This window comes from Pseudodesulfovibrio indicus, from assembly GCF_001563225.1.
GTDB lineage: Bacteria > Desulfobacterota > Desulfovibrionia > Desulfovibrionales > Desulfovibrionaceae > Pseudodesulfovibrio > Pseudodesulfovibrio indicus.
This window is the reverse complement of record NZ_CP014206.1, coordinates 3,082,425-3,138,443: the sequence shown is the minus strand read 5'-3', so window position 1 is coordinate 3,138,443 and position 56,019 is coordinate 3,082,425. Positions and strand designations below refer to the sequence as shown.

General features: G+C 64.3%; 54 protein-coding genes and 1 tRNA gene (2 of these 55 running past the window's edge). 33 read left to right on the top strand and 22 right to left on the bottom strand.

Going from position 1 to position 56,019, the window contains the following annotated elements; translation table 11 throughout:
• The 3 genes from AWY79_RS14225 to AWY79_RS14215 form a co-directional block, all read left to right on the top strand.
• Positions 1 to 654 carry the 3' portion of a ribonuclease J gene (locus tag AWY79_RS14225; RefSeq protein ID WP_066805343.1) on the top strand. It extends 1,002 nt beyond the left edge of the window, so 654 of the gene's 1,656 nt are visible here — the last part of the coding sequence; its start codon lies off the left edge, out of view; it ends in the stop codon at positions 652 to 654.
• Positions 655 to 733: 79 nt separating this feature from the next.
• Positions 734 to 1,204, top strand: a complete 471-nt coding sequence (locus tag AWY79_RS14220) for an outer membrane protein assembly factor BamD (protein WP_066807258.1) — start codon at positions 734 to 736, stop codon at positions 1,202 to 1,204.
• Positions 1,205 to 1,268: 64 nt separating this feature from the next.
• Complete coding sequence (locus tag AWY79_RS14215) at positions 1,269 to 1,736, top strand: hypothetical protein (protein WP_066805340.1); 468 nt, start codon at positions 1,269 to 1,271, stop codon at positions 1,734 to 1,736.
• A 615-nt stretch (positions 1,737 to 2,351) separates the two neighbouring features.
• Here the strand turns inward: AWY79_RS14215 and AWY79_RS14210 are convergent.
• Together AWY79_RS14210 and AWY79_RS14205 are read right to left on the bottom strand one after the other, a co-directional pair.
• Positions 2,352 to 3,668, bottom strand: coding sequence for an L-cysteine desulfidase family protein (locus AWY79_RS14210; protein ID WP_066805336.1), 1,317 nt, complete (start codon positions 3,666 to 3,668; stop codon positions 2,352 to 2,354).
• Between the two features lie 3 nt (positions 3,669 to 3,671).
• Positions 3,672 to 4,193: a hypothetical protein gene (locus AWY79_RS14205; RefSeq protein WP_066805333.1), complete on the bottom strand. Its 522-nt coding sequence runs from the start codon at positions 4,191 to 4,193 to the stop codon at positions 3,672 to 3,674.
• 200 nt (positions 4,194 to 4,393) lie between these two features.
• Here AWY79_RS14205 and AWY79_RS14200 point away from each other — a divergent pair, with 200 nt between their 5' ends.
• The 3 genes from AWY79_RS14200 to AWY79_RS14190 all read left to right on the top strand — a co-directional run bounded on the left by AWY79_RS14200 (position 4,394) and on the right by AWY79_RS14190 (position 7,621).
• Positions 4,394 to 6,157: a chloride channel protein gene (locus AWY79_RS14200; protein WP_066805330.1), complete on the top strand. Its 1,764-nt coding sequence runs from the start codon at positions 4,394 to 4,396 to the stop codon at positions 6,155 to 6,157.
• Between the two features lie 90 nt (positions 6,158 to 6,247).
• Positions 6,248 to 6,769, top strand: coding sequence for a hypothetical protein (locus AWY79_RS14195; protein ID WP_066805327.1), 522 nt, complete (start codon positions 6,248 to 6,250; stop codon positions 6,767 to 6,769).
• A 366-nt stretch (positions 6,770 to 7,135) separates the two neighbouring features.
• On the top strand, positions 7,136 to 7,621 hold the full coding sequence (locus AWY79_RS14190; RefSeq protein ID WP_066805325.1) for a hypothetical protein: 486 nt from the start codon (positions 7,136 to 7,138) through the stop codon (positions 7,619 to 7,621).
• 59 nt (positions 7,622 to 7,680) lie between these two features.
• On the opposite strand, the gene AWY79_RS14185 is transcribed toward AWY79_RS14190, so the two are convergent.
• From AWY79_RS14185 to gcvH, 6 genes are all read right to left on the bottom strand, one after another.
• A complete protein-coding gene (locus tag AWY79_RS14185; protein WP_066805323.1) occupies positions 7,681 to 8,067 on the bottom strand; it encodes a rhodanese-like domain-containing protein in 387 nt (128 codons plus the stop codon).
• Between the two features lie 160 nt (positions 8,068 to 8,227).
• Positions 8,228 to 8,671 (bottom strand): NanQ anomerase/TabA/YiaL family protein, encoded by a 444-nt coding sequence (locus AWY79_RS14180; RefSeq protein WP_066805321.1) that lies wholly within the window; start codon positions 8,669 to 8,671, stop codon positions 8,228 to 8,230.
• A complete protein-coding gene (locus AWY79_RS14175) occupies positions 8,668 to 10,032 on the bottom strand; it encodes a dihydrolipoyl dehydrogenase family protein (protein ID WP_066805319.1) in 1,365 nt (454 codons plus the stop codon). The genes AWY79_RS14180 and AWY79_RS14175 overlap by 4 nt, the downstream gene beginning before the upstream one ends.
• Entirely contained in the window at positions 10,022 to 11,464 is a 1,443-nt protein-coding gene (gene gcvPB, locus AWY79_RS14170) for an aminomethyl-transferring glycine dehydrogenase subunit GcvPB (protein ID WP_066805318.1), read from the bottom strand. The genes AWY79_RS14175 and gcvPB overlap by 11 nt, the downstream gene beginning before the upstream one ends.
• The gene (gene gcvPA / locus AWY79_RS14165) at positions 11,461 to 12,795 is read right to left on the bottom strand and encodes an aminomethyl-transferring glycine dehydrogenase subunit GcvPA (RefSeq protein ID WP_066805315.1); all 1,335 of its coding nucleotides are present in this window, start codon (positions 12,793 to 12,795) and stop codon (positions 11,461 to 11,463) included. Before gcvPA ends, gcvPB begins: the two co-directional genes overlap by 4 nt.
• 72 nt (positions 12,796 to 12,867) lie before the next feature.
• Positions 12,868 to 13,248 (bottom strand): glycine cleavage system protein GcvH, encoded by a 381-nt coding sequence (gcvH, locus tag AWY79_RS14160; RefSeq protein ID WP_066805312.1) that lies wholly within the window; start codon positions 13,246 to 13,248, stop codon positions 12,868 to 12,870.
• A 313-nt stretch (positions 13,249 to 13,561) separates the two neighbouring features.
• Between gcvH and AWY79_RS14155 the strand changes: the two genes are divergently transcribed.
• The 9 genes from AWY79_RS14155 (at position 13,562) to amrB (ending at position 23,997) form a co-directional block, all read left to right on the top strand.
• The gene (locus tag AWY79_RS14155; RefSeq protein ID WP_066805308.1) at positions 13,562 to 14,251 is read left to right on the top strand and encodes a class I SAM-dependent methyltransferase; all 690 of its coding nucleotides are present in this window, start codon (positions 13,562 to 13,564) and stop codon (positions 14,249 to 14,251) included.
• A gap of 15 nt (positions 14,252 to 14,266) precedes the next feature.
• Positions 14,267 to 14,686, top strand: a complete 420-nt coding sequence (gene nikR / locus AWY79_RS14150) for a nickel-responsive transcriptional regulator NikR (RefSeq protein WP_066805305.1) — start codon at positions 14,267 to 14,269, stop codon at positions 14,684 to 14,686.
• 167 nt (positions 14,687 to 14,853) lie between these two features.
• Positions 14,854 to 15,627, top strand: a complete 774-nt coding sequence (folE2, locus tag AWY79_RS14145; RefSeq protein ID WP_066805297.1) for a GTP cyclohydrolase FolE2 — start codon at positions 14,854 to 14,856, stop codon at positions 15,625 to 15,627.
• Positions 15,628 to 15,653: 26 nt separating this feature from the next.
• Complete coding sequence (locus AWY79_RS14140; protein WP_066805295.1) at positions 15,654 to 16,025, top strand: hypothetical protein; 372 nt, start codon at positions 15,654 to 15,656, stop codon at positions 16,023 to 16,025.
• 76 nt (positions 16,026 to 16,101) lie between these two features.
• Entirely contained in the window at positions 16,102 to 16,428 is a 327-nt protein-coding gene (locus AWY79_RS14135) for a flagellar basal body rod protein FlgC (protein ID WP_066805293.1), read from the top strand.
• A gap of 348 nt (positions 16,429 to 16,776) precedes the next feature.
• Complete coding sequence (locus tag AWY79_RS14130) at positions 16,777 to 18,171, top strand: NAD(P)/FAD-dependent oxidoreductase (RefSeq protein WP_066805291.1); 1,395 nt, start codon at positions 16,777 to 16,779, stop codon at positions 18,169 to 18,171.
• 462 nt (positions 18,172 to 18,633) lie between these two features.
• Positions 18,634 to 19,650, top strand: coding sequence for a sigma-54 interaction domain-containing protein (locus AWY79_RS14125; RefSeq protein WP_066805288.1), 1,017 nt, complete (start codon positions 18,634 to 18,636; stop codon positions 19,648 to 19,650).
• A gap of 190 nt (positions 19,651 to 19,840) precedes the next feature.
• Positions 19,841 to 23,053: a tetratricopeptide repeat protein gene (locus AWY79_RS19555; protein WP_261340413.1), complete on the top strand. Its 3,213-nt coding sequence runs from the start codon at positions 19,841 to 19,843 to the stop codon at positions 23,051 to 23,053.
• 134 nt (positions 23,054 to 23,187) lie between these two features.
• Positions 23,188 to 23,997: an AmmeMemoRadiSam system protein B gene (gene amrB, locus AWY79_RS14115; RefSeq protein WP_066805282.1), complete on the top strand. Its 810-nt coding sequence runs from the start codon at positions 23,188 to 23,190 to the stop codon at positions 23,995 to 23,997.
• Positions 23,998 to 24,189: 192 nt separating this feature from the next.
• Here the strand turns inward: amrB and uxx1 are convergent, their stop codons facing one another.
• From uxx1 to AWY79_RS14055, 12 genes are all read right to left on the bottom strand, one after another.
• Entirely contained in the window at positions 24,190 to 24,393 is a 204-nt protein-coding gene (uxx1, locus tag AWY79_RS14110; protein WP_066805280.1) for a UXX-star selenoprotein family 1, read from the bottom strand.
• Positions 24,394 to 24,593: 200 nt separating this feature from the next.
• Positions 24,594 to 26,831 (bottom strand): polyribonucleotide nucleotidyltransferase, encoded by a 2,238-nt coding sequence (pnp, locus tag AWY79_RS14105; protein WP_066805278.1) that lies wholly within the window; start codon positions 26,829 to 26,831, stop codon positions 24,594 to 24,596.
• Between the two features lie 251 nt (positions 26,832 to 27,082).
• Positions 27,083 to 27,352, bottom strand: coding sequence for a 30S ribosomal protein S15 (gene rpsO / locus AWY79_RS14100; RefSeq protein ID WP_066805267.1), 270 nt, complete (start codon positions 27,350 to 27,352; stop codon positions 27,083 to 27,085).
• A gap of 62 nt (positions 27,353 to 27,414) precedes the next feature.
• Positions 27,415 to 28,356 carry a tRNA pseudouridine(55) synthase TruB gene (gene truB / locus AWY79_RS14095; RefSeq protein ID WP_066805264.1) on the bottom strand — a complete coding sequence of 314 codons (942 nt, stop codon included), beginning with the start codon at positions 28,354 to 28,356 and terminating at the stop codon, positions 27,415 to 27,417.
• A complete protein-coding gene (locus AWY79_RS14090) occupies positions 28,357 to 29,325 on the bottom strand; it encodes a DHH family phosphoesterase (protein WP_066805261.1) in 969 nt (322 codons plus the stop codon).
• Positions 29,300 to 29,641, bottom strand: coding sequence for a 30S ribosome-binding factor RbfA (gene rbfA / locus AWY79_RS14085; protein ID WP_066805258.1), 342 nt, complete (start codon positions 29,639 to 29,641; stop codon positions 29,300 to 29,302). The genes AWY79_RS14090 and rbfA overlap by 26 nt, the downstream gene beginning before the upstream one ends.
• A gap of 176 nt (positions 29,642 to 29,817) precedes the next feature.
• Positions 29,818 to 30,111 (bottom strand): DUF503 domain-containing protein, encoded by a 294-nt coding sequence (locus AWY79_RS14080; protein WP_066807256.1) that lies wholly within the window; start codon positions 30,109 to 30,111, stop codon positions 29,818 to 29,820.
• Positions 30,112 to 30,182: 71 nt separating this feature from the next.
• Positions 30,183 to 33,047, bottom strand: coding sequence for a translation initiation factor IF-2 (gene infB / locus AWY79_RS14075; protein WP_066805254.1), 2,865 nt, complete (start codon positions 33,045 to 33,047; stop codon positions 30,183 to 30,185).
• 4 nt (positions 33,048 to 33,051) lie between these two features.
• Positions 33,052 to 33,288 (bottom strand): YlxR family protein, encoded by a 237-nt coding sequence (locus AWY79_RS14070; protein ID WP_066805251.1) that lies wholly within the window; start codon positions 33,286 to 33,288, stop codon positions 33,052 to 33,054.
• Positions 33,289 to 33,307: 19 nt separating this feature from the next.
• Positions 33,308 to 34,609, bottom strand: coding sequence for a transcription termination factor NusA (gene nusA, locus AWY79_RS14065; protein ID WP_099093213.1), 1,302 nt, complete (start codon positions 34,607 to 34,609; stop codon positions 33,308 to 33,310).
• A gap of 52 nt (positions 34,610 to 34,661) precedes the next feature.
• Entirely contained in the window at positions 34,662 to 35,120 is a 459-nt protein-coding gene (locus AWY79_RS14060) for a ribosome maturation factor RimP (RefSeq protein ID WP_066805247.1), read from the bottom strand.
• A 112-nt stretch (positions 35,121 to 35,232) separates the two neighbouring features.
• Positions 35,233 to 35,308, bottom strand: a tRNA-Gly gene (locus AWY79_RS14055).
• Positions 35,309 to 35,446: 138 nt separating this feature from the next.
• On the opposite strand from AWY79_RS14055, the gene flgF reads away from it, so the two are divergent.
• From flgF to fliW, 11 genes are all read left to right on the top strand, one after another.
• Entirely contained in the window at positions 35,447 to 36,223 is a 777-nt protein-coding gene (flgF, locus tag AWY79_RS14050; protein WP_066805246.1) for a flagellar basal-body rod protein FlgF, read from the top strand.
• Between the two features lie 17 nt (positions 36,224 to 36,240).
• Positions 36,241 to 37,023 carry a flagellar basal-body rod protein FlgG gene (gene flgG / locus AWY79_RS14045; RefSeq protein WP_066805244.1) on the top strand — a complete coding sequence of 261 codons (783 nt, stop codon included), beginning with the start codon at positions 36,241 to 36,243 and terminating at the stop codon, positions 37,021 to 37,023.
• Between the two features lie 40 nt (positions 37,024 to 37,063).
• Positions 37,064 to 38,071, top strand: coding sequence for a flagellar basal body P-ring formation chaperone FlgA (gene flgA / locus AWY79_RS14040; protein WP_066805236.1), 1,008 nt, complete (start codon positions 37,064 to 37,066; stop codon positions 38,069 to 38,071).
• A gap of 15 nt (positions 38,072 to 38,086) precedes the next feature.
• Positions 38,087 to 38,782, top strand: a complete 696-nt coding sequence (locus AWY79_RS14035; protein WP_066805233.1) for a flagellar basal body L-ring protein FlgH — start codon at positions 38,087 to 38,089, stop codon at positions 38,780 to 38,782.
• A gap of 125 nt (positions 38,783 to 38,907) precedes the next feature.
• The gene (locus AWY79_RS14030; RefSeq protein ID WP_066807254.1) at positions 38,908 to 39,987 is read left to right on the top strand and encodes a flagellar basal body P-ring protein FlgI; all 1,080 of its coding nucleotides are present in this window, start codon (positions 38,908 to 38,910) and stop codon (positions 39,985 to 39,987) included.
• A gap of 1 nt (position 39,988) precedes the next feature.
• Positions 39,989 to 40,723: a rod-binding protein gene (locus AWY79_RS14025; protein WP_066805230.1), complete on the top strand. Its 735-nt coding sequence runs from the start codon at positions 39,989 to 39,991 to the stop codon at positions 40,721 to 40,723.
• A gap of 76 nt (positions 40,724 to 40,799) precedes the next feature.
• Positions 40,800 to 41,279, top strand: a complete 480-nt coding sequence (locus tag AWY79_RS14020) for a flagellar protein FlgN (protein ID WP_066805228.1) — start codon at positions 40,800 to 40,802, stop codon at positions 41,277 to 41,279.
• Entirely contained in the window at positions 41,279 to 43,414 is a 2,136-nt protein-coding gene (flgK, locus tag AWY79_RS14015; protein WP_066805226.1) for a flagellar hook-associated protein FlgK, read from the top strand. Before AWY79_RS14020 ends, flgK begins: the two co-directional genes overlap by 1 nt.
• 15 nt (positions 43,415 to 43,429) lie before the next feature.
• Positions 43,430 to 45,097, top strand: a complete 1,668-nt coding sequence (flgL, locus tag AWY79_RS14010; protein ID WP_066805223.1) for a flagellar hook-associated protein FlgL — start codon at positions 43,430 to 43,432, stop codon at positions 45,095 to 45,097.
• A gap of 101 nt (positions 45,098 to 45,198) precedes the next feature.
• The gene (gene csrA / locus AWY79_RS14005; protein ID WP_066805219.1) at positions 45,199 to 45,441 is read left to right on the top strand and encodes a carbon storage regulator CsrA; all 243 of its coding nucleotides are present in this window, start codon (positions 45,199 to 45,201) and stop codon (positions 45,439 to 45,441) included.
• Complete coding sequence (gene fliW / locus AWY79_RS14000; RefSeq protein ID WP_066805216.1) at positions 45,441 to 45,860, top strand: flagellar assembly protein FliW; 420 nt, start codon at positions 45,441 to 45,443, stop codon at positions 45,858 to 45,860. Before csrA ends, fliW begins: the two co-directional genes overlap by 1 nt.
• A 23-nt stretch (positions 45,861 to 45,883) precedes the next feature.
• Here the strand turns inward: fliW and flgM are convergent, their stop codons facing one another.
• Both flgM and AWY79_RS13990 read right to left on the bottom strand, forming a co-directional pair.
• On the bottom strand, positions 45,884 to 46,192 hold the full coding sequence (gene flgM / locus AWY79_RS13995) for a flagellar biosynthesis anti-sigma factor FlgM (protein WP_066805213.1): 309 nt from the start codon (positions 46,190 to 46,192) through the stop codon (positions 45,884 to 45,886).
• Positions 46,193 to 46,218: 26 nt separating this feature from the next.
• Positions 46,219 to 46,629, bottom strand: a complete 411-nt coding sequence (locus AWY79_RS13990) for a DVU0524 family FlgM-associated protein (protein ID WP_066805211.1) — start codon at positions 46,627 to 46,629, stop codon at positions 46,219 to 46,221.
• Positions 46,630 to 46,792: 163 nt separating this feature from the next.
• Between AWY79_RS13990 and AWY79_RS13985 the strand changes: the two genes are divergently transcribed.
• From AWY79_RS13985 to AWY79_RS13955, 7 genes are all read left to right on the top strand, one after another.
• Positions 46,793 to 47,644 carry an NAD(+)/NADH kinase gene (locus tag AWY79_RS13985; protein ID WP_066805209.1) on the top strand — a complete coding sequence of 284 codons (852 nt, stop codon included), beginning with the start codon at positions 46,793 to 46,795 and terminating at the stop codon, positions 47,642 to 47,644.
• A gap of 2 nt (positions 47,645 to 47,646) precedes the next feature.
• Positions 47,647 to 49,410 carry an ARMT1-like domain-containing protein gene (locus AWY79_RS13980; protein ID WP_066805207.1) on the top strand — a complete coding sequence of 588 codons (1,764 nt, stop codon included), beginning with the start codon at positions 47,647 to 47,649 and terminating at the stop codon, positions 49,408 to 49,410.
• Positions 49,411 to 49,433: 23 nt separating this feature from the next.
• The gene (locus tag AWY79_RS13975) at positions 49,434 to 50,828 is read left to right on the top strand and encodes an MltA domain-containing protein (protein WP_066805205.1); all 1,395 of its coding nucleotides are present in this window, start codon (positions 49,434 to 49,436) and stop codon (positions 50,826 to 50,828) included.
• Entirely contained in the window at positions 50,821 to 51,465 is a 645-nt protein-coding gene (locus AWY79_RS13970) for a DUF4254 domain-containing protein (RefSeq protein WP_066805203.1), read from the top strand. Before AWY79_RS13975 ends, AWY79_RS13970 begins: the two co-directional genes overlap by 8 nt.
• 10 nt (positions 51,466 to 51,475) lie before the next feature.
• Positions 51,476 to 52,909 (top strand): Asp-tRNA(Asn)/Glu-tRNA(Gln) amidotransferase subunit GatB, encoded by a 1,434-nt coding sequence (gene gatB / locus AWY79_RS13965; RefSeq protein WP_066805201.1) that lies wholly within the window; start codon positions 51,476 to 51,478, stop codon positions 52,907 to 52,909.
• Between the two features lie 253 nt (positions 52,910 to 53,162).
• Entirely contained in the window at positions 53,163 to 54,200 is a 1,038-nt protein-coding gene (gene mtnA / locus AWY79_RS13960; protein WP_066805199.1) for an S-methyl-5-thioribose-1-phosphate isomerase, read from the top strand.
• 161 nt (positions 54,201 to 54,361) lie between these two features.
• Positions 54,362 to 56,019: the 5' portion of a methyl-accepting chemotaxis protein gene (locus AWY79_RS13955; RefSeq protein ID WP_066805198.1), read on the top strand. Its footprint extends 661 nt past the window's final position; the window shows 1,658 of its 2,319 coding nt (coding positions 1-1,658); the start codon lies at positions 54,362 to 54,364; the stop codon falls past the right edge of the window.

Sequence of the window (56,019 nt, the reverse complement as noted above, 5' to 3'; positions counted from 1 at the left end):
AACGTCAAGGCCATCAACCGGGTCATCAACAACCTGTACCGTCTCGGGGCCGAGGTCCTGTACGAGAAGATGCACGGCATCCACGCCTCGGGCCACGCCCACGCGGGCGAGCTGACCCTGATGCTCCAGACCGTGCGGCCCGAATATTTCATCCCGGTTCACGGCGAATACCGCCACCTGGTCAAGCACCGGCGGCTGGCCGTGGACTGCGGCGTGGAGGAGGACAAGGCCCTGCTGGTGGAGAACGGCCAGCCCGTCGCCTTCCATCCCGACGGTTCCATCCAGTTCCTGTCGCGCATCGCCGCGGACAAGATCCTGGTGGACGGCAAGGGCGTGGGCGACGTGGGCCAAAGCGTGCTCAAGGAGCGCCAGCTCCTGGCGGGCGAGGGCATGGTCATCGTGGTCCTGGTGGTGGACGAGGCGTCCGGCGAAATCTCCATGGGGCCGGACATCATGAGCAAGGGGTTCGTGTTCGAGCAGCAGTACATGCACCTCCTGGACGACGCCAAATGCATCGTTCTCGACGTGCACGAGAACATCGCGCCCGGCGACACCGCCAAGCTCAAGGAGCGCATCCGGTCGGCCCTGCGCCGCTTCTTCCGCAAGGTGCTGGGGCGCGACCCGGTGGTGGTCCCGCTGGTCATTTCCATATAGCGTCTGGACTTCGCGGCGATGATGGGCTAGATATTCCAATGAACTGAGAGAGATGCTTTTTCCCGAGAGGATAGACGAGATGAAACGCATACTGTTTGTGGCTATGATGATGGCAGCGGCTTTCTTGCTTACCGCGTGCGGCGCGCAGAAGACCGAACTCGACATCGGGCAGCAGATGGTCCGCGACGGGGACTGCGCGGGCGCGGCGCCCCATCTCGACGCGGTCATCGCCAACCCCGGCTCCGCCCTGAACCTGGCCCATGCCTATTACTCCAAGGGCAAGTGCGCCGAGCTGGCCGAGGATTACCCCGAGGCCTACAGGAACTACTACGCGGCCAAGGTCGTGGGCTGCTATGCGGTCTCCCATGACGAGATGATCAGCTTCAACACCTACGCGCGCAGCGAATACTGCCAGGTGACCATCCCCAAAAAGCTCCAGGAGCTTGAGCCGAAGATCGGCGACAAGGCCAAGGTCGAGCACATAGAGGGCGAGGTCAACAACCTGCTGACCGCCGAATACCTCAAGCGGTTCGACAAGAAGCCGCAATAGATTTGACCGACGCCCCGCCCACCAGCGGGGCGTTTTCGTTCGCACCCCGAACCGGGAGGGTCCCATGGCGCTGGCGGACTACACGGCTGGAGTGGATCACCTGCAAAAAGCCCTGGGCCGGGCGTTTTCCTCCGAGCCCTGGCTCCTGAACCTGCCGGGCCGCTCCGTGGCCTGCAAGATCGACCAGCACTACTTCCTGGCCGTCATGCCGGGGTTCCTCGACTCCCTGGCCCGCGTGGGCGGCATGTTCCCGGACCAGGTCCGCGAAACCCTGGTCCGCACCGGCAACCTGATCACTAAGGCACCCGACCGCGATCCGGTCCTGCCCCTCACCGTCAGTTGGGGAGGCCGCGCCGTCACCGTCAGCGGAGCCTTCGTCGACGCCGACTTCATCGACCGCGCCGTCAAGACCTACGGCGGGCTCGGCACCATCCTCAACGTCTCCGACCTCAAGATCAGCTCCGCCGACCGGCCCCGTATCGAAGCATTCTTCCAGGACAAGACCCCGCCCCAAGGGCTGGCGTATTATTGATGCCTCCGGCGGCCAGAGGGAAAACTTTTGAAAAAGTTTTCCCTCTGGACTCCCTTTCAAAACTTTTTGTCGCCGCTTCGCGGGGTGGGGTAACGGAGCCTTCTCAGGAGTGCTTTTGAGGCGCAGCCTCAAACAGCGGCTCTCCTGCACCCAACTCAAGCCCAATGTTCTTCTTCTGGAGCGCTTTTGAGGCGCAGCCTCAAACAGCGGCTTTCCTGCTCCCACCTTCGGTCCGAAGGCCCTCTTTTCTTCCTTCTCCCTTCGTCCCGTCAAGCCGCACGCAGTGAGCCCTGTTCCGGACGCCTAGAAGCCGACCGCGAAGGGGCGGCGGCTCCGCTCCCGTGGCCCGGGGGTATTCCATAAAAGGGACGTTTCCGTGGAGGCACGGACGATACTATTCATCAGATGGAGCCGGACCGAGAGGATCGGATTCTTGGTGGCCAAACTCGGGCGGGGATGCCCCCCCCAAGGGCGCTTCTTTGGTTCTTTCTTTCGCCCTGGAAAGAAAGAACCCCGCCGGGAGGGCTCCAAAAAAACATGGAGGAGCGCCAGCGACGGCTCTCCTCCAATCAAAACAAACAATCAGCGGGCTTCACTCCCGCCCAACAAAGAAAACTAAACGTCCGAGAACCGCTTCTCCAGCATGATCTGCAAAATCGTCTGATCCGTCTGGATCATCCCATCCACCGCCAACGTCCCCACATTCCGCATGGTGTCCTCGGACGACAACCCGATAATCCCGTCGGTGTGGTGCACGTTGACCCCCTGCAGGGAGAAGAGCGCCGCCTGCACCGCCGTCCCCGCCGCCGTGGCGAGCTTCAGCGCGCAGCCGGTCTTGGCACCGTCGCAGATGATCCCGGCCAGGTCCTCAAGGAGGTTCTTGATGGCCCCGGCAATGTGCTTGGCGTCGCCGCCGAGCAGGTAGGTGATGCCCGCGGTGGCACCCGCGCCCGCGGCCACGGAACAGCCGCAGATGGCGGACAGCCGTCCGGTGTGCGCCTTCACGTAGGCGGTCACGATGTGGGACAGGGCCACGGCTTCGAGCACGTCCCTGGTCTCCACGCCCTCCACGTAGTCCTTCACCGCCCAGATGGGCAGGATGGCGGTCAGCCCGTGGTTGCCGGACCCGGCGGAGCTCATGGCGGGCAGGGACGCGCCGGACATGCGCGCGTCGGCGGCTGCCGAGGCCAGGATGCGGGCGGCCAGCATCATGTCCTTCTTGATCAGTCCCTGGCGGCAGAGCCGTTCCAGGGTCTTGCCCACGCCCAGCCCCAGGCCGTACTTGAGGCCCTGTTCGGCCAGGCGCATGTTCACGTTGACCCCTTCCTGGAGGAAGGCGAAATCATCGTCGTCCAGCTCGCCGGTCATGGCCATGAGTTCGTTCAGGCTCAGGGTCTTGAGCCACGCCTCCATGGCCGCCACCGGGGAGGGCGCGCCCGCCTCCCGGACGCGGACGAGCGGGCTTTCCACGGGCTTGCCGTTCAGGGTCAGGGACACGATGTTGTCGTGCAGCCCCTCGATGACGGACTCGGCCACGTCATCGCCCCGGACCGCCTTGGAGCGGATGAGCAGCCCGTGGTGGTCGCGGATCAGGGACACGGTCACCTTGTTGTCGGCCAGGGCCTTCCGGGCCGTCTTGACGTGCTCGTCGGTGACGGTCTGGAGCACCTCCAGGCGCAGGGACGGGTTGCCGCCCACCGCGCCGAGCGCAGCGGCGGTGTCCAGGCCGGACAGCCCGCCCGCGCCGGGGATGGAGACGGCCAGGCCGTTCTTGTAGACGTTGGGATCAACGGCCACTTCCAGGGAGTCGAATTCGCCGCCGGGCAGCAGGGACACGGCAGCGGCCGCGCCCAGGGCGATGGCCACCGGCTCGGTGCAGCCGAGCGCCGGGGCGACTTGGATGGAGAGAACGTCCTTGACCGTGAAGCTCATGGCTTACCCCCTTGCGGTGGACTTGGGACAGGTGGCGCTGAGGTGGCAGACCTCGCACCCGCCGGTATACGGATACGGGGTGAGGACCGCGTACTTGCGGTTGACCGACCCCTCTTCGTTCCAGGTCAGGCCCAGCTCCTCGAAGGCGGCCAGGATGCCCTCGCCGGGCCGGGGCAGGGGAGCGCATTTGCCGGTCTGCAGCTCGGGCACGAACCCTTGGGCGGTACTCATGACCATGGTGATGGCCAGGGCGTGGAAGTACAGGCCGTGGGTCGGCGAGTCCTGCCAGATGCCCTCGATGGTGTCGTCCACTTCCTGGTCCAGGAAGATGAGCACGAACTTGCCTTCGCCCTCGGTGTTGCGCAGTTCGTAGGCCTTGAGGTTCTTGGCGGCCCACTTGTCCCAGTATTCCTCGAAGTCCTCCATGACGCCGCCTTCGATGCGCGTCTCTCCGGCGATCTCCATGTAGTACATGATGTCGAAGTCGGGGGTCGGGGTCAGGGGAGTGATCTCGTATTTTGCCATCTATTTTCTCCGTATATGGGGGATGTGTTCGTTCGGGAGGCTTTGATTACCCTTTTTCCTCATTCCGCTCAAGTTTTCCGCTTATGTTTCCCCGCAAGTCATTGCGCTTGGGTTGAAGTGAAGGTATCGTTGAATTGATTGGAAATATGTACTGAAAACAGACACGGGCGCGCGGCGGCGTCCGTAAAGTCGGAGATTTCATGCCTGCAGACAGAGGTGAACCGCTTTTTCTCAAGCTCAGGCGGCCCAATGTCCGGTTCCTGTTCCTGGCGGTGCTCATAGGCGGCCTGGCCGGGTACGGGGCGGTCCTGTTCAAGCTGATCCTCAAATACATGCAGTGGGTGTTCTACCGGAACACCGGCGACTGGCTGACCTTTGCCGAGTCCGTGCCGCTGTGGATGAAGATCGCCATGCCCACGGTCGGCGGCCTGGTGGTCGGCCTGGTGGTCAGCTTCTTCGCTTCCGAGGCCAAGGGGCACGGCGTGCCCGAGGTCATGCAGGCCATCGCGCTCAGGGGCGGGCGCATCCGTAAAAGGGTGGCGGCGGCCAAGATCTTCGCCTCCGCCGTGACCATCGGCTCGGGCGGCTCCGTGGGCCGCGAGGGGCCCATGGTCCAGATCGGCGCGTCCATCGGTTCTTCCGTCGGCCAGTTCTTCCACGTGCCGAGCGCGCACATGAAGACCATGGTCGGGTGCGGCGCGGCGGCGGGCATTGCGGCCACCTTCAACGCGCCCATCGCCGGGGTGCTCTTCGCCCTGGAGATCATCATCGGCGACTTCGGGGTCATGCAGTTTTCGCCCGTGGTCCTGTCCTCGGTCATGGCCACGGCCATTTCCCGCTATTATTTCGGTGACTTTCCCCATTTCGACATTCCGTCCTATTCCATCGTCTCCCTGTGGGAGTACCTCTGCTACCCGGTGCTGGGCGTGGTCACCGGCTTCGTGGCCCTGGCCTTCACCAACAGCCTGTACTGGCTGGAGGACCGGTCCGACGCACTGCCCATCCCGGAGTGGCCCAAGCCCGCCATCGGCGGCGCGGCCCTGGGCGCGATCTTCGCGATCTTTCCCCAGGTCTTCGGCGTGGGCTACGGGGCCATGAACCAGGCCCTGATCAACCAGGTCCCGTTCCAGCTCATGCTGGTCCTCGTCCTGGTCAAGATAGCGGCCTCGTCGGTGACCCTCGGCTCGGGCGGTTCGGGCGGCATCTTCGCGCCCAGCCTGTTCATGGGGTGCATGACCGGCGGCGCGTTCGGCTACGTGGTCCATTGGCTCTTTCCGCTGCACACGGCCCTGCCGGGGGCCTACGCCCTGGTGGCCATGGGCGGCGTGGTGGCGGGCACGACCTATGCGCCCATCACCGCCATCCTGATCATCTTCGAGATGACCTCGGACTATTCCATCATCCTGCCGCTCATGCTGACCTGCATCACGGCCACGGTCATGAATTCCACCATCCAGCGCGCCTCCATCTACACCACCAAGCTGCTCAGGCGCGGCATCGACATCGAGGCCGGGCGGGAGCGCCACCTGCTCTCGCACATGCTGGTCAAGGAGGTCATGACCCGCGACTTCGTGACCATCCCGCAGTCCATGTCCCTTTCGAGCCTCATCTGGACCTTCAAGACCCAGAACGCGCCGTACCTGCACGTCATGGACGAGGAGGGCAGGCTGACCGGGATCATCTCCTTCCGCGACCTGCGCGCCGTGCTCAACGAGGACGGACTGGAGGACCTGCTCATCGCCCAGGACCTGGCCACGCCCAACCCGGTGACCGTGACCACGGACGACACCCTTCAGGATGCGCTGGACAAGATCACGCACCGGGGCGTATCCCAGCTCCCGGTCCTGTCCACCGAGAAGCAGCCGAAGCTGGTGGGTACCCTGACCGAGCTGGCCATCGACGCGGCCTACAATTCTGCCACGGTCCGGGCGGAGCTCGACGAGGACGGCAACCTGGGCCGGTAGCGGCCGGGATGCGCCCGCCACAGACCGTTGAGCGGCAGGCTCCTTTGTGCTAGCCTTGGTCCACGCAACCATTTCGAGGAAACCGCCCGCATGAACGACATCCGCATATCCGTGACCCTGTCCCTGGACGAGAAGTATCCCGAGGACGCCTACCTGGACTTCAACCTGTCCGTGGACGGCCAGTACCTCCACGAGGTCGGCGTGTACATCGACCCGGTGGACCTGATCGGGTCCGCGACCATGTCCGGCGAGTTCTTCATCTACACCTGCGACTGCGGCAACCCGGCCTGCCAGGGCATCGACGACGGGGTCATGGTCTCCCACACCCCGGACACGGTGGTCTGGCGGCTCAGGAATCCCATCTCCTGGCCCCCGGACGAGCCCATGCCCGAATGGGAGCACGACGCCGAGTTCATCTTCCCCAAGGACCTCTATCTCCAGCAGGTCTCCATCGCCCTGGACCACGCCAAGCGGATCGCCAAGGGATACCGCACCAAGGGTAAGCTGTGGGTCGGGCCGGACCTGTCCATGGAGGGTCTCATGGCCCTGGAAATGCCCCAGCAGGAGGGCGGTTTCATGGCCCTGGAGCCCGAGGGTCGCGCCCTGCACTGAGCTGCGTCCCCAGGACCGGGACATCGTATTTGCGTATTCGGTGAAATTGGTCTACGGTGATTTCACTTGCTCCGGCTGCTTTTCCGGCGGGTTCCCCGCCAGGAGGAGCAGATATGTCTGTTTACCATCCCAACCAGAGTCGCCCAAGCCGCGCCCGCCTGTTGCGTGCGCCGCCTCTTGCCGTGCGGTGAAAACCGCTTGGGGAGCGACGTTGTCCAGGGCTCGGGCTTTGACGCCCGCGGGAGGAGTGCCTGCTTTCGGGGCGGACCGCGCGTCCGCCGGAACTGTTACCGAAAACTGGGTGCGCCAATGTATGTACCGATCAAGATTTATCCAACGCGGCGGAGTTTGCGGGGTTGCTTCTTCATGGCGATCCTCTGCCTGGGCCTGGCCTTGGCCGGGTTCTATTTCATCAACAACGCCAACCTCAAGGTGGCCGTGTACTGCCTGAGCATGGCGGGGTTCGGCGTGACCATGATCAACGCCATCGCGGTCATGACGCGCCAGCCCCTGTTCAAGATCCTCGACGACCGGTTCTCGGTGTACACGCCGTTCGGCTACGCCATGATCCGATTCGGGGAGGTTCTCTCGTTCCGCAGGGTCCGTGGAGTGTTCCCCGGTCTGCGCATCGAGGTCAACAACGCGGCCCGACCCAGGTTCCCATCGGGGCTGGGCAGGCTGCTGCACACGGTGGTGGGGTTCAACTTCACCAACTCGGTGACCCTCTCCGGGCATCTCCTGGGGGCGGACATCGAGTCCGTGATGCTGATGCTGGAGAAGCGGCGGCTGGCGGCGGTGCGGCTGGAGTCCATCGGCGACTACAACCCCACGGCCCTGACCACCGCCGGATAGCGAAGAAAAGGCCGGGAATCCCGCACGAAGGGGTTCCCGGCCTTTGTCTTGGCCGGGGATCAGCAGGCGCAGCCGACGGGGGCCGGGCCGGTTCCCTTTTCCGTGGGATAGCCGTCCCGCTTCCACCAGTCCAGGCCGCCGATCAGCTCCTTCACGGTGAAGCCGAGGCGGGCCATGTTCAACGCCCCCTTGGTGGAGGCGTTGCAGCCGATGCCGTCGCAGTAGGTGACGTAGAGGGTGTCGCGGTCGAATCCCGCCGTACTCTCCCGGGTCATGGTCCGGTGGGGCAGGCTCACGGCCCCGGGGATGTGCTCGGCCTCGAAAGCCGTTGTTCCCCGCGCGTCGATGACCACGACCTTTTCGCCGTTCCCGCGCGCCTCGCTCAAATCCCAGGAATCGATCTCCCAGCGGAGCTTGTTTTCGTAGTGCGTCGTCTGTTCGCTCATGCGCCCTCCGTTGTTGGCGTTGTCTCGGTTGGCTCCACCATAATGCGGCCGGGCCCGGAGGCACAGCGGAAATGGGCGAGGGGGGATGACGGAAATACTGATGGCGCAAAAAAAGGGCGTCCCGCGAGGGACGCCCGTGTTGATTCTTCGCGGCTCGCGCCTAGATCCGTATCTTGACCACGATCTTGTGCATCTCGTTGTCCCCGATCATGGGCATGTGCGCGTCCTCCGGGAAATAGGCGGCGATCATGCCCGGCCCGACTTCGCTCCAGTGGGTGGGCGCGTCGGCGTAGAAGGCCACGTCGCTTCGCGGGTCCGGGGCCTCCATGGTCGGGCCGAGGTCGCGCCTCGGTTTCCAGCCGATGCGGTCTACGCCGCTGACGAGGTAGGCGAGATCGATGTAGTGGTCGTGCGTCTCGATGAGCGCGTCCTCGACCTTGCGGCCAGGCCCCTTGGCGATCATGGCGTAGAGGCCGTCTTCAAGGTCGTGGCGGCCCTCCGGGAGTTCGGCCAGGTCCGCCCTGCGCAGGAAGGCGAAGGCCGCGGGAAAGCGGGGGTTCAACCCGGCGTACAGGTCCGCGTTGTCGAGGATGTCGATGATCATTGCACTTTTTTCCTTTCCGCAGTGAGCGCCATGAGCAGGGCCTCGTCCAGGGAGGGGTGGGGGAAGATGGTCTTGTGCACGTCCTCCTCGGTCCAGCCCTGCTGGACGATGAGGGTCGCGGGGGTGACCAGCCTGGACACGTCGTGTCCAACGCCGGTGACGCCCACCACCCTGCCGCCGGACCAGACCACCTTGACGAACCCCTGGGTGGCCGCGTGGGCCTGGGCCATGGGGTTGGCCGCGAGCTGGGCCACGGAGACCTCCGTGGTGTCGTAGTCCTGCAGGAACGCCTCGTTCTCCATGGTGCCCACGCGCATGGCCTCGGGAGCGCCGTAGAGCACGCTCGGCACCGGACCGGCGGCGTAGGGCGCCTCGGTCCTGCCAGCCGCGTGCAGGGCCACGTAGTGGGCCTGGTGCGAAGCGGCGTGGGCCAGCTGGATGTGGCCGTTGGCGTCGCCGATGGCGTAGATGTCCGGCGCGGCCATCAGATAGTCGTCCACCTGGATCTGGTTGAAGAGCATCTCGATGCCCGCTTCCTCCAGGCCGATGCCCTGGGTGACCGGACCGCGTCCCACGGCGACCAGCGCTTTGTCCGCGGTCAGCTTGTCGCCGGACTGGAAGGTCAGCTCGGCCTTGCCGTCGCGGGTCAGCACGCCCGCCACGCGTTCCTCCAGCCGCACGTCCCATTTCCAGCGCTTGAAGACCGCGCCCAGCGCCTTGGAGACCTCCGGGTCCTCCAGCGGGGCCACGCGGTCCATGGCGTCCACCACGGCGACCTTGGCGCCGAACCGGTGGGCCACCTGGGCCATCTCCAGGCCGATGAAGCCCGCGCCGACCACGATCAGGGACTCGGGCATGGACTCCATGGACAGGAACATGTCGGAATCGAGCACGCAGTCGTTGTCGGGCTCAAGGCCCGGGAAGAAGATCGGCTTGGACCCGGTGGCGATGACCAGCTTCTTGTATTCCAGGGAGACCTCGCCCTCGGCGGTTTCAACCGTTACCAGGTGGTCGCCGCCGAGTTTGCCGAATCCTTCGACCAGCTCCACGCCGAGCTTCTTGAGCTGCATGGCCATGGCCTTGCGCGTCCCGGCCAGGTGCTTCTGCACCCTGGACTGGAGGGCCGCGAAGTCCACGGTCACCTCGCCGGAGGCGACCTTCATGCGCGACTGGTTGTGCAGCTCCTCGAGGACCGAGGTCGCGCCCAGCCAGAGCTTGGTCGGGATGCACCCCCGGTTCAGGCAGGTGCCGCCCAGGAAGTCCTTCTCCACCAGGGCCACGGACAGGCCGAGGCGGGCCGCCTCCACGGCGGCGTCAAAGCCGCCGGGACCGGCCCCGATGACCACCAGATCATAAGTCATCGGTCAGCTCCATGGCGCGGGCGGCCTTGGTCTCGTCCAGCCGGGTTACGGGCAGGGTGACCGGGGCCGAGGTCAGGACTTCGGGGTTGGTGTCCACCAGCCCGGCCAGCTCGATGAGGTCGTCGCAGAATTGGTCCAGGGTCTCCTTGTTCTCGGTCTCGGTGGGCTCGATCATGATCGCCTCGGGGACGATGAGCGGGAAGTAGACCGTGGGCGCGTGGTATCCCTTGTCGAGCAGCCCTTTGGCGAAGTCCAGGGCGTGCACGCCCTTTTTGGCCTGGGGAGCGGCCGAGGCCACGAACTCGTGCATGCAGATGCGATCATAGGGGACTTCGAAGTGGCCGGAGAGGCGGGCGCGCATGTAGTTGGCGGCCAGGACCGCGTTCTCGGTGGCGCGGGTCAGGCCCGGTCCGCCGAGGCGCAGGATGTAGGCGTAGGCCTTCAGGTACACGCCGAAGTTGCCGTAGAACGGGGCCACGTAGCCGATGGATTTCGGCTGGTCGTAGTCCAGGAAGTAGCGGCCGTCCTCGCGCTTGGCCACGCGGGAGATGGGCAGGAACGGGACGAGCTTCTCGGACACGCCCACCGGGCCGGAGCCGGGACCGCCGCCGCCGTGCGGGGTGGCGAAGGTCTTGTGCAGGTTGAGGTGCACGATGTCGAAGCCCACGTCGCCCACGCGCATCTTGCCCATGATGGCGTTCAGGTTCGCGCCGTCGTAGTAGAGCAGGGCGTCGACCTTGCGCAGCATCCTGACGATTTCCGGCAGGTTCTTCTCGAACAGCCCCAGGGTGTTGGGGCAGGTCATCATCATGCCCGCGACCTCGTCGTCCAGCACTTCGGCCAGGGCCGCCGGGTCCACGATGCCGTCCTTGGACTCCACCGAGACCACGTCGTAGCCCGCGATGGCGGCGGACGCCGGGTTGGTGCCGTGGGCGGAGTCGGGGACGATGACCTTGGTCTTCTTGTTGCCCCGGTCCTTGTGGTAGGCGGCCATGAGCATGACGCCGGTCAGCTCGCCGTGCGCCCCGGCCATGGGGTGCAGGGTGAAGGCGGCCATGCCGGTGATCTCGGAGAGCAGGTTCTCGGTGTCGTACATCACCTGGAGCGCGCCCTGGCACAGCCCGCCCGCGCCGCGCAGCTGGGGCAGGACCGGGTGCAGCCGGGTGAAGCCGGGCATGGCGGCGACCACTTCGGTGAACTTGGGGTTGTACTTCATGGTGCACGACCCAAGGGGATAGAAGTTGCCGTCCACGCCGTAGTTGCGCTGGGAGAGCCTGGTGAAGTGGCGGACCACGTCCAGCTCGGAGGCGGACGGCAGGCCGATGTCGCCGTCGCGCAGCAGTTCCTTGGGAATGTAGGCCTCTTCGGCCATGCCTTCGCAGGGCCAGCAGCCCTCGCGCCCGGCTACGGATTTCTCATAGATGGTCTTCATTTCAGCGCACCTCGCAGCATCTCGGCGAATATGCCGATCTGTTCTTCGCTGGTCTTTTCCGTGCAGGCCACCAGCAGGCCGTTTTCCAGTCCGTCGAAGTAGCGGCCCAGGGGGAAGCCGGGGACGAAGCCGCGCTCGGTCAGCTTGGCGATGACCTCGAAGGCGTTGACCGGCAGGGTCACGGCGAACTCGTTGCCGAATGCGCCCTTGGTCAGCATCTTCACGCCAGGGATGGCGGTCAGCTTCTCCGCGCAGATGTGGGCCCGCTCCACGGAAACGCGGGCGGCCCGCTTCATGCCCAGCTCGCCCAGGGCGCACATGTGGACCAGGGCGCGCAGGGCGCACAGGGACTGGTTGGAGCAGATGTTGGACGTGGCCTTCTGGCGGCGGATGTGCTGCTCGCGGGCCTGGAGGGTGAGCACGTAGCCGGTGCGGCCCTGGCTGTCGTTGGTCCGGCCCACGATGCGGCCGGGCATCTGCCGGACCATCCCCTTGGTGCAGGTCATGATCCCCAGGTACGGGCCGCCGAAGGAGAGCGGCAGGCCGAGGGACTGGCCTTCGGCCACGGCCACGTCCGCGCCCATGGCGCCGGGGGTCTTGAGCAGGGTCTGGAGCACCGGGTAGGCGGAGATCACGGACACGGCCTTGGCCGCCTTGGCCGCGGCGAACAGCTCGGTGAAGTCGTTGATGGATCCGAAGAAGTTCGGGTTCTGGACCAGCACCGCGGCGGTGGAGTCGTCGATGGCCTGCTTGAGGCCGTCGATGTCGGTCATGCCGTCCCTATGCGGCACGGTGACGAACTCCAGGTCCAGGTTGGAGGTGTAGGAGCCGAGCATCACCCGGTAGATGGGGTTCAGCGCCTCGGAGACCACGATCTTGCGCCGCTTGGTCTTGCGCACGGCCATCATCAGGGCCTCGTACAGGGCGGTGCCGCCGTCGTAGACCGAGGCGTTGGCGCACTCCATGCCGAGCAGTCGGGTCACGGCGGTCTGGTATTCGAAGATGGCCTGGAGGGTGCCCTGGGACGCTTCGGGCTGGTAGGGGGTGTAGGCGGTGTAGAACTCGCCGCGCATGGTCAGCGCGTCCACGGCGGCCGGGATGTAGTGGTCATAGAACCCCGCGCCCAGGAAGCTCACGCTGTTGGTGGCGTTCTTGGCGGCCATGGCCTCCAGCCGGGAGAGGACTTCCATCTCGCTGAGGCCTTCGGGGAGATCGAAACTTTTGGGGCGCATGTCCGCGCTGATCTCGGCGAAGAGATCCTCCACGGAGTCCACGCCGATGGTGGCGAGCATCTCGCGCACTTCGTCTTCGGTGTGCGGTACGAACGGCATAATGGAACCTGCTGGTTTGTTGAGGGAAATAAAAAGGGCCGAGACATGCGCCCCGGCCCCGGAAACTCGAATCTAGTGGGCTTCGGATTCGACGACCGCGGCGTAGCCTTCGGCGTCCAGCAACCCTTCGGGGTCGCCCTTGATCCGGAACTTGAGCAGCCAGCCGTCGCCGTAAGGCTCTTCGTTCACCTTCTCGGGGGCGTCCGCGAGCTCTTCGTTGACCTCGATCACCTCGCCGGAAACCGGGGAGTAGATCTCGCTGGCGGCCTTCACGGATTCGACGGAACCCATCTCGGCGCCGGCCTCGAAGGTGTCGCCGACTTCGGGCAGCTCCACGAAGGTCAGGTCGCCCAGCTGCTCCTGGGCGAAGTGGGTGATGCCGACGGTGGCGACGTCTCCTTCGACCAGGACCCATTCGTGGGTTTTCGCATACAAAAGATCATCGGGAATCATATCGTGCTCCTTGCTTGGAAAATCGACTTTGCAGTGCATGTGATCGCCCCTCTTTACCATGGGAATCATGCCTTGAAAACAGTAAAAATAATGACACTTTCAAGGTTTTCAGCCCGAAATTCCGATGGACTTGCGTTTTCGCCAAAAAGCTGACGAACGCCGTTCGGATGGACCTGAAATCACTTCCGAATCCTGACGCGCAAAGGCGAGGTCGTATTCGATATAGTCATACTTGATTTGAATGTGTGATGTAAAAAGTATTACGAAGTCTATTGACCATAACACGGCGGAGGGGGTAATCTGCCTGTTGCCTATGAACGAGAACGACGTCCGTCCACCATTGCGCGACCTGGCCGCGCCCGACCCCGGCTCCCGTGTGGAGGTGGAGGTCGAAGGGCGCGTCTGGCACCTGGATCGGGCCGCCGACATGGAGGCCCTGTGGGACGCCATGGACGGCGCGCTGGACGAAGACGAGCGGCTGCCGTACTGGGCCGAGGTCTGGCCCGCCAGCGTGCTCCTCGGGCGGCACATCCAGCGCAACGGTGACCTGCTTGCGGGGCGCAACTGCCTGGACGTGGGGTGCGGCCTGGGGCTGACCGGCATGATCGGGAGTTCGGTGGGCGCGCGGGTCGCGGCCTTCGACTACGAGTGGCCCGCTCTCCGGTTCGCCCGGCACAACGCCCGGCTGAACGGGGTTCCCCAACCGCTGTGGATGCTCATGGACTGGCGCAGTCCGGCGGTGCGGCAGGGGGCCTTCGACTTCATCTGGGCCGGAGACGTGCTCTATGAAAAACGATTTTTCGATCCTCTCATCCGGCTGTTCCGCCACGCGCTCGCCCCAAACGGGCGCATCTGGATCGGCGAGCCGGTGCGCACCGTGTCCCGGCCCGTCTGGGAGCAGCTGCGCGGCGAGGGGTTTTCGGCCGAGAAACTGACCGTGGAAAAGGTCGCCCTGTGCGGCCAGAACGCCACGGTAAACCTGTGGGAAGCGACCATTCCCTGACCCAGGAGGAAGACTATGGGCAAGACCATCCGATTCGGCGTGTCGCTGGATTCCGACCTGCTTGAGAAGTTCGACCAGCACTGCGAGGAGCGCAGCTACCAGACCCGCTCCGAGGCCATCCGCGACCTGATCCGCAACACCCTGGTGCAGCGCGAATGGGAGCAGGCCGAGGGCGACCTGGCCGGGACCCTGACCCTGGTCTACGACCACCACAAGTCCGGGCTGTCCCAGCGGCTGACCGAGATTCAGCACGACGCGCACCACGTGATCCAGTCCTCGCTGCACGTCCACCTGGACCACTACAATTGCCTGGAGGTCATCATCCTCAAGGGCGAGGCCGAAACCATCAAGGATTTGGGCCAGAAGCTCATCTCCACCAAGGGTGTCAAGCACGGCAACCTCGCCCTGACCACCACGGGCAAGGATTTGATTTAAGATGTCTCCGGCGGCCGGGGGAAGGGGAGGAAAAATCCTTTGAAAAGGGTTCTTTCCTCCCCTTCCCCCGGCCCCCCATCCCCTCCTTTTCCCAAACTTTTTGGGTCGCTTCGCGAAAGAGGTGGGGGAGTCTCATGTGGGGGGAGGCGAAGAGAAGGGTAAAGATTATGGAAGACGTACAGAAGAGTCAGGCGTCCATTGCGATGCCCATCGATCGCGTTGGGGTGAAGGGCCTCCGGTTGCCCATTGTGGTCCGGGACCGGGAGTCCGGGACGCAGCATACTGTGGCCGAGGTGTCGCTTTCCGTGGACCTGCCCGCCCAGTTCAAGGGCACGCACATGAGCCGGTTCATCGAGGCCCTGGAGCATTGGGAGCACGCGCTGGACTACAACTCGTTCCGCACCCTGCTTGACGACGTGGCCGAGCGGCTCCAGGCGCGCAACGCCCATGTCCGGTTCGAGTTCCCCTATTTTCTGCGCCGCAGGTCCCCGGTCTCCGGGGCCAACGGCATGATGGACTACGCCTGCCGGGTGGACGGCTACCTCAAGGACGGCAGACTAACCTTCACCCTGGGCGCGGACGTGCCGGTGATGACCGTCTGCCCCTGCTCCAAGGCGATCTCGGACGAGGGCGCGCATTCCCAGCGGGCCGAGGTCCGCATCCGTACCCGGTTCGACGGCTTCGTCTGGCTGGAGGACCTCATCGAGATCGCCGAGCGCGCCGGTTCCTGCCAGGTCTATTCCCTGCTCAAGCGCGAGGACGAGAAATACGTCACCGAGACGGCCTTCGCCAACCCGACCTTTGTCGAGGACGTGGTCCGCGAGACCGCCAAGGGACTCAGTGAACATCCCAAGATCAAATGGTTCAAGGTGGAGGTCGAGTCCTTCGAGTCCATCCACAACCATTCGGCGTTCGCGGTCATCGAGAGTCAGCCGGCCTGACCGGCATCATTATCAAGGAGCGAGTCATGAAACGTTTGGTTCCCCTGTTCCTGTTGCTGTCCCTGTTCACCTGCGCCGCCGTGGCCATGGCAGCGGAAACCGTCCCCTGCTACGTGCACATGGTGGTCATTCCCGACACCCTGCCCGACGGCTCCACCTCGGTGGACGTGATCGACGAGTTCGAGTCGGAGGTCATGAAACTGTCCGGCGGCTTCACCCAGCTCGGCCCGTCCCAGGGCAGCGACATCGTGAAGGGCGATGAGGTGTACCAGGACAACATGACCTACCTGATCGGCGCGGACAAGGACATCACCGCCGAGCTGCACGCCCTGACGGTCAAGTACTTCGGCGAGCCCGGGGCATTCATCATGGCCTGGCCCGGGACCATGACCCAGTAGCGGTTTGCGCCTGGGCGCGAAAGCGCGTATATTCAGAGTCGGCTGCTTCCCCAATCCCGAAAGGGAGTGATTCGTCATGTCCGACACCAACGTCTCGGCCCTGTCCGCCCTGTCCACCGTGCAGGAGGTCTCGGCCAACAACATCGCCAACGTGAACACCGACGGCTTCAAGGCGTCGTCGGTGGTGCTGGAGTCCGGCCCCGGCGACCAGGGGGTGGAGGTGGCCGCCATTCGCGAATCCTCCACGCCCGGCTCCATGATCGACGGGGTGGAGACCTCCAACACCGACATCGGCCGGGAGATGGTCGGCATGATCGCCACCGGGCGGGCCTTCGAAGCCAACACCACCTTCATCCGCGCTTCCGAAGAGATGACCGGCCACCTGCTGAACATGATCGTCTGATGGCCCATAAACGGGCGATTGCCGCGTTGCAGCCTTGCGCCTTGCACTCACCCGCTTCTGAACCGTCAGGCCCTGTGGCTGTCGCCTTGACAGGGCGACCTTCCGTGATCTACGGTCTATCATGGCCCGTCCGCGCGCGTTCCCTTTTTCGGGATGCACCGGCACGGGCCATACTTGCGTAACAACACCAAACCCCTGAGCTGGGGATTCGTTTCCGCTCTTCACCCAACCTCGCGCAGCGACAGAAAGAGTTTTGGGGGAGAGGGGATGGGGGTTCGGGGGAAGGGGAGAGGGACCTTTTGCAAAAGGTCCCTCTCCCCTTCCCCCGACCGCCGGAGGCATTCCACAATGACCAAGACCGTGAAGACCGATTACGACGTCATCATCGTGGGCGGCGGCCCGGCCGGGCTGTTCGCCGCGTACTACCTGGGCGAGCACACCGACCTGGACGTGCTGCTCATAGACAAGGGCCGCCGCTCGCTGAAGCGCAACTGTCCCATTTCTGGCGAGCAGGAGTGCATCAAGTGCCGTCCCTGCAACATCCTGTGCGGCGTGGGCGGGGCCGGGCTGTTCTCGGACGGCAAGCTGAACTTCATCCACAAGCTCGGCAAGACCGACCTGACCCAGTTTGTGGGCCCGTCCGAGGCCATCAAGCTCATCGACGAGACCGAAGCCATCTTCAACCGCTTCAACATGGACGGCAAGGTCTTCCCCACGGACATGGAGCAGGCAAAGCACATCCGCAAGGCCGCGCGCAAGCACGGCATCGACCTGCTGGTCATCAAGCAGAAGCACCTGGGCAGCGACAACCTGCCCGGCCACATCGCGGGCATGGCCGACTACATCCACGACAAGGGCGTGGCCATGCACACCTCCGAGAACGTCACCGACGTGGTGGTGGAAAAGGGCAAGGTCAAGGGCGTGGTCACCAACCGCCACGAATACACCGCCAGGTACGTCATCCTGGCGCCGGGCCGGGTGGGGGCCGAGTGGGTTTCCCAGGAGGTCCGCAAGCACGGCATCGGCGTGTCCCAGCGGGGCATCGAGGTCGGCGTGCGCGTCGAGGTCCACAATGAGATCATGCAGGACCTCTGCTCGGTCATCTATGACCCGACCTTCTTCGTGCGCACCAACAAGTACGACGACCAGACCCGCACCTTCTGCACCAACTACGGCGGCTACGTGGCCCTGGAGAACTACCAGGACTTCGTCTGCGTCAACGGCCACGCGCTGATGAACAAGAAGTCCGAGAACACCAACTTCGCCTTTCTGTCCAAGGTGGTCCTGACCGACCCGGTGGAGGACAACCAGGCCTACGGCGAGTCCATCGGACGGCTGGCCACCCTCATCGGCGGCGGCAAGCCCATCCTGCAGCGGTTCGGCGACCTGCGCCGGGGCCGCCGGTCCACCTGGGACCGCATCGGCAACGGCTACATCGAGCCGACCTTCAAGAACGTGGTCCCCGGGGACATCGCCATGGCCCTGCCCGAGCGCATCCTGACCAACCTCATGGACGGTCTGGAGCAGCTCAACAACGTGGTCCCCGGCGTGTCCAACGACGAGACCCTGCTCTACGCCCCGGAGATCAAGTTCTTCGCCACCCAGGTGGATACCCGCAAACACCTGGAGACCAGCGTGGACGGACTGTTCGTGGCCGGTGACGGCCCCGGCGTGGCCGGCAATATCGTCGGCGCTGCCGCCACCGCGCTCATCCCCGCCAAGGAGATCCGCCGACGCGGCTAGCGGATGGCGTACATGCCCAAACGAAAGGGGGTCCCGATTCGGGACCCCCTTTCGTTTGGGCTGCCTCCGGCGTTCAGCGGGAAAATTTTTGCCAACGTTGTCCCCTGGACTCCCTTCCAAGGTTGTTTGAAGCGCGCTTCGCTCGGGACCGTGCGAGGGCGGGATGTGCGCGTGTTCGGTCTTGGGAAAGGGGCGGGAAACGGTACGTCCCCTCTTGACCCTCGAACATCGCGCAGCGGCCCGAAGAGTTTTGGAAGGGAGCGGGGGATGGGGAGTTGGCGGAAGGGGAGGCACCCGCCCTCCTGTCCGCCAGGCCGTGATTTTTCCTAGAATTTGTTTATGCGGAACAGTTATATCCATTGACATGCTGTCAGGAAATTGACAGAGAAGATGTAGATTAAAGATATGGTTGCGGGACCCTGTGTCCGGCGGGCCGCATATCCTTGCGACTTTGGAGGGGAAATGGCGCTCAATCTGGACGGCATCATCGGGAACAGTCCCGCTCTGGCCGAAGTGTTCAAGGTACTGGCGAAGGTCGCGCCCACGGACAGCACGGTGCTGGTCACCGGCGAGTCCGGCACCGGCAAGGAGTTGCTGGTCCGGGCGCTGCACCGGAACAGCGCGCGCCGCGACCAGCCTTTCGTGCCCATCAACTGCGGCGCCATCCCCCGCGAGCTGCTCGAATCCGAGCTGTTCGGCCACGAGAAGGGCGCTTTCACCCATGCCATCCGCACCCGGCCCGGCCGGTTCGAGCTGGCCGACGGCGGGACCATTTTCCTCGACGAGATCGGGGAGATGGACCTCTCGCTGCAGGTCAAGATCCTGCGCGCCCTCCAGGAAAAGGAGATCGAGCGCGTGGGCGGGACCTGCATCAAGAAGGTGGACGTCCGCGTGGTGGCCGCCACCAACCGCGATCTGGAAGGCGAGGTGGCGGCGGGCCGGTTCCGCGAGGACCTGTACTACCGGCTGAACGTCATCCCCCTGAAGCTGCCCGCCCTGCGCAAGCGCGGCCAGGACATCCTGCTCCTGGCCGAATATTTCCTCGGCCGCCACTGCGGGAGCAAGGCGCGCAAGGGGTTGACCCTGTCCGAAGAGGCCAAGCGCATGCTCCTGACCTACTCCTGGCCCGGCAACGTCCGCGAGCTGGAGAACTTCATGGAGCGGCTGACCATCCTGTGCGAGGACAATGAAATCCAGGCCGCCGAGCTGCCGGAGAAGATTTTCGAGGACATCGGCGAGCGCCCCCTGAAGCCCATCGAGAAGGTGGAGCCGCTCCGCCCGGCGGGGTTCGCCTGGCCGTCGCTCAAGGACATGCGGGACAAGAACCTGAAGCTCAAGGATTTCATGGAGGCCATCGAGGGGCGCCTTCTGGCCGAGGCGTTGGAGGAGGCGGAAGGGGTCAAGAACAAGGCCGCCGAACTGGTCGGAATAAAGCGGACCACCCTCATCGAGAAGTTGAAAAAAAGGGATTTGCTGTAACCTGCGGAGTAGTGCAAGAGTTGCCCGATTGCAGGGTAGCACGACAATTGCATAACTGCTTGCCGTGACTGTGAAAAGTGTCAAAAGCATAGCTTGGCCCCTGGCGGCCGCCCTTGTCATGGGACTGGTCCTGGCCAATCCCGCTCAAGCCCTGCGGGTGAATATTTCGTCCCAGGGTGATTCTGATCGTATGGTTTTCGCTTTTGATTCCGATGCCTTGCCGCAGTCTTCGGTGGCCCGCGTGGGCAAGAACGAGCTGCGGGTCCTGCTGCCCATGGGCATCTGGGACCGGGAGGCCAAGCCTTCGTCCAAGGAGCTTCCGGGCAAGCTCGTCCAGTCCATCACCGCCACGGACAACGGGGTGGAAATCCTTACCCGCACCGACGCCTTCGGCTATATCCGCGTCCCCAGCCCCGGCAAGCCCGAATTCGTGCTTCAGTTGTTCCGCGATCCCATCGGCGCGCGGTGGGAGTCCGCTTCCACGCCCGCGCCCGCCGAACCCGCGCCCGCGCCCAGGCCCGAACCCCGGCCCGCCGCCAAGCCCCCGGCTCCGCAACGGGCGCCGGCCCCGCAGCCCGCGCCCGAACAGGCGACTCCCGAATCACAGCCTGCGGCCACGGCAGCGGATGTGGCCCAGACCCTGGACGCCGTACGTCCCGATCAGCCCCGCGCCGCCGTGCCCGAGGGCGACCTGCCCCCGGAGGGGGCGGGCGAGCGCAAACCGTTTTTCGCCGTGCCGTATTCGGTGCGCAACGAGGTCCAGGCCCCGGACGCCCCCCAGGCTGAACCGGCTCCGGGCCCCCAGGCCCCGGATGCCCCCCAGGCCCCGGACGCGCAGTCTCCGGACGCGCAGGCCCCCGATATGCTGGCGTCGGCCCCCGAAGCGCCCTCCGGTGCCGAGACCGGGGACTATCCGCCCGCGAGCGAGCTGCGCTTCAAGGCCGTGAACAAGACCGCCGAGGATGTGAAATTTGCGGAACTGGCGGGCGACGCCGGAACCGGCCCCATGCCGGTGGCCCAGGTCCCGGAACCGGCTGCGGAACCCATGGTGGTCCAGCCTGTGGAACCGGCACCCCAGCCCGTGACCCCGCCCCCGGCCGAGGCGTCGGGCCAGGGGCAGGCGGGCGGTGCTGTGGCCCCGCCTCCGGCAGAGGTTTCGGGCCAGGGACAGGCGGGTGGCGCGGTCGCGCCTCCTCCGGCTCCGGTGACGCCTGAACCTGCGCCCCAGCCCGTTGCCGAGACACCGGCCCCGGTCCAGGAGCCCGCTCCCGAACCCGTGGCCGAGCCCGCTCCCGAGCCCGAGGCCGAGCCCGCTCCAGCAACGGCTCAGCCCGATCAGACACCCCCGGAACAGGCGGCAGCCGAACAGGCCGCGCCCGGAACCGAGGGCGAAGCGCCCAAGCCGCCGTCCGCCGAGGAGGCGGCGCTGGCCCACGAGCAGGAAATCCGCGACAAGCTGGCCGAAGGGCGGTCCCTGATGTTCAACGGCGCGCTGGGCGAGGCGCTGCCCATCTTCGAGGACGTCCTCAAGCAGCCCAATGTGCCGGACGACGTGCGCGAGGAGACCCTGTACGCCGTGGCCGACATCAAGCGGCAGTTGAACGCGGGGGACCTGTCCGGCAAGTTCGACGAGGTGGCCCAGGCCTATATCGAGGCCATGAACAGCAACCTGCGCTCCAACCGCGTGCCGCGCGCGTTGCTCAACCTCGGACTGCTCAACCTGCAGGTCGGCAACTTCCCCGAAGCCCGCGCCTATTTCAAGATTCTCCAGGACAAGTACCCGGACGACGACAACATCCCGTCCATCAGCTACTACTGGGGCGAATATTGGTACCGCAAGGGCGACTACAAGAAGGCCGCCGACCAGTTCCAGTACCTCATCCAGACCTATCCCGAGCACCAGCTGGCCAAGCAGGCCGCCTACTATCTGGCCGACTCCCTGGACCGCACCGGCTTCCTGGAGCAGGCGTACCAGATCGTGGACTACATCGACAAACGCTGGCCCGACTACTACATGGAGAACAACGAGTTCCTGCGGCTGGCGGGCGGCGTTGAGATGAAGCTGGAGAAATGGGATCAGGCCAAGGATCACTATTTCACCTTCTACAACCTGAACCCCGAAGCCGACGGTGCGGACGTGGTCCTGGCCCGGCTGGGCGACATCTACCTGCGCCTGAATGAAAAGGACGCGGCCAAGCAGGTCTACGAGAAGGCCGTCAAGGAGTACCCGGACCTGGAGGGCGGGCTCATCTCCAAGATGCGGCTGGCCGAGGAGGGCATCCACGACGACCCGGTCATGTCGGAGATGGTGGACGTCTTCGACCGTCCCTACACCCTGAATCCGCGCAACATCTACACCGAGATCGTCACCAAGTATCCGGACAGCGAACTCGCGCCCATCGCCCAGCTCAAGCTGGCCATGTGGTACGCCTTCCACAAGCAGTACCCGGAGGCGCTGGCCGCCGCCCAGGACCTGATCGAAAAATATCCGGACAGCCCGCTGGTGGACAAGACCCGAACCCTCGGCGACTCCGTGTTCGTGCGCGCCGTTCCCGGCATGATCGACGAGGAACGCTACGGCCGCGTGGTCCGTTACTGGGAGACCTACGATTTCATCGGCAAGGATGGGACCAAGGTCGACGACGCGACCAAGCTCGCCATCGCCACCAGCTACTGGAAGATCGGCCAGCCGGACAAGGCCCTGGCCATGATCGAGCCGTATCTGGGCAAGGACCAGATACCCGGCGTCTCCGACCAGGCCCTGGGCATGGCCGTGAACATCTATCTCGACCAGCTGGAGTGGAAGAAGATTTCCGATCTCGTGGCCATGGCCTCCAAGAACTGGACGCTCAAGCCCGAACAGAAGCGGCAACTCGACTACGCCCGCGCCATGTCGCTCCAGAATCTCGGTGAATCGACGCGGGCAACGGCCATGTGGGCGGAGCTGGCAAAGGACACCTCCGTGGACCCGGCCTTCCGGGCATACGCCATGTACTACATGGCCAAGGACGCCATGCAGCGCCAGGACCTGCGCCGCGTCTTCGTCTATGCCCAGGAGGCCCTGGCCCTGCTGCTCCAGACCGACGGCGACCCGGAGAAGATCAAGGACTCCGTGCTCATGTCCATCTACGCCACCGAGCGGTCCGGGCGCTACGAAGAGGCCCTTAAGTGGGCCAAGGAGTACGACAAGTACATCTCCGTGGACAATCCCGAGTGGGCCTCCACCCGGTTCAAGCTCGCCCGCATCTACCGCAAGGCCGGGGCCATGGATGAATGGAAGCAGCTGCTCCAGGACATCATCGACAAGAAGCCGGAGTCTCTCCAGGCTCAGCTCGCCAAGGCCGCCCTGGAGACCCAGGCCCTCGAAGAGCAGGCCAAGCAATACTCCCCAACCCCGAACTAGGCGTGCCCCCGGCCCCCCGGACCCCCACCCCCTTTCACCCTCATAAACTTTTTATGCGCTTCGCGGTTTTGGGCGGGGCAAGTTCTGTGTTATTGAGAAAGCGACTGATTCAAATCATTTTCGCGAGGTGAAACATGGACAGGCAGCCGATCGTGGCGGGGCGGTTTTACGAGGGAAGGCCGGAGCAGCTCAACGCTTTGGTGGACGGGTTGCTCGGCCTGGCCGAGACCAGGCGGGACAAGCGGACCCTGCTGGCCATGGTGCCGCACGCGGGATACGTCTATTCCGGCGCGGTCTGCGGCAAGACGCTCGGAATGGCCGATCTCGCGCCCACGGTGCTGCTGCTCGGCCCCAACCACACCGGACGCGGCGAGCGGTTTGCCCTGTGGCCCGACGGCGTTTGGAACATCCCCGGCGGCTCCCTGGACGTCGACCAGCCCCTGGCCCAGGCCCTGCTCGCGGCGGACCCGGCCATCAGGCCCGACACCGCCGCGCATATGGGCGAGCACTCCCTTGAAGTCATCCTGCCGTTCCTGCACCGGATCAACCCGGCCACGACCATCGTTCCGGTGAGCGTCTCCTCGCCGTCCCTCGACACGCTGCGCCAGGTGGGCCAGGCCATGGGACGGGTTATCGCGGCCCACGACGCGCCCGTGTCCATCGTGGTCTCTTCGGACATGAGCCACTACATCTCCCACGAGGATGCCAAGAAGATGGATTCCCTGGCCCTGGACCCGGTGGTCACCCTGAACCCCGGTGCGCTCTATGAGACCGTGAGGGGACGCAACATCTCCATGTGCGGCGTGCTGCCCATGACCGTCGGCCTGTTCGCGGCCCAGGAGCTGGGCGCGACCCGTGGCGAACTCGTGGCCTACGCCACCTCCGGCCAGGTCTCCGGGGACTACGACCAGGTCGTGGGCTACGCGGGCGTCCTGGTGGACTAGTAAGATGCCTCCGGCGGCCGGGGGAAGGGAGGGAAAAACCCTTTGAAAAGGGTTCTTTCCCTCCCTTCCCCCGGACCCCCATCCCTCCCTTTTCCCAAACTTTTTGTGTCGCTGCGCGAAAAGACAAAGGCCATCGTCGGGCGATGGCCTTTTTATTGTGCGTGTCCGGCAGCCTGCCGGGGGTCAGACGTGTCAGGAGCCCCGGTTGTGGCCGACGGTTACCTCCCCGTCGCGGACGACGACCGGGATGCGGCGCACCCCGTCCGACAGGCGCAGCATCTCGTTCAGGTCCGCCGGAGAGAGCAGCACGTCCACGAACCGCGCCCCGGGATTGGCCTCCAGCGCCCGCCGCGTATGCGGACACCCCTGTTTTCCATAGATAATGATCTCGCTCATTCTCGTTCTCCTGACTTCTCAATCCTACCACCCCTCTCCCGGCACACGCAACCCGCGAAGCGGCGATATAAAGCTTTGGAGGGGGAGCCCAGAGGGGGGACCTTTCTCGAAAGGTTCCCCCTCTGGCCGCCGGAGGCAATAAAAAACCGCCCTGTCCGGCTGTGGCCGGGCAGGGCGGTTTGAATTGCTATTGGCTGGGCCTAGCGGCGTCCGCCACGGCCTCCGCGGTCGTTGCGGCGTCCGCCACGGTCGCCACGGTCGCCGCGATCGCCACGATCACCGCTGCGCGGGGCGGGGCGCTTGAAGTCGTCCAGGTTCACTTCCTGGCCGGCCTGCTCCATGAGCCATGCCTTGCGGGACAGGCGGATACGTCCGCCGGGCTCCAGGGCGATGCACTTGACCCACACTTCCTGGCCGAGCTGGACCACGTCTTCCACGCGCTCCACGCGATCGAAATCGATCTGGGAGATGTGGAGCATGCCTTCCTGGCCGGGCAGGATTTCGACCAGCGCGCCGACCTCGAGGATCTTGCGCACGATGCCCTTGTAGTTCTTGCCGGGCTCGGGCTTCTGGTCGTAGTAGAGCACCATTTCCTTGGCCTTTTCCATGGAGGCCAGGGTCGGGGCGAAGATGGAGATCTTGCCGGAATCCTCGATGTCGATGTCGGCTTCGGTCTCGGCGGTGATCGCCTTGATGTTCTTGCCGCCGGGTCCGATGACGGAGCGGATCTTCTCCGGGTCGATGTAGACCACGGCCATCTGCGGGGCCAGGTCGGACAGTTCCGGGCGCGGCTTTTCGAGCACCTCGGCCATGTGGTCGAGGATGTGGGTGCGCGCTTCCTTGGCCTGGTACAGGGCCTTCTTCAGGACTTCCTGCGGGATGCCCGCGATCTTGATGTCCATCTGGATGGCGGTGATGCCGTCGCGGGTGCCCGCGACCTTGAAGTCCATGTCGCCCAGGGCGTCTTCGTCACCGAGGATGTCGGTCAGGACGAAGTACTGGTCGTCTTCCTTGCACAGGCCCATGGCGATACCGGCAACCGGGTCGGAGATGGGTACGCCCGCGTCCATCAGGGACAGGGTCGCGCCGCACACGGAGGCCATGGAGGAGGAACCGTTGGACTCCATGATTTCGGAGACCACGCGGATGGTGAACGGGAAGGAGTCGGCGTCGGGCAGCACCGGGGAGATGGCGCGTTCGGCCAGGGCGCCGTGACCGACCTCGCGACGGGAGGTGCCGCGCAGCATGCGGGCTTCACCGACGCAGTAGGGCGGGAAGTTGTAGTGCAGCATGAACCGCTTGGTGGCGTCGCCCAGCAGGGAGTCGTAGCGCTGCTCATCGCGGGTGGAGCCCAGGGTGGCGACGGCCAGGGAGCTGGTCTCGCCGCGGCGGAACAGGACCGAGCCGTGGGTCTGCTGGAGCACGCCGACCTCGATGGACAGCGGGCGGACGGTCTTGGTGTCGCGACCGTCGATGCGCAGCCCTTCCTTGACGATGCGCTCGCGCACGATCTTCTTGGTCATGTCGCCGACGATGTCGCCCACGGCGGCCAGCTTCTCCGGGTTCTCCGGGAACTTCTCGGCCACGGCCTCCTTGGCCTTCTGCTTGGCGGCGTCCTTGGCGGCGTAGCGGACCATCTTCTCGGGGGTGGTCAGGGCCTTCTTGAGGTCCTCGGTGAGGATCTCGCCGAGGAACTCGGCCACTTCCTCGTCGCGCTCGGGAGCGGTGACCTCGATCTTGGGCACGCCGACCTTTTCGCGCAGCTCGTCCTGGATGTCGAAGAGCGGGCGGACCTGCTCGTGACCCCAGGCCAGGGCGTCGGCCACCAGGTCTTCGGAGACGAAGTTGCCGCCGCCTTCGACCATGACCATGGCCTCGCGGGTGGCCGCGAAGATCAGGTTCAGGGAGGAGCGCTCGGCGATGCCCTTGTAGGAGGGGTAGAGGACGAACTCGCCGTCAACGTAGCCCACGCGGGCGCCGACGATGGGGCCGAGGAACGGCATCTTGGAGATGTGGCAGGCGGCGGAAGCGCCGGTCAGGGCCAGGACGTCCGGGTTCACGCGCTTGTCGGCGGACAGGACGGTGGCGATGATCTGCACTTCGTCGGCAAAGCCCTTGGCGAACAGCGGGCGGATGGGGCGGTCGATGAGCCGGGAGACCAGGGTCTCGTGCTCGGAGGGACGGCCCTCGCGGCGGAAGTAGTTGCCGGGTACGCGGCCCGCGGCGTAGGCCATTTCCTGGTAGTTGCAGGTCAGCGGGAAAAAGCCCCGGTCGATTTCCAGGGGCTGGGTCACGGCGGTGACCAGGACGGTGGTGTTGCCGGAGGAAATGGTCACGGCGCCGGATGCCTGGCGCGCGTATTTCCCGGACTCGATGGTGATGTCCATTCCGCCGACCGTAGCGGTCAGACTGGTGGACTCGAAGGGAATCATTGTCATAAGGATTCTCCTGCCTTGGTTTAAGGCATTAATAGGTGAATCACTTTCTGCGAGTATCCCTGAGAAGGGTTAGCCGGCTTGGGGAGGGGCTCTTGGGCTTTAGGACCAACAGGTCCCAAAAGCGCCTTCCGCAGCCAACTAAACAAAGCGTGGGGATAGAAGCGGTGCCGCAAAGACGGCTCCGCCGCAGAAAGTGACGTAAACGGTGGGGGGAGGTTTGACCCTCCCCCGAACCTCAATTCTTCAAAGAACTACTTGCGCAGACCAAGGCGGCCGATCAGGTCGCGGTAGCGCTGGATGTCTTTGTTCTGCAGGTATTTGAGCAGCTTCCGGCGCTGGCCGACCAGTTTCAGCAGGCCAGTGCGGGAGTGGTGATCCTTGGCGTGGGCCTTGAAGTGCTCGCTCAGGTAAGTGATGCGGGCGGTGAGCAGGGCCACCTGGACCTCGGGAGAACCGGTGTCCCCTTCGCAGGTCTTGTACTCGTCGATGATCTTCTGCTTGTCTTCAGCAGTCATAACCACAGCGGTATCCTCCTAAGTTGGATGTTGCTTGTATGTTGTGCCGGACGATGCGCCAAGGCGGATCAGTCCTGGGTCCAGAGTCCCCGAAGGATCGCCCATTTGGGCTTGTCGTCCTGGAGTTTGGCCTCCACCAGCGCCAGGGGAGCCTCGTCCTGATCGAGCAGCAAGGCCCGGTCGCCGAGGGTTCCCGCAAGCATGGCCCCGGGCTGGTCCACGACCGGAAGCCAGGACCCGTTCATGACGAGCCCGGCCAGCGGCGCGGTCAGCCGGTAGCACGGCCAGTGGGGCAGGGTGTCCTTCAAGGGGATCACCCGTTCCGGAAATAATTCCGGATGTTCCAGGACGTCTTCGAGGTCGAGGGCCTGATCGAGCCCGAAAGGCTCGCTGGCCTCCCTGACCAGGCTGGTCAGCGCCGCCCCGCACCCCATTCGTGTCCCCAAGCTGTGGACCAGGGAACGTATGTAGGTACCGGCGGAACAACTGACCCTGAATGCCGCTTCCGGCATGTGCACGTCCAGCGCTTCCACATGAGAAATAACAATGGGCTTGGTCTTGACCGGTGTTTCCTTGCCCTCGCGGGCCAGGGCGTACAACGGCTTGCCCTCGTGTTTGGCAGCCGAATAGGCTGGAACTTCCTGCTCTGTCAACTCTTTCCAATATAAAATTTCGCGTTCGACCTCTTCCGGGGTGGCGTCAACCGGGCTTTCTTTCAGTACTTCACCTTGAATATCAAGGGTATCAGTGGTTATTCCGAGCCGAAACGTGCCGGAATAGGTCTTGGTCCCGCCGGACAGGTACGGCGCGAGCTTGGTGGCCTGGCCCAGGAGCACCAGGAGCACGCCCGTGGCCATGGGATCGAGGGTCCCGCCGTGGCCGATCTTGTACTGCTTGAGGCGGTGCTTGATGTCGTTCAGGCAGGCGGCCGAGGTCGGGCCGGCCGGTTTGTTCAGGATCAGCAGCCCGTCGAGCTGTTCGGGGCTGCGTTTGTTTCGTCTGCGTCCCATCTATTGGAGCTCCAGCTCTTCGGCGATGACGGCGATGAGCTTGTTTCTGGCCTCGCCGATGGGGCACTCGATGGAGCCGCCGGAGGCGTTCTTGTGTCCGCCGCCGCCGAACCGGGCGGCCACGCGCTGGACGTTGTCGTCGCCGTAGGAGCGCAGGCTGAACTTGCAGCGCCCCCCGCGCTCCTCGCGCAGGATGACGGCCACGCGCACGGTCTTGAGGCGGCGCAGGAAATTGATCAGGTTCTCGGTGTCGGCCGGAGTGGTCCCGGTGCGCCGGAACATCTCGTCGGTCACGATGGTCGAGGCCACGCGCCCGTCCAGAGCGGTCTCCATGGACCCCATGGCCTCGGTCCACAGCTTCAGGCGGTTCTCGGACCACTGCTTGTTGATGAGCATGTTCATGCGCTCGACGTTCAGCCCGCCGCGCAGCATGTCCGCCGTCAGCTCCAGGGATTCCGGGGTGGTGTTGCCGTAGGTGAAGAAGCCGGTGTCCGTGGACACGGCCAGGTACACGCATTCGGCCAGGGGACCGGTCAGGGGAATGTCCAGGGCCTGGGCCAGGGTGGCGACCATGTTGCCCACCGAGGGCTGGGTCGGGTCCACCCAGTTGACCGCGCCGAACTCGTCGTTGCCCAGGTGATGGTCGATGTTGATGAATTCGGTCTCGGCCTTGCGTGCGGCCAGGGCTTCGCCCATGCGCTCGTTGCTGCCGCAGTCCAGGACGAAGGTCCAGGCGGGCAGGGCGGCGGGCAGCTCCCGCTCGATGGGCGAGGGCTCGTCCACAAAGGCGTAGCGGGAGGGCAGGCCCGATGGATTGTACAGGGTGATCCGTTTGCCCAGCGCCTTGAGCACGTGGCCCAGGGCGCAGATGGAGCCGATGGCGTCCCCGTCCGGGCTGTAGTGCGAGGTCACCAGGAACTCGTCCTGGGCCAGGATGATTTCCCTAATCCGCCGGATGGGACTTTCCATAGACCACGTCCTCGAGAAATTCGTCAAACTGGAACCGCAGCTCCGGGGTGTATTGCAGCTTGAGGATGCGCCCCAGACGGGAGCGCAGGAAGCCGGTGGCCTTTTCCAACCCTGTCTGGACCGCCTTGCGGTGCTCGGCGTCGCCGGAGACGGTGTAGAATATCTCGGCGATGCGCAGGTTGGCGTTCATGCGCACGCCGGAGAGGGTGACGAGCTGCAGGCGCGGGTCGGCCGCCTCCTCCACGAGCAGGGTGCCGACTTCGCGCATGATCTGGTCGCCCATGCGAACGGCGCGTCTTGAACTGGATGCCTTCATTGCCTTGTCCTTTCTACTGTAGTGTCGCGGAACAACCTGCCGGTTGCTTCGCATAAAATCGCTGCGCCGAAAACGCGGTTATCCGTTTGCTCCGCCGTTTTCAGCGTCGCACCACCCTGTCGGGTGGCGTCGCGTCGCGTCCGTGTTTCCGTAATATGAATCTGAAGAACGTGACATTATTCCGTATCCGAAAAAATTTCCGTGTTGCAGCGGGTCAGCTCCGCCGGGGATATGGCCTCCACCATGGCCAGGGCCTTGGAGAGGGTGGATTCAACCCGACCGGTCTCGTTGGCCGTGGTGACCACGGCCAGGACCAGCTTCTCGTGCACGTCCAGTGCGTCCACCTCGGCCACGGAGACGTTGAACTTGTTCCGCAGCTTCTGTTTCAGGCTGAGGGAGACCTTGCGCTTGCCCTTGAGGGAGCGGTTTCCGTGCAGCCGGAATTCCAGATGGAGGACGCCGATGATCATGCCCATTTATCCAAAATAAATGCGGGCGGCCCATTGGTCAATGAGCCGCCCGCCTTTTTTCCGTTGCAATGCTAGTCGATGGTGCGGGCGACTTCCTTGGTGTCGAACACCTCGATGGTGTCGCCGACCTTGATGTCGTTGAACTTCTCCAGGCCGATGCCGCACTCGTAGCCCTTGGCCACCTCGCGGACGTCGTCCTTTTCGCGGCGCAGAGAAGATATCTGGCCGGTGTAGATGACCACGCCGCCGCGCAGCAGCCGGGCCTTGGCGCCGCGGACGATCTTGCCGTCCGAGGCGAAGGAGCCCGCGATGACGCCGACCTTGGGCACGCTGAAGGTGGCGCGCACCTCTGCCTGGCCCAGGTAGACCTCTTCGATGTCCGGGGCGAGCATGCCGCTCATGGCGTCCTTCACTTCCTGCACCAGCTTGTAGATGATGTCGTAGAAGCGGATTTCCACGCCTTCCTGTTCGGCAATCTGCTTGACCTTCAGGTTCGGACGCACGTTGAAGCCGATGATGATCGCTTCGGAAGCGCCCGCCAGCAGGATGTCGGACTCGGTGATCGCGCCCGCGCCGCCGTGGACCACGCTGATGCGGACCTCGTCGGTGGAGAGCTTGTTCAGGGCCTCGGTCACGGCCTCCAGGGAGCCCTGCACGTCCGCCTTGAGGACCAGGTTCAGGGTCTGGGCCTCGTCGTTGGGCTTGGACGCCAGGAAGGATTCCAGGGTGACCTTGGTCTTGGCCGACAGGACCCTCTCGCGCTGTTTCATGGCGCGGCTCTGGGCGATGCGGCGGGCGACCTTTTCGTCGGCCACCACGAAGAACTCGTCACCGGCCTCGGGCAGGCCGTCAAAGCCCTGGATCTCCACGGGCATGGCCGGTCCGGCGGTCTTGAGCTTCTTGCCCTGGTCGTTGAACATGGCGCGGACTTTGCCGAAATGCACGCCGCACACGAAGCTGTCGCCCTGGTTGATGGTGCCTTCCGCGATGAGGCTGGTGGCCACGGGGCCGCGCCCCTTGTCCAGGCGCGCCTCGACGATGTGGCCTCGGGCGGGCTTGTCCGGGTTGGCCTTCAGCTCCAGGACTTCGGCCTGGAGCAGGACCATTTCGAGCAGCTCGTCGATGCCCTGTTTCTGCTTGGCGGAAACGTGGGCGAAGATGGTGTCGCCGCCCCAGTCCTCGGGGGCGAGGCCCAGCTCGGCCAGCTCGCGCTTGACGTTGTCCGGGTTGGCCCCTTCCTTGTCCATCTTGTTGACGGCGACCACGATGGGCACGCCGGCGGCCTTGGAGTGGGAAATGGCCTCGCGGGTCTGGTCCATGACGCCGTCGTCGGCGGCGACCACCAGGATGACGATGTCGGTCACCTGGGCGCCGCGCATGCGCATGGTGGTGAACGCCTCGTGGCCCGGGGTATCCAGGAACACGACTTCGCCCCGGTCCGTCTGGACGTGGTAGGCGCCGATGTGCTGGGTGATGCCGCCGGCCTCGCCGTCGGTCACGTTGGACATGCGGATGGCGTCGAGCAGGGAGGTCTTGCCGTGGTCGACGTGGCCCATGATGGTCACGACCGGCGGACGCGGCTTCAGATCCTCGTCGGTGTCGGGCTCGACCGGGACCAGGAATTCCTGTTCGTCAAAGGAGACGTTCTCCACCTCGTAGCCGAACTCGCCGGCCAGCAGGGAGGCGGTGTCCAGGTCCAGGGACTGGTTGATGGTGGCCATGACGCCCATGCCGAACAGGGCCTTGATCAGGTCCTGGGCCTTGACGCCCATCTGGTGCGCCATGTCCGCGAGACGGATGGCCTCGTCGAACTTGATCTTGCGCTTGGCCGCCTTCATGGGCTGCGCCTGACCCTGGTCCTGCTGCATGGACATGGGACCGCCTCGACGGCCGCCCTTTTTCTTGCGGCCCTTGCGGCCCGGGGCGTAATTGTCGTTGTACAGCTTGTTGGTATGATCCTGTCCGCCGTCCTGGGAGAATTCCACCACGCGGCGGTCCTTCTTGGCCTTTTTCTTCTTGGAACGGCCGTCGGAAACCGGGTCCGGGGCAGGGCCGGAGGGTGCGGGCGCTGCGCCCATGTGACGGGCGGGGCGGGGGCCGCCGGGACGGCCCGCACCGGCGGGACGCGCCGCGGGACGGCGTTCGGGAGCGGCGTTCTTGGCCGCTTCGCGGGCCTGCACCTCTTCTTCGGTGGGCATGGAAATGATCTTGACCTTGGGGGCCTCGGGCTCGCGCTTCTTCTTCTTTTTCTTGCGAGGTTCGGTGCGCTCGGCCTTCTCGTCGGAACCGTCACCCTCGGCATCGCCGTCAGCGGACGGCTCGACCTCGGCAGCCGGTTCGGCGGCCTCTTCGGAAGCGGGTTCGGACGCTTCTTCGGCCACAGGTTCGGCTTCGGGAGCGCGGTCGTCGGCAGGCGCGGGTTCGGGAGCGGCCTCGGCAACCACTGCTTCTTCCGCCGGGGCCTCTTCGGCCACGGCTTCCTCCGCCACGGGCGCGGTCTCCTCGACGGATTCCTCGACGGCGGGCTTGATGATCTTGACCTGGGGCTTTTCCGGCTCCCTGGTCTTGGCGGGCGTCTCTTGGACCTCCACTTCCGGAGCGGTCTCCTCGACCTCGGCCACTTCGGCCTCGGCGGAAAGATCCTCGGTCTCCTCGACCGAATCCTCGACCGTCTCCACGGCTTCCTCTTCCTTGGAAGTCTTGGATTTCTTGCGCCTGCGCCGGATGATGACGCCGGACTCGCCCACGCGGCGCACTTCCTTGCGCTTGGCGCCGCCCTTCTTCAATTCCGCCTTGAGGCGGTCCACATCTTCGTCTTCCACGACGGTCTTCTGGCTTTTCGCCTGAACGCCGATCTCACGAAGCTGCTGAATGATCTCCTTGTTGCTGAGACCAAGCTCAGCAGCCAAGTCTTCTACCCGAACCTTTGCCGTCATCTAATCACCTCGCACGTTTCTTCATCAGACCCTTGATCATCTTCGGGAATTGTTCCCGGCAGCGGGCCTGGCCGCATACATAATATCCGCGTCCCGGCCTGGTTTTCGCCGGGTCGGGAATCGGACCCTGGTCCGTTCCCGCCGCATCGTCCGAACGGACGTACCGGGTCAGCTCCCCCTTGGGGAACCGGCCCCGGCAGACGACGCACATGCGTTCGGGCGTGTGCCCCTTGCATTCCATGCGCCGTCCCCGCCCGGAGTTATATGGTCTCCTCGCCTTCGGCGGGAGTCTCGCTTGTTTCTTCGTCCGGCGCTTCCGCGTTCTCCGCTTCCAGGCCGGGGGCCAGCATGTTCACGGCCAGGCGGATGTCGCCGATCTTGGACTCGGTCATGCCCTTGATCTCCAGCAGCTCCTCGTCGGTGGCGTTGACGATGGACTCGATGGATTCGAAGCCCGCACCGAAGAAGTTCTCCATGGGGACCTCGGCCACGCTGGCGATCTGATCCATGCCTTTGCGCGCCGCGTTGAGCTCGCCGTACCGGGATTCGGTGAAAATGTCTATTTTCCATCCGAGCAGTTTGGCGGCCAGCTTGACGTTCTGACCCTTGCGGCCGATGGCCAGGGTCAGCTGATCGTCCGGGCAGACCACTTCCAGGGATTCCTCCTCCTCGTCCACGAGGATTCGGGAGATCACGGCCGGGGAGAGGGCGTGCTGGGCGTACATGGCGATGTCCGGGGACCAGACCACGATGTCGATGCGCTCGCCCTTGAGCTCCTGGACCACGTTCTGGATGCGGGAGCCGCGAATGCCGACGCAGGCGCCCACCGGGTCCACGTCGCGGTCGCGGGACATGACGGCCACCTTGGCGCGCAGGCCGGGATCGCGGGCCACGCCCATGATCTTGACCGTGCCGTCGGCGACCTCGGGAACCTCGCGCTTGAACAGCTCGACCATGTAGTCCGGGTGGGACCGGGACACGACGACCTGGGGTCCGCGGGACTCCTTCAATACATCTATGATATAGGCCTGCACGCGGTCGCCGCGCTTGTAGCGCTCCCTGGGGATCTGCTCGTCCTTGGGCAGCAGGGCCTCGGTCCGGCCGAGGTTGATGATCCAACCGGTGCGGTCGCGGCGCTGGATGATGCCGCTGGCGATCTCGGACACGCGGTCCTTGTACTCTTCGTAAATGATTTCCTGCTCGGCGTCGCGCATGCGCTGGATGATGACCTGCTTGGCGGACTGCGCGGCGATGCGGCCCAGGTCCTCGACCTTGACCGGGAAGCCCATTTCGTCGTCGAGCTGCGCGTTGGGATCATGCTCCCGGGCGGCTTCGAGCGATATTTCGCTGATCGGGTCGTGGACCTCGTCGACGACGACCTTGAACTCGAAGACCTCGATCTCGCCGAGCTCCTCGTTGAAGGCCACCTCGATGTCCATGCTCTCGCCGTACTTGCGGGCAACGGCGGAACGGACGGCCTCCTCAAGGGTGTCGATCAGGAGGTCGCGGTCGATGCCTCGGTCCTTGCTGATCTGGTCGATGGCTCTTTTCAGCTCCGACATGATAAACCTCCGCTTGTGCCGGTCGGCCTTCCCCTCCCGGCAGTGGTATCAACTAAAATTCGTGGACCAGCGCCACTTTCTTGATGGCGGTCCAGTCGAAATCAATACTATTTCCCTCAACGTCGAGGGTGATGGTGTCGTCTTTCACGCCGGTCAGTTCGCCCTTGAACTTGCGGCGGTCGCCGACCGGCTCATGGAGCAGGACGTCCACCTTGCGGCCGACGTAGCCCGCCATCTGGTCGGGCGAGAAGAAAAGCCGCTCCAGACCGGGCGAGGACACCTCCAGGACGAAGGCGCCGGGAATGACGTCCTCCACCTCCAGCATGAGGCCCACCTGTCGGCTGACCTCGGCGCACTGGTCGATGTTCACGCCCTCCGGGCCGTCGATGTAGATGCGGACAACACGCTTCTTGCCCGTCGCAGGGGAGGTCAGTCCCCAAAAGACGTAGCCGAGGTTCTCCACCTCGGGCCGGATGATCTCCGACAGCATTTCCTCGAAAGTCTGGCGCATCGTGCGAATCTCCCGCAGGACCGTCCTTGCGGTCCCGGCAAAAAAAAAGGTGAGCCCGAGCTCACCTACGCGAACCCCGCACGGTTCTTTTATTGAACCCTGCGAAAGGCTTTGGAGCGGGTGACGGGGGTCGAACCCGCTACTTTCAGCTTGGGAAGCTGACACTCTACCAATTGAGTTACACCCGCTTGGAAACGAGCCTATTTATACATATAAAACCAGCTTGTCAACAACCATGATCGCGGACCCCCCGGATGGCCGGAAAAAGGGGGGGGCGGGCTTGGCATGCATAGTGCAAATCCCTCGCTGAACAGGAGGACCGCTCTATGCGAGACAGCACACAAAGCGCTCTTTTCGGTGCTTTATCCAATGAAATCAGGATGTCCAGCATCGCCAATAATTTGGCGAACGTGAACACGTCGGCCTTCAAGAAGGACACGCTGGCCTTCCACGACACCTTCGTCCGCTTCGCCCATGACTACCTTGTGGACGAAAAAACGTATATCCGGGGCAAAAAGCTGTTCCCCGAGGGCCACATCATGGCCAAGGCGAGGCTCTCCGCCCAGCGTCCCGACTTCTCCCAGGGCAGCCTGGAGCAGACCGGCAACCAGCTCGATTTCGCCATCTCCGGCGAGGGATTCTTCACCGTTCAGGGGCCGGAGGAGATGCTCTACACCCGCGCGGGCAACTTCGTCGCCGACGCCAACGGGATGCTTCGCACCAAGGACGGGAACCCGGTCATGGTGGACGGCGGTCCGCTGGTCATTCCGTCGGGTGCCGCGGTCCAGGTGGACGGGCAGGGCAACATCTCGGTCAACGGCAACCCGGCCGGGGCCTTCGACCTGGTCACCTTCGACGATCCCAACCAGCTCGAACGCATGGGCAGCAACAATTTCCGCGCCCCGCTGGGCGTGGGCGCCGTGCCGCCCGAAGAGATCAACGTGGCCCAGGGGTTCCTGGAAAAGGGCAACGTCGACGTGGTCACCGAGATGGTCGCCATGATCGAGGTCCAGCGGGCCCACACCATGTATTCCAAGGTGATCCAGTCCGACAACGAAATGGACACCAAACTGATCACCCAGGCGGGACGTCCCGCCGTCTAAGCTAGGAGGCTGTCATCATGATGCGTTCCCTTTGGACCTCTGCCACGGGCATGATCGCCATGCAGACGCAGATCGATACCCTGTCGAACAACCTGGCCAACGTCTCCACCACGGGCTTCAAGAAAAGCCGGGCGGAGTTCGAGGACCTTATGTACCAGACCCTGCAGATCGCCGGCACCGAGAACGCCGACGGCACCAGGACCCCGGTGGGCATGCAGATCGGCATGGGCGTGCGGCCCGTGTCCGTGCACAAGTTCTTCACCCAGGGCGACTTCCAGAACACCGGCAACCCGCTGGACATGGCCATCGAGGGAGAAGGATTCTTCCAGGTCATAATGAACGGCGAGACGGTCTACACCCGCGACGGCTCCTTCGAGCTGGACGATCAGGGACGGGTGGTCACCGCGGGCGGCCACGCCCTGCAGCCGGAATTCACCGTACCGCCCGAGACGGCCGGCGTGTCCATCTCCGAGACCGGGACCATCGCGGCCCTGGACAAGGACGGCACGGTGCTCGCCCAGGCGAACATCGACCTGTACCGGTTCCAGAACCCGGCGGGGTTGATCGCGACCGGGCGCAACTTCTACCGCGAGAGCGAGGCCTCCGGGGCCGCCGTGGCGGGCACGCCCGGCGACGAGAATTTCGGGACCATCGCCCAGGGATTCCTGGAAGGGTCCAACGTGGAGATGGTGGACGAAATGGTCGGCCTGATCGTGGGGCAGCGCGCCTTCGAGATCAACTCCAAGGCGATCACCACTTCGGACGCCATGTTGCAGACGGCCATCAACATCAAGCGCTAGCGGTTCGGGAAGCCGGGTCGCAGCAAGGCGGGAAGAGCGTATGTCGAGGAAATGGAGCCTGAGCATCAACGGGAAGACGGCCCTCAGGGCCGGACTGGCCCTGTGCCTGGCCCTGGCCGTGCTGGCCGCGCCGGTCGGGACGGGCGCAGCCAAGGGCGGAAAGTGGCAGGCGTTGGTCCGGGACGCGGTCTGCGTCAAGGGACCGGACGTCCTGCTGGGCGAGATCGCCGATCCGGTGGACGCGACCGCCCGCAGCCAGTGGAAATCCCTGGCCGGCCTCAAGCTCTGGCAGGCTTCGGACCGGCCGGGACACGTGGTCAACGTGAACCGCGACAAGCTCGAAAAGGTTCTGCGCTACTACCTCGGCGAGATGGCCGGAAACCTGGTCCTGCCCAACCAGATGGCCGTGCAGACCGGGGGCAGGGTGATCAACGACGCCGAGCTGAAGGAGCGCCTTGTCGCCTTTTTGACGCCGCGCGGCAAGGACCTGGGCGGCGACGTGGAGTTCAAGAACCTCCAGATGCCCGGTCACATCTTTTTGCAGAGCCCCCTGGACAAGCTGGTCATCAGCATGAATTCGGACCTGGAGCCGGGGCGCAACGAGATCGTCCTGTCCGGGATCGGACCGGACGGCAGGGTGCTTTCCCGCCGCTCGGCCGTGGTCTTCGTGGACGTCTGGAAGACCGTGCCCGTGGCCGCGAAGCCGCTCAACCGCATGGAGCGGCTGAGCAAGGACAAGGTTTCGTTCAGGCGCGTCAACCTGGCCTACAAGCCCGAGGTCTGGGACGGCACGGGCGGACCGTGGCGCATGGCCCGGACCCTGGGCAGGGGACAGGTCTTCACCATGTCCCACCTGGAGCCGGTCCCGCTCATCGAGAAGGGCGAGATGGTCACCCTGGTCTACAACGGCGACCGCGTCCGCCTGTCCATCAAGGCCGAGGCCCTGGGCGAGGGCGGTGCGGGGCAGCTGGTCCAGGTCCGCAACGTGCAGAGCAACAAAGTCATCATGGCAACCGTCGTGGACAGCGACACCGTGGTTGTCAGGTAGCCAAGGAGAAACGTCATGAGACGCCGCATCATCATAGTAATGGCTTCCATCCTGCTGGCCTCGGGCTGCGCGCCCAAGTACCGGGAGGAACCCATGCCCGTCCTCACCCCTCCCGCTTACGAGGAGCAGGACCCGGCCGCGAACCCCGGCTCCCTGTATGACAACAACAGGTCCGAGTTCCTGTACGACGACAACCGCGCCAGCCGCGTGGGCGACATCGTCCTGGTCCAGGTGGAGGAATCCGCCACCACCAAGATCAAGTCCGAGACCACGGCCGACAAGTCCAACGACGTCAAGACCTCGGTGTCGGCCATGCCCACCACCGGCCTGGTCGGAAACATTCCCCTGGCCGAGACCCTGGGGGCCAAGGCGGGCGTCGGCATCCTGGCCAACCAGTCCTCGGAGTTCTCGGGCAACGGCGAGACCAAGCAGGAATCCAATTTCGAGGCCACGGTGGCCACGCGCATCGTGCGCAGGCTGCCGGGCAACATCCTCCAGGTGGAGGGCGCGCGCCGCATCCGGGTCAACAACGAGACCCAGTTCCTGGTGGTGCGCGGTCTGATCCGCCAGCGCGACATCTCGTCGGGCAACTCCATACCGTCCACCAGCCTGGCCGAGGCCCAGATCGAGATCTACGGCCAGGGCGTGCTGGCGGACAAGCAGAAGCCGGGCTGGCTGTCGCGGATTCTGGACAACATCTTTCCCTTCTAGCGAATGCGGATGAACAACGAATATCGAGAGGTCGAGGAGTGAACGTCATGTATCCGAATCAGCGCACCAATCCCGTGGACGCGGGCGAGACGGCCCGGTCCCTGGTCCTGGCGGCCCTGTTCGCCATGCTGGTCTTTTTCCTGGCCGCGCTGCTCGCGCCCAAGGCGGCCGGAGCGGCCCGGCTCAAGGACATCGCCAGCTTCAGCGGCGTGCGGACCAACGAACTGGTCGGCTATGGCCTGGTGGTCGGCCTGGCCGGAACCGGCGACGGCTCGTCCAGCACGTTCACCATGCGCTCCATGTCCAACATGCTGGAGAAGATGGGCGTCGAGACCAACCCCGACGACCTCAAGCCCAAGAACGTGGCCGCGGTCATGGTCACGGGCCGCATGCCCGTATCGTCCAAGCCCGGTTCGAACATGGACGTCACCGTCTCCTCGCTGGGCGACGCCAAGTCCCTGCTCGGCGGCGTCCTGCTGATCACCCCGCTCAAGGGGCTGGACGGCCGGGTCTACGCCGTGGCCCAGGGTGCGCTGACCATCGGCGGCTTCACCGTGGGCGGCGCGGCGGCCGACGCCCAGAAGAACATTCCCACCGTGGGCATCATTCCCAACGGCGGCGTGGTCGAGCGGGCCGTACCCTTCAAGTTCAACAACCAGGATCACATGACCGTGAACCTGAACATGCGCGATTTCGGGACCACCATGCAGGTGGTCAACAAGATCAACGCCAGCATGGGCGGCAACTTCGCCTCGGCCAAGGACATCTCCACCATCGAGCTGCAGCTTCCGGACCGGTTCCGGGGCAACATGGTGCCGCTGATGGCCTCCCTGGAGGACCTGGACGTCTCGCCCGACGGCAAGGCCAAGGTCGTGGTGGACGAGAAGACCGGCACCGTGGTGCTCGGTCAGGACGTCCGGCTGAGCCGCGTGGCCGTGGCCCACGGCAACCTGCAGATCGTGGTCTCCGAGACCCAGCAGGTCAGCCAGCCCGGCCCGTTCTCCGACGGGGCCACCGTGGTCACCCCGCAGACCGACGTCCAGGTCAGCGAGCAGAACAACCGGCTCATGCTCATGGAGGGCGCGACCCTGCAGGAGCTGGTGGACGGCCTGAACTCCATCGGCGCGACCCCGCGCGACCTGATTTCCATCATCCGGACCCTCAAGGCGGCGGGCTCCCTGCACGCCGATGTGGAGGTAATCTAACATGATCAGCAGCAACGTCGATCCCAGGCTGGCCGCGAGCGTGGCCGAGACCAAGGATTTGCAGCGGTTCAAGACCGAGATGGACGGGCTGAAGCAGAGCCTGTCCGGCGGCGGCCAGGACAAGATGGCCGAGCTGAAGAAGGCGTGCCAGAACTTCGAGGCGGTTTTCATCGGCAAGCTCTGGGAGCAGATGAAGCAGACCGTGCCCAAGGAAGGGTACCTGCACTCCAAGCAGGAAGAGAGTTACATGGCCATGTTCGACCGCGACTTTTCCGAGAAGATGGCCAGCGCGGGCGGCATCGGCCTGGCCGACATGATCTACGACCAGCTCAGCCGCAAGCTCAAGCAGGCCAGTCAGGAGACCCTGTCCGGCGGCGTGAGCATCAAGCCGTTGCAGCCGGAACCCATCGCCCTGAACCGGGCGCCGGAGAGCGTTCCCCTGACCCGGAAGGGCGGGGCCATGACCCTGGAGGACTGGGGCGGCACCGAGGTGTCCGGCGGCAACCGCCTGCCCTCGGCCGGGAGCGCCCCGGAATCGGGCGCGGCCGCCGGTTCGGGCAGGCTGAGCGACGTCGAGGTCCAGGCCCGCCTCGAAACCCTGGCGCGCAGGCTCGAAGCCGAGCGCGGGCAGGGCGCGGCACGGCCGTCCAGGCCCCAGGCCGGGGCCGGATACAAGGCCGACGGGTCCGACGACCCGAAGTTCGACATTGGCCGGAAATTTGCAGAAATCGGTTGAACCCTCAGGGGTTGAGGAAGTCGCAAATAAAGATTTCTAAAGAAAATACAACTGATTATAGCAACGAGGTGGCAGGATGCTCCGTTTGATAGAGGAAAATTTGGTCAGGCAAAACAAGGCCATGCTGCTCATGTATTTCCTCCTTGAGGAAGAATTTTCCCGCCTCACCCAACTCAAGCCCCAGTCCGTTTCCCAGGTGGAGCTGTCCATCCAGGAGCTGATGCGCCAGGTGGCGGGGGAGCGGCATTCCCTGCGCCGCATGCTGGTCCGGGTCGAACCCTCGGCCAAGCGGGTCCGGGACTTGTATCCCGGCCTGGAGCGCGAGACTGCCGACGGGCTGCGCGAACTGCTGGCCCGCCTCGACGAGATCGAGCAGCGGTGCGCCATACAGGCGGCCAAGAACCATCAGATGGCCATGGCCCTCTTTGACCAGTCAAAGGGGCTGCTGACCTTCATGCACAACCAGATCAAGCCCAAGAACACCAATGCCTACGGGCGCACCGGCCGGTTCGCCAAAGGCATCAATGACGCCCGGTTGCTGAGCGGGAGACTCTGATGTCCTTCGGAGCCAATTCCATTCTCGACATGGGCCGTTGGGCCCTGTTCGCCTCCCAGGTCCAGTTGCAGGTCACGGGCGAGAACATCGCCAACGTGAATACCGAGGGGTACTCGCGGCGCTCGGTGCTTCTGGAGGAAGGTCCGTACATAGACTATTCGCCCGGCCAGCTCGGCACGGGCGTCAAGGCCACCGAGGTGGTCCGCCACTTCGACGAGATGGTCGAGGCCATGTACCTGGGACAGTCCGCCCTGTCCGACATGTGGGGCAACCTTTTCGAACAGCTCAAGGGCGTGGAGAACCTGCTCAACGAGTCCTCCGGCACCGGCGTGTCCGACGCCCTGTCGCAGTATTTCAATTCCTGGAACGAGGTCTCCCAGCGTCCCGACAACTACGGCGCGCGCCAGACCGTGCTCAACGACGCGGCCACCCTCATCTCCACCCTGAAGCAGGTGGACAACGACCTGTCGCTCATGCAGCAACGGGTCAACAAAGAGATTTCCGCCCAGGTCGACGAGGCCAACACCCTGATGCAGGAGATTGCGGACCTCAACAACCAGATCCAGGTCCATCAGGTGGATGGGCAGAACAACGCCAACGCCCTGTTCGACGAGCGGGCGCGCAAGCTCCGCTCCCTGGCCGAGCTGATGGACATTCGGACCATCGACAACGGTGGCGGCAACCTGACGGTCCTGACAGAGGCCGGGCAGACCCTGGTGGACGGCGAGTCCGCCTTCTCCCTGGAGTTCCGCGCCGCGACCAAGACCAAGGACCTGCGCACCGACTCCACCTTTGACGGCAACGTCTACTTCGACGGCAGCGACGACTTCGAATACACCATCGAGTTCGTGGCCTCCAACGCGGGCGATCCCGTGGGCCAGGTGGGTTCCGGCGCGGGCGCGGCCCAGTTCAGGGTCTCCCTGGACGGCGGCGTGACCTGGCTGGCGAACGAGGACGGCAGCGAGCGCCACTTCTCCGCCCGGGGCTACGACGACCGCGTGAACGTCGAGGGCCTCCAGATCTGGTTCGGGTCGGATACCGACTCCCAGGGCTCGGGCACCGGCACCTTCGTGGACGGCGACCGGTTCATCATCAGTCCGCACCAGGGGCTGTACTGGGTGCAGAATACCTCGCACGCCGAGGAGATCACCCCCCAGACGCATTTCAACGGCGAAGCCAATCCGCAGCGCCTTACGGGCGGCAGCCTGACCGCGCTCATGACCTTCCGCGACAGCTATGTGGGCAAGTACCGGTCCAAGCTCGGGGAGCTGGCCGAGTCCGTGATCTGGGAGACCAACCGCAGGCACAGCCAGGGCGCGGGCCTCCAGGCCTTCACCGAGACCGAGGGGACCTACCGCGTGGACTACATCGACAAGGCGCTGGCCAGCGACTCCGCGGGCCTGGCCTTCGGCGACCGGCTCCAGTCGGGCAGCTCCTTCATGTACGTGTACAACGAATCCACCGGGCTGCTGGCCTCCAGCGCGGCCCTGGACTTCGACGGCAACGGCATGATCTTCAACCCGGACATCCACACCCTGGAAGACGTGCGCGACGCCTTTGACCGGACTTTCAACGGGGCCATCAACGCCACCATCGTCAACAACCAGCTCCGACTGGAAGCCGAGGAGGGGTACACCTTCGCCTTCGGCACCGACAGCGCGGGACTCTATGCGGCCCTGGGACTGAACACCTTCTTCAAGGGCAGTGCGCCGAACACCATGGCCATCAACGAGAAGGTCTCGGGCGACCTCGACTACCTGGCCACGGGCCACGTCAACGGGGCGGGCGAGATGAATACCGGCGACAACACCACGGCGTTGTCCATGTACGCCCTGCGCGAGGAGGACGTGACCACCAGCACGGCCTTCGAGGGCACCACCAAGCAGAGCATACTGGACTACTACAACGGCATCGTCGGCAACGTGGGCACGGACGTGAACCGGGCCCAGTTCAATGCGAATTTCTACGGAACCCTGGCAAAGGACCTGGACGAGCGCCAGCAGCAGATCTCGGGCGTGAACCTGGACGAGGAGATGAGCGACCTGATCAAGTACCAGGCGTCCTACACCGCCGCGGCCAAGCTCATCACCACCGCGGACCAGATGCTCCAGACCGTCCTTTCACTCAAGTCCTAGGCGGGAGAAACGGATATGCGCGTAACACAGCAGATGCTTTTCAACAGGTATGTTTACAACCTGAACAGCTCCCTGACTTCCCTCATGGACCTGAACGTCAAGGCCCAGACCCAGAAGAATATCAACAAGCCGAGCGACGACCCCACGGGCATGACCCGCATCCTGGACCACCGCGATACCCTGCGGTCCCTGGACCAGTACGCGGAGAACATCTCCACGGCCAAGGGGTGGCTGACCAGCGCCGACGAAGCGCTGATGCAGGTCTCCACCATCATCACCCGGGCCAAGGAGCTGGCCACCCAGGCCGCTACCGGCACCGTGGACGAGAACAACCGCGAGCAGATCAGCTACGAGATGCGCTCCCTGTTCGAGCAGCTCGTCAGCCTGGCCAATACCGATTTCGAGGGCAATTCCATCTTCGGCGGGCACAAGACCGACGGTGCGGCGTACCAGGAGATCATGTGGCTGACCACCAACGACGAGGATTTCGGCCGCAACGCCGAGTTCACGGTCAATGGTTCGTCGGACACCACGGTCCTGGTCCAGTATTTCGACCGCCAGGACAACACCCCGGTGGGCGGGAACATGGCCCTGGACGACCCCGACCTGGGCGTTCGCTATTCCATCGACGGCGGCCGCAACTGGCTGGAGGACGGGTCCATCTCGTTCATCGGCTCCGAGGGAACCCTGAGCCTGCCCCAGAGCGGCACCAGCGTGAGCTTCCACGGCGTCACCGACGTCAAGGTCAACGATTTCAGCGACGTGTCCGTTTCCGACGGCACCTGGATGTGGATTCGCCCCTCGGCCCAGTATTTGGGCGACGACGATGACGCCCCGCCCAAGGTGGACTCCCTCGGTCCCGGCGTGAAGCTGATCGAGGCCGAGGCCTCCGGCTCATTCCTGGACACCAACGTGACCATCCGCATCGACAACGAGTCGGATGTGACCATGAACGAGGAGATTCACTACTCCTACAGCATGGACGGCGGCATCAACTGGGTGACCGGCAACGTGGCCTCGGCGGACACCACCTCCAACGCGGCGGTGCTCAGCGTGGCCAACGGCGGCATCCTGACCCTGACCTCGGCCGGTTCCAACACCATCAGCCCGGGCCAGCAGTTCATCATCCGCCCCCGCACGGCGGCCATCAACCTGGATGTCTCGTCCAGCGAGCAGGTCCAGGTCAACAGCGTGGGCAAGGACATCTTCGGCGGCATCTACATGGACCCGGACAGGGTCCTGTCCGCCGGCGGCTCCATCCTGACCCTGGGCAGCCTGAACGGAGGACGCGTGTTCCATGGCAGCAACGCCTCGAACATGGCGCTGTCCATCCAGGGGGACGACGAGTACTCCATGAACCTGTTCGAGGTCATGGGCAACCTCGTGGCCTTCACCGAGACCAACAACCAGACCGGGGTGCAGCAGTCCCTGGCCAACCTGGTCAAGGCCCAGGAACACATCATGAACTCCATCGCCGAGATCGGCGGTCGCGAGAACCGGCTGAACGTGGGGGCGAACATCCTGGAGGGGCTGAAGCTCAACGAGCAGACCCTGCTCAGTTCCATCGAGGACGCGGACGTGTCCGAGCTGATGACCGATTTGGCCCAGCAGCAGATCGTTTACGAGTCCGTGCTGCGTTCCACTTCCATGATCATGCAACTGAATCTGGCGAAGTTTATATAAATTAAGGATATAATATACTTTACTTGCGGGAAAACGTCATGTAGTCGGCATTCCAGCATCCGCGAAAAGCGGACAAGCCGAAGGAAGCATTTGGTACACACATGTTGATTCTGACCCGGAGACCGGGAGAAAGCCTCTACCTGGGCGACACCATCAAACTGAAGATCCTGAGCGTTCAGGGGAAGCAGATAAAGATCGGCCTGGATGTGCCCGAAGACATGACCGTCTATCGGGAAGAGGTCTATTTGAAGATCAAGGAACAGAACAGGCAGGCGCTGGAAATCAGCCAGCAGGACCTGCTCGCGGCGGCTGCGCTATGGCAAAAGAAAGAACAAAAAAAATAATGACGAGGCTGGGCGAACGGGAGATCCGCGCCGACAGCATCATCTATTTCCCGCGCGGGCTCGTCGGGCTTGAGGACAAGCGCGAGTTCTCCCTGCTTCCCATCCGGGAAGGGGACTCTCCGTTCCTGCTGCTGCAATGCACCACCGACCCCGGCCTGGGGCTCCTGGTGGCCGATCCCTACAGCTTCCTCGACGACTATGACGTGAAGATCGAGAATCCGGAACGCAAGGTCCTGAAGGTGGAGAACATCCGCCAGCTGGCGGTCCTGGTGACCGTGACCATTCCACAGGACAAGCCTGAAGACACTACTCTCAATCTCCAGGGGCCGATTGTCATCAACACGGAGGCGAAAATAGGTCTTCAGGTTCCTCAGACGGAAGCGGGGTATCCCACGCATTTCCATCCGATAGGAGCTTGATCGGTCGCTCGTTGCCCTCTCTGCTAAACCAGAAGATCGAGGTCGTCGCGAATGAGATTCGCGGCGGCCTTTTTCAGGTCGGGCCTGTAGGTCCCGTCCTTGACCTTGCGCTTGAGCTCGTCCACCTTCTCGCGGCGGACGTCGGGCGCATCCTTCGCCGTCTGGAGGGCCGCGCCGCGCAGCCGGGCCTCGGAGGAGAGGACCACGCGGTCGGCAGCCTCGCCGGAGGTCTTGACGCTTTCCTGCGTCCGCTGGACCTCCTTGGGCTCTGGCCTTTCGATCTTCTTGTTTGCGTAAGGGTTCTGATCCCCTACAATGTTTCTAATAACCATGTTTTCCTCCCGTGGGGACGGGTCTATCAAAGCATGGTGCCATCCACCTTTGACAAAGCTATTTCCCACAGTCTTCGCAGAACCTTGTTCCTTTCGGCTCCCTCAACGTCCAGCGGTCCCTGCGGGGTCTCCCTGAGTATGTGAACGTCGCCTCCATCGAGCGGGTACTCGAAAAGGTACCGGTGCCCGAACTCCCGTTCCAGCTGGTCGAGGACAGCCTTGACCACAGGGGAAGGGGAGGAGTTGACGATCAGGTTTTCAATGACCTCGTGCGCTATGCGCTGCACCAGTTCCCGGCGCTTGGCCTGCCTGGCGATGTCGTCAGGCGGCTGTGTGCCTTCCATCGCCTGCCTGAAGCGCGCAAGACGCTTCGCGCTCGTGAGCTGCTTTCCGTAGGTGCGCAGCATGTTGCGTACATTGGCGGACGATGTATTCACGGTATTAACCCTTTCCTTGATTGTTACGATCGTCCCGGTTCGAATAAACTTTAGGGGTAAAGCTGAAAAAAATCTAGAAAAGTTGACGCCGCCTTCCGCTGAGACAGCATTCAAAATGGAAAAACGTTGAGTATTTCTGAAATTTTAACTACAAATACCAACCATGCACCAAGCTGTCGGAAAAATCCTGATCGTGGCCAAGCCCAATGACGCCGAGGCCGCGTCCGTGCGCTCCGCCATGACCGCCTTCCTGGCCGGTCGCGGGGTCGAATTCGACGCCTGCGAGCACCGTCCCGACTCCTGTTTGGAGGAGGACCTGCCTTCCGGCCCTTACGACCTGGTCATGGTCCTGGGCGGCGACGGCACGTTCATCGGGACGGCCCGGCGGCTGCTCCATCTGCGCGCACCGTTCATGGGCGTCAATCTCGGCCGCGTGGGGTTCCTGGCCCAGCTGCGCCCGGACGGCTGGCTCCCCTGGCTGGAGACGGCCCTGGCGGACGGGGTGGAGGTGGAGGAACGGCTGGTCCTGGCCTACGACGTGGTCCGCAACGGCCGTCCGATCCACTCCGGACTGGCCGTCAACGATCTGGTCGTCAGCAGGGGGGAGCTCGCGCGGCTCATCCGGCTCGGCGTCGAGGCCGACGGCGTCGCCATCTCCTCCATGCGCGCCGACGGGCTGATCGTGTCCACGCCCACGGGGTCTTCGGCCTACGGGGTTTCCGCGGGCGGGCCGCTCCTGCACACCGGGCTCAAGGTCTTCTGCGCGACCCCGGTCTGCCCCTTCCTGAACGGGTTCAAGCCCATGGTCTTCCCGGAAGAGGCCGAGGTCGTGGTCCGGGTGGAGGAGCGGGGCGGTGAGGTCTACCTGACCGAGGACGGACAGTCCGTGACCGGGCTGCGCCACGGCGACGAGGTGACCATCCGTCGGGCGGAGGCACCCCTTCAGGTGGTCGATCTCGGCCCCGGCGCCTATTATGATAAATTGAAGAAACACGGCTTTCTGACCGAGAGGTGACAATGGGACTGCCCAAGAAATATACATCGGTCCAGGACATCCGGTACGGCGAGGACGGCGGCCTGGACGCGCTGCTGCTCCACTTCATGACCGAGAACAACCTGGAATACGCCATGGACCCGCTCAAGAACGCCTCGGGCGAACAGATGCGGTTCATGCTCGCCCTGGAGGACGGGGAGTTCTACGCGCCGTGCTCGGACTGGATGACCCTCATGCTCCTGGACGACGGGCTGCCCGAGCGGCTGTTCGAGAAATACCTGGAGCAGTGGAAACGGCTTTTCCATCTGACCCGTGATTTCTGCTCCGACCGCCAGCTGGCCCGGCGGATCATCCGGCTGGCCAAGTACAAGTTCCGCATGAGCCTGGCCTCGCCGATCGTGATGCCCTCGCGGCTGATGAAGCGGTTCATCACCATATTCATGACCCAGTCCGGCATCGACGACCCGTACCTGCACATCCGCAGGGGGCTGAACCGGCGGGCGGCGGAGATGGTCGACAGCGACTTTTTCGACGAGATGGTCCACGCCGGGCAGCCGCAGCCGCTGCCCGGGGAGCGCACCGACGAGCTGCGCTTCCGGCTGGACCGGCTGGAGATCGAGCGGCTCATGCGCATCGCCACCTATTCGGACCACTGGAATCCGGAGACCTTCTCCATGGACGCGATGATGAGTTCCGGGCTGGCCGAGGAGGTCCGCGAGGGCACCGACATGCTCGATCCCATGTTCGACCGGCTCGGCCGTGACGGCGAGACGCGGCTGCGCATCCTGTACCTGCCCAACCGCGCGGGCGGCATCCTGTTCGATCTCAAGGTGGTCAAGGCTCTCCGGCGGCTGGGCCACCGGGTGGTCCTGGCCCTGAAGGAGGGGTTCTTCTTCGAGCATCCGACCTTCTGGGACCGCGATACGGACATCGAGCTGGCGCGCGCCTTCAACGGGGCGCACTTCGTCAGCGAGGACAAGCTGTCCAAGAACCAGCTCCTGGCGCTGATGAACCAGCACCCGTTCCTGGTCATTTCCGACGGCACGCGCGAGAAGTTCAACCCGTACCGGTGCTCCGTGACCTTCGCCCGCGCCTGGAAGGAGTGCGACATGATCCTGGCCAAGGGCGAGGAGATGCACGACCGGCTCATCGAGAACGGGCACGAGTTCACCAGGGACATCGTCAACTTCTTCCGCGACCGCAAAGGCCGGTTCCAGGTCCATTTCCGGGCCAAGCCGGACCGCATCCGGTCCTTCTCCGAGCAGTACATCACCTCCAAGGCCGAGGAGATCATCCGCGAGATGCGGGTGGCCCGCGCCCAGGGGCGAACGGTCATGTTCTACTCCGGAATCATCGGCTCGGTGCCGGGCCAGACAAAGGCCGCCATCGAGGTCATCACCACCTACGTCACCCACCTGCGCAATCAGCTGGACGAAGCCTATATCATCAATCCCGGCGAGCACTTCGAGGAGGGCATGGACGCCGACGACCTGATGTTCATGTGGGAGAAGGTCCAGCGCAGCGGGTACATCAATGTCTGGCGTTTCCAGACGTATTTCGATATTGAGAAGAGCTTCGAGCTGATGGGCAGGAAGGTGCCGCCGGTCTGGACCGGCAAGGACGCCACCTATTCCACCGGCTGCACCAAGGAGATGCACATCGCCCTGGACGTGCAGAAGGCCCATCCGGAGTTGCAGATCATCGGCCCCAGCCCCGAGAAATTCTTCCGCAGAAGGGAGTACGGGGTGGGCAAGTTCTGCGACGTGGCCATCGACTCCTGCGGATAGAGAACCGAAAAGACAAACGCCGAATGCGGAAACCATACCCTGAAATCAAGACAACCGCCGGGCGCGCGCTCCGGCTGCTGTTGGCCGTGTGCTGCCTGGCCGCGCTCATGTCCTGCGTCAAGTACGGGCCGATCTATCGCGGCCAGGTGGAGGACCCCGCCCCGTCCGCCGGGGAGGCCGTGGCCGAAGGGGAGACCGGGGAGGCCGCTCCCTGCGCCGTGGGCGAGGAGCCGGAGAGCGGGCTGACCGGGCTGTACCGCGCCCGCGTGGTGGACCGGCTGTCGCTCAAGCCGGTGCGCGAGCCGCTGTCCATTCCAACCTGCGACATGTTCTTCCCCCTGTCCAACGTGGAGGGCGCCGAAAACCTGGCCCGGCTGGACATCCGCAGCCAGGGCCTGACCTCCTGGACCGCCCTTGAGGACCCGGTGCAGCGCAGCCTGGAATACGCCCTGAACATGCCCAAGGACGAGCCCGCCCTGGCCCGGCCCGGCATGTCCCTGACCTGGGGCCAGGTTGTCCGCTCGCTGGAGGAATTTCTCGACCTGCTGCCGCTGCTCGACTCGGACCCCGACCTGCTGGCCGAGCGGTTCGTGTGGTACGGCATGCGCCAGAAGCCGCTCATGACCGGCTATTACACCCCGGAGATCGAGGCCAGCCTCGAACGCATCCCCGGCTACGACTTTCCCATCTACGGCGTGCCGGACGACCTGCGCTACGGCCCGGTGCGCGGCCACGCCCAGTTCTACCGGGTGGAGAAGGGCAGCGTCCTGCCTTACTACCGCCGGGGCGACGTGGACATCGACAAGGTCCTGTCCGGGCGCGGCCTGGAGATCGCCTGGGCCAAGGATCCGGTGGACGTCTTCTACATGCAGGTGGAAGGGTGCGGACGGCTGCGGCTGCCCGACGGGACCACCCGCAACGTGCTCTACGGGGCCAAGAACGGCTACGGGTTCCGTTCCCTGGGCCGCATCCTGCACTCCAAGGGGCTGCTTGCCGACGGGCATCTGGCCAAGGAGCACGTAAAGGAATATTTCGCCAGCCATCCCGAACAGATGTTCGAGCTGATGGCCGAAAACCGGAGCTACGTCTTCTTCCGGCTGGAGAACTCCCCGCCGGAGGGGACCATAGGAAAGCCGTTGACGCCGATGGTTTCACTGGCTACAGACCGAAAGCTCCTGCCGCTCGGCAGTCTGCTGGCCTTCGAGGCCGAGATTCCCGAAGCCGCCGGGGGACGTCCCTCGGGCAAGCGCAAGGTCGCGGGCATCGGCCTGGCCCAGGACACCGGCACGGCCATCCAGGGGTCCCGCGTGGACTATTACATAGGCGAAGGCAACGAGGTCGCTCCCATTGCGAGCAACATCAAGACCGAAGCCACCGTTTACCTCCTCATAAGCAAAGAAGCACTGATCAATGGCTGACATCAATAAAGAGACGATCAAGGAAACCATCCAGGACGCCATCGCCCATCAGACGCGTTCCGTCCTGGACTGGCACTTCGGCGAGCCCGTGTACGAGGGCGACCCCGCCGACGACCTGGCCGGAGTGCGCGGTCTGCGCGAACTCATCGCCCGCCAGCACTGGGCCAACTTCCAGCTCTGGCACGTCGAGGACCGCGCCCGGCGCAAGGACGTCGACGCCAAGGTCATCGCGGACTGCAAGTACGCCATCGACAAGCTCAACCAGAAGCGCAACGACCTCATCGAGCGCGTGGACGAGTGTCTGATCAACATGCTGGAGCCGCTGCTTCCGAGCGACGCGCCGGAGCGCTACAACACCGAGACCGTGGGCGCGGCCCTGGACCGGCTGTCCATCCAGGCGCTCAAGATCTACCACATGAAGGAACAGTGCTCCCGCAAGGACGTGGACGAGGAACACGTCCGCCAGTGCGACGACAAGGTCGGCGTGCTCAAGCGCCAGCACCACGACCTGGAGCGGGCCATCCTCGAACTGCTCGAAGAATATTTTTCCGGGACCAAGAAGCCCAAGGTCTACTTCCAATTCAAGATGTACAACGACCCGAAGCTGAACCCGGAACTCTACGGAACCAAGAAATAGGGGAAGTCCCATGTCCCGCTACGAAACCGTCATCGGCCTGGAAGTCCACGCCCAGTTGAAAACAGAGAGCAAGATCTTCTGCTCCTGCTCCACCAAGTTCGGGAACGAACCCAACGAGAACGTCTGCGCGGTCTGCTCCGGCATGCCCGGCGTGCTGCCCGTGCTCAACGAGAAGGTCGCCGAATACGCGGCCAAGATGGGCCTCGCCACCGACTGCGTGGTGAACCTCAAGTCCGTGTTCGCGCGCAAGAACTACTTCTATCCCGACCTGCCCAAGGGGTATCAGATTTCCCAGTTCGAGCTGCCCATCTGCGAGCACGGCCATGTCGATATCGAAGTGGACGGCGTGAAGAAGCGCGTCGGCCTGACCCGCATCCACATGGAAGAGGACGCGGGCAAGAACATCCATTCCGCCGCCGACAACGCCAGTTTCGTGGACCTGAATCGCACCGGCGTGCCGCTCATCGAGATCGTGTCCGAGCCGGACATGCGTTCGGCCGAAGAGGCCGTGGCCTACCTCAAGGAGCTGCGCAACGTGCTGCTCTACCTGGGCATCTGCGACGGCAACATGGAGGAGGGCTCTTTCCGCTGCGATGCCAACGTCTCTGTCCGGCCCGAGGGCCAGGCCGAGTTCGGCACCCGCGCCGAGATCAAGAACCTGAACTCCTTCAAGCACATCCAGAAGGCCATCGAATACGAGGTCGGCCGCCAGATCGACCTGGTGGAGGACGGCGAACAGGTGGTCCAGGAAACCCGGCTGTACAACGTGGACAAGGGCACCACCCACTCCATGCGGAGCAAGGAGGAGGCCCACGACTACCGCTATTTCCCGGACCCGGACCTGGTGCCGCTGGTCCTGGACCAGGCGTGGATCGACGCATGGCGCGCCGAATTGCCCGAACTGCCCGCCGCCAAGCGCCAGCGGTTCATGGCCGAATACGGCCTGGCCGACTACGACGCGGCCCTGATCAGCGCGGAGCTGGCCGTGGCCGAATACTTCGAGGCCGCGGTCAAGGCGTACGCGGGCGAGCCCAAGAAGGTCACCAACTGGGTGGTCGGCGACCTGCTGCCGTTCTGCAACGAGTCCGGCACCGCCCCGTGCGAGGTCAGGCTCTCGCCGGAGAAGCTGGCCGGGCTGCTCAAGCTCGTGGACGACGGGACCATCTCGGTCAAGATCGGCAAGGACATCTTCCGCGACCTGTGCGCTTCCGGCGACGATCCCGCCGAGTACGTCAAGGCCAAGGGGCTGGTTCAGATGTCCGATTCCTCGGAGCTGGAAGCCATGGTCGACAAGGTCATCGCAGACAACCCGTCCGAGGTCGAGGCCTACAAGGGCGGCAAGACCAAGCTCATGGGCTTCTTCATGGGCCAGGTCATGCGCCTCTCCAAAGGCCAGGCCAACCCCGGCGTGGTGACCAAGATCATTCAGGAAAAGCTATCGTAAGCGGAACCGGGGGAATTTTTCTGTCGCCACGCCGCCAGGAAGTTTCCGAGGGAAGCCATGTCGCGGGGCGGCGTGGAGGTGCGGTTCCCATACTTTGTTTTTTGGACCCAAGGGCGGTGCCCGCACCGTCCGGCGCGAACGAGGAGTCTCGATAACCCTCGTCTACCCTGCGCCGCGATACAAAGTTTTGAAGGGGAGTCCAGAGGGGAAACTTTTTCAAAAGTTTCCCCTCTGGCCGCCGGAGGCAAACTCAATGACCGATCACATTCAGTTTTCGTCCGAGAAGGACGCCTTGATTCTGTTGGACCAGCGGTACCTGCCGAACCGGGAGGACTGGTTCGAGTGCCGGACCACGGACGACATCTGCTACGCCCTGGTGGTCATGGTGGTGCGCGGCGCGCCCGCCATCGGCGTGACCGCGGCCTACGGCTGTTACCTGGCCGGGCGCGAGGTGCAGGGCCTGGGCGGCGACTGGAAGGTGAACCTTGAAGCCAAGCTGGACCAGATCCACGACGCCCGGCCCACGGCGGTGAACCTGCGCTGGGCCGTGCGCGAGATGCGCCGGGTCTGGGAGGAGGCGGGCGACGTGTCCCTTGAGGAGCTGCTCGGAATCTGGCTTGAACGTGCCAGGGAGATTCACGCGGGCGACATCGAGATGTGCGAGCTGATCGGCAAGTTCGGCGGCGCGCTCATCGACGACGGCGACACGGTCATGACCCACTGCAACGCGGGCGCGCTGGCCACGGCGGGCTACGGCACGGCGCTGGGCGTGATCCGGGGCGCGGTGGACCAGGGCAAGAAGGTCTCGGTCATCGCCAACGAGACCCGGCCGTTTTTGCAGGGCGCGCGGCTGACAGCGTACGAGCTGCACAAGGACGGCATCCCGGTGAAGGTGGCCTGCGACAACGCCTGCGCCCTGCTCATGAAGCGCGGCCTGGTGGACAAGGTGGTGGTCGGCGCGGACCGGATCACCGCCAACGGCGATGCGGTGAACAAGATCGGGACCTTCGGCGTGGCGATCATCGCCAAGCGGTTCAACGTCCCGTTCTACGTGGCGGCCCCGCTGTACACCATCGACCTGGAAACCCCCACGGGCGACGACGTGACCATCGAGGACCGCGACCCGCGCGAGGTGACGCACATCGGGGACCACCGCATCCCGCCTGAGGGCGTGGAGGTCTACAACCTGGCCTTCGACCCGACCCCCAATGAATTGATCACCGGCATCATCACCGAGAAGGGCGTGCTCTATCCGCCCTACACGGAGTCCATTCGCAAGCTGTTCGAATAGCTCCGTTCTCAACATGCGATTTCAGGCGGCCCGGCTTCGGCGGGGCCGCCTTTTTTGCGTTCGCCGTCGGGAAATGCGGCATTGACAGGATTGGATGGGAGAACCTATAGATTTAAGCTGCGGTCACATACAAAAATTCAATTGCAGGGATAGGTTATTGCATGAAGATGAAAAGTGCCAACACCGCCATCACCGTTCTCATTTCCTTCATCCTGATTTTCACGATCGCAGCCGGAGTGACCTGGGTCAGTTCGAACACTCGCAAGACCGTATTCAAGGAAGTACAGTCGGCCATGCACAATGCCGTGGAGCAGAACATGGCCGCGCTCGGCAACTACATCAGCCAGACCGGAAGCATGGCCCACATGCTGGCCTCGCAGCAGGCGGTCCGGGACGCGCTGGAGGGGAGGGACGCGCTGTCCGCCGACTGGCTCTTCAAGGACCTCCTTGCGTCGTCCGACAACTACTGGGCGGCCTTTGCCTTCGACAAGCGGGGCATCGTGGTCGCCGGATGCAACGCCAAGGGCCAGAACATGGCCGGGGCGGACCGCAGCACGCGCGCCTATGCCAAGGCCGTGCTCGGGGGCAAGGTCGACACTTTTCTTTCCGATGAGATTCTGATCTCCAAGAGCGGGGGCGGCATCATGATCTTCGCCACGGCCAGCGCTGTCCGCGATCACGCGGGCGAGGTCATCGGCGGGGTCGGGCTGTTTCCCAAGTGGGACGCCTTCACCTCCAAGTTCATCGACCCGATCCGCGTGGCCGGAGAGGGGTACGGGTTCATGCTCGACGCCAAGGGGCGGATCATCGCCCACGCCATGGACAAGGAGCTGTATCTCAAGGACCTGAGCGACATGGAGTTCGTCAAGACGGCCATGACCGAGCGAAAGGGCGGCACCGCCTACGAGTGGAACGGCCGGATGAAGTACATGGTCTTCGACACCCTGCCCGACATGAACTGGACCATGGTCATGAGCGCCTACGAAGACGACATGGGCGCCGCGGCCGCCAAGCAGCGCAATCAGCTGGCCGTGGGCGGGGCCGTGGTCTGCCTGCTGTTGATCGGGGTCATGGTCTTCATCATCCGCAAGCTGGTGACCAACCCCGTCAGGAACATCCTGAACTTCGCCTCCGAGGTGGCGGACGGAAACCTCAACGCCGAACTGACCGGGAGCTACCGGTTCGAGTTCAAGGGGCTTTCCGGGCAGATCGACATCATGGTCGACGAGTTGAAGTCCAAGCTCGGCTTTTCCGAGGGCGTGCTCAAGGGCGTGGTCCTGCCTTGCGGCCTGACCGGGCCCGATTTCCGCATGCTGTGGGTCAACGAGCCGCTCCTCCGGTTGCTCGAATGGGACGGCAGTCCCGAGGATTATGTGGGCATGCCCGCCTCCGAGTTCTACTACCGCGATGCGGACAGGGAGACCATGACCCAGCGGGCCATCGGCGAGAACCGGTCCCTGAGCGAGGAGATCGGCTACACCACGCCTTCGGGACGCGAGCTGGTCCTGGCCATGACGGCCACCCCGTTCCACGACATGGACGGCCGGCTGCTCGGCTCCCTGACCCTGCTCATCGACATGACCGAGATCCGGGCGCAGCAGAACAGGATCGAGGAGCAGAACGAGCGCATCTCGCAGACGGCGGCCATGGCCGAGGAGATTTCACAGAGCCTGAGCAAGGCCGCGGACGACCTGTTCTCCCAGATCGAGCTGGCGTCCCACGGCGCGGAGCGGCAGCGGGAGCGGGCCACCGAGACCGCCGCCGCCATGGAGGAGATGAACGCCACGGTGCTGGAGGTGGCGCGCAACGCCAGCCAGGC

What these genes read in the sequence shown, in the direction of transcription:
- AWY79_RS14125 (WP_066805288.1), top strand. Translation starts at nt 18,634, where the DNA reads ATGGCGCTCAATCTGGACGGCATCATCGGGAACAGTCCCGCTCTGGCC.
- AWY79_RS13985 (WP_066805209.1), top strand. Translation starts at nt 46,793, where the DNA reads ATGCACCAAGCTGTCGGAAAAATCCTGATCGTGGCCAAGCCCAATGAC.
- AWY79_RS19555 (WP_261340413.1), top strand. Translation starts at nt 19,841, where the DNA reads ATGGTTTTCGCTTTTGATTCCGATGCCTTGCCGCAGTCTTCGGTGGCC.
- AWY79_RS13970 (WP_066805203.1), top strand. Translation starts at nt 50,821, where the DNA reads ATGGCTGACATCAATAAAGAGACGATCAAGGAAACCATCCAGGACGCC.
- flgG (WP_066805244.1), top strand. Translation starts at nt 36,241, where the DNA reads ATGATGCGTTCCCTTTGGACCTCTGCCACGGGCATGATCGCCATGCAG.
- AWY79_RS14210 (WP_066805336.1), bottom strand. Translation starts at nt 3,668, where the DNA reads ATGAGCTTCACGGTCAAGGACGTTCTCTCCATCCAAGTCGCCCCGGCG.
- AWY79_RS14200 (WP_066805330.1), top strand. Translation starts at nt 4,394, where the DNA reads ATGCCTGCAGACAGAGGTGAACCGCTTTTTCTCAAGCTCAGGCGGCCC.
- csrA (WP_066805219.1), top strand. Translation starts at nt 45,199, where the DNA reads ATGTTGATTCTGACCCGGAGACCGGGAGAAAGCCTCTACCTGGGCGAC.
- AWY79_RS14060 (WP_066805247.1), bottom strand. Translation starts at nt 35,120, where the DNA reads ATGCGCCAGACTTTCGAGGAAATGCTGTCGGAGATCATCCGGCCCGAG.
- AWY79_RS14080 (WP_066807256.1), bottom strand. Translation starts at nt 30,111, where the DNA reads ATGATCATCGGCGTCCTCCATCTGGAATTCCGGCTGCACGGAAACCGC.
- AWY79_RS14035 (WP_066805233.1), top strand. Translation starts at nt 38,087, where the DNA reads ATGAGACGCCGCATCATCATAGTAATGGCTTCCATCCTGCTGGCCTCG.
- AWY79_RS14130 (WP_066805291.1), top strand. Translation starts at nt 16,777, where the DNA reads ATGACCAAGACCGTGAAGACCGATTACGACGTCATCATCGTGGGCGGC.
- amrB (WP_066805282.1), top strand. Translation starts at nt 23,188, where the DNA reads ATGGACAGGCAGCCGATCGTGGCGGGGCGGTTTTACGAGGGAAGGCCG.
- AWY79_RS14195 (WP_066805327.1), top strand. Translation starts at nt 6,248, where the DNA reads ATGAACGACATCCGCATATCCGTGACCCTGTCCCTGGACGAGAAGTAT.
- fliW (WP_066805216.1), top strand. Translation starts at nt 45,441, where the DNA reads ATGACGAGGCTGGGCGAACGGGAGATCCGCGCCGACAGCATCATCTAT.
- AWY79_RS14090 (WP_066805261.1), bottom strand. Translation starts at nt 29,325, where the DNA reads ATGGAAAGTCCCATCCGGCGGATTAGGGAAATCATCCTGGCCCAGGAC.
- AWY79_RS14135 (WP_066805293.1), top strand. Translation starts at nt 16,102, where the DNA reads ATGTCCGACACCAACGTCTCGGCCCTGTCCGCCCTGTCCACCGTGCAG.
- pnp (WP_066805278.1), bottom strand. Translation starts at nt 26,831, where the DNA reads ATGACAATGATTCCCTTCGAGTCCACCAGTCTGACCGCTACGGTCGGC.
- AWY79_RS14220 (WP_066807258.1), top strand. Translation starts at nt 734, where the DNA reads ATGAAACGCATACTGTTTGTGGCTATGATGATGGCAGCGGCTTTCTTG.
- gcvH (WP_066805312.1), bottom strand. Translation starts at nt 13,248, where the DNA reads ATGATTCCCGATGATCTTTTGTATGCGAAAACCCACGAATGGGTCCTG.
- nikR (WP_066805305.1), top strand. Translation starts at nt 14,267, where the DNA reads ATGGGCAAGACCATCCGATTCGGCGTGTCGCTGGATTCCGACCTGCTT.
- AWY79_RS14185 (WP_066805323.1), bottom strand. Translation starts at nt 8,067, where the DNA reads ATGAGCGAACAGACGACGCACTACGAAAACAAGCTCCGCTGGGAGATC.
- flgF (WP_066805246.1), top strand. Translation starts at nt 35,447, where the DNA reads ATGCGAGACAGCACACAAAGCGCTCTTTTCGGTGCTTTATCCAATGAA.
- AWY79_RS14155 (WP_066805308.1), top strand. Translation starts at nt 13,562, where the DNA reads ATGAACGAGAACGACGTCCGTCCACCATTGCGCGACCTGGCCGCGCCC.
- AWY79_RS14215 (WP_066805340.1), top strand. Translation starts at nt 1,269, where the DNA reads ATGGCGCTGGCGGACTACACGGCTGGAGTGGATCACCTGCAAAAAGCC.
- AWY79_RS14205 (WP_066805333.1), bottom strand. Translation starts at nt 4,193, where the DNA reads ATGGCAAAATACGAGATCACTCCCCTGACCCCGACCCCCGACTTCGAC.
- uxx1 (WP_066805280.1), bottom strand. Translation starts at nt 24,393, where the DNA reads ATGAGCGAGATCATTATCTATGGAAAACAGGGGTGTCCGCATACGCGG.
- AWY79_RS14190 (WP_066805325.1), top strand. Translation starts at nt 7,136, where the DNA reads ATGGCGATCCTCTGCCTGGGCCTGGCCTTGGCCGGGTTCTATTTCATC.
- AWY79_RS14070 (WP_066805251.1), bottom strand. Translation starts at nt 33,288, where the DNA reads ATGGAATGCAAGGGGCACACGCCCGAACGCATGTGCGTCGTCTGCCGG.
- AWY79_RS14140 (WP_066805295.1), top strand. Translation starts at nt 15,654, where the DNA reads ATGAAACGTTTGGTTCCCCTGTTCCTGTTGCTGTCCCTGTTCACCTGC.
- flgM (WP_066805213.1), bottom strand. Translation starts at nt 46,192, where the DNA reads ATGGTTATTAGAAACATTGTAGGGGATCAGAACCCTTACGCAAACAAG.
- AWY79_RS14025 (WP_066805230.1), top strand. Translation starts at nt 39,989, where the DNA reads ATGATCAGCAGCAACGTCGATCCCAGGCTGGCCGCGAGCGTGGCCGAG.
- AWY79_RS14020 (WP_066805228.1), top strand. Translation starts at nt 40,800, where the DNA reads ATGCTCCGTTTGATAGAGGAAAATTTGGTCAGGCAAAACAAGGCCATG.
- nusA (WP_099093213.1), bottom strand. Translation starts at nt 34,609, where the DNA reads ATGTCGGAGCTGAAAAGAGCCATCGACCAGATCAGCAAGGACCGAGGC.
- flgK (WP_066805226.1), top strand. Translation starts at nt 41,279, where the DNA reads ATGTCCTTCGGAGCCAATTCCATTCTCGACATGGGCCGTTGGGCCCTG.
- folE2 (WP_066805297.1), top strand. Translation starts at nt 14,854, where the DNA reads ATGGAAGACGTACAGAAGAGTCAGGCGTCCATTGCGATGCCCATCGAT.
- gcvPB (WP_066805318.1), bottom strand. Translation starts at nt 11,464, where the DNA reads ATGAAGACCATCTATGAGAAATCCGTAGCCGGGCGCGAGGGCTGCTGG.
- infB (WP_066805254.1), bottom strand. Translation starts at nt 33,047, where the DNA reads ATGACGGCAAAGGTTCGGGTAGAAGACTTGGCTGCTGAGCTTGGTCTC.
- rbfA (WP_066805258.1), bottom strand. Translation starts at nt 29,641, where the DNA reads ATGAAGGCATCCAGTTCAAGACGCGCCGTTCGCATGGGCGACCAGATC.
- gatB (WP_066805201.1), top strand. Translation starts at nt 51,476, where the DNA reads ATGTCCCGCTACGAAACCGTCATCGGCCTGGAAGTCCACGCCCAGTTG.
- AWY79_RS14180 (WP_066805321.1), bottom strand. Translation starts at nt 8,671, where the DNA reads ATGATCATCGACATCCTCGACAACGCGGACCTGTACGCCGGGTTGAAC.
- AWY79_RS13980 (WP_066805207.1), top strand. Translation starts at nt 47,647, where the DNA reads ATGGGACTGCCCAAGAAATATACATCGGTCCAGGACATCCGGTACGGC.
- AWY79_RS14175 (WP_066805319.1), bottom strand. Translation starts at nt 10,032, where the DNA reads ATGACTTATGATCTGGTGGTCATCGGGGCCGGTCCCGGCGGCTTTGAC.
- AWY79_RS14030 (WP_066807254.1), top strand. Translation starts at nt 38,908, where the DNA reads ATGCTGGTCTTTTTCCTGGCCGCGCTGCTCGCGCCCAAGGCGGCCGGA.
- flgL (WP_066805223.1), top strand. Translation starts at nt 43,430, where the DNA reads ATGCGCGTAACACAGCAGATGCTTTTCAACAGGTATGTTTACAACCTG.
- flgA (WP_066805236.1), top strand. Translation starts at nt 37,064, where the DNA reads ATGTCGAGGAAATGGAGCCTGAGCATCAACGGGAAGACGGCCCTCAGG.
- gcvPA (WP_066805315.1), bottom strand. Translation starts at nt 12,795, where the DNA reads ATGCCGTTCGTACCGCACACCGAAGACGAAGTGCGCGAGATGCTCGCC.
- truB (WP_066805264.1), bottom strand. Translation starts at nt 28,356, where the DNA reads ATGGGACGCAGACGAAACAAACGCAGCCCCGAACAGCTCGACGGGCTG.
- AWY79_RS13975 (WP_066805205.1), top strand. Translation starts at nt 49,434, where the DNA reads ATGCGGAAACCATACCCTGAAATCAAGACAACCGCCGGGCGCGCGCTC.
- mtnA (WP_066805199.1), top strand. Translation starts at nt 53,163, where the DNA reads ATGACCGATCACATTCAGTTTTCGTCCGAGAAGGACGCCTTGATTCTG.